This is a genomic window from Novosphingobium aquiterrae, assembly GCF_042434435.1.
GTDB classification, from domain to species: Bacteria; Pseudomonadota; Alphaproteobacteria; order Sphingomonadales; family Sphingomonadaceae; genus Novosphingobium; species Novosphingobium aquiterrae.
Map to the genome: position 1 here is coordinate 499,174 of NZ_JBHLTL010000006.1, position 55,996 is coordinate 555,169.

General features: G+C 66.1%; 50 protein-coding genes and 2 tRNA genes (2 of these 52 running past the window's edge). 26 read left to right on the forward strand and 26 right to left on the reverse strand.

Going from position 1 to position 55,996, the window contains the following annotated elements:
• The 4 genes from ACFFF7_RS12225 to ACFFF7_RS12240 all read left to right on the forward strand — a co-directional run.
• Window positions 1–538, forward strand: the 3' portion of a protein-coding gene (locus ACFFF7_RS12225; protein WP_379481630.1) for a winged helix-turn-helix domain-containing protein. The gene continues 77 nt to the left of window position 1, outside the view; the window shows 538 of its 615 coding nt (coding positions 78–615); its start codon lies beyond the left edge, outside the window; its stop codon occupies window positions 536–538.
• A 20-nt stretch (window positions 539–558) separates the two neighbouring features.
• Window positions 559–1,371, forward strand: coding sequence for a crotonase/enoyl-CoA hydratase family protein (locus tag ACFFF7_RS12230; protein ID WP_379481631.1), 813 nt, complete (start codon window positions 559–561; stop codon window positions 1,369–1,371).
• A gap of 76 nt (window positions 1,372–1,447) precedes the next feature.
• Entirely contained in the window at window positions 1,448–2,284 is an 837-nt protein-coding gene (locus ACFFF7_RS12235) for a hypothetical protein (RefSeq protein ID WP_379481632.1), read from the forward strand.
• 297 nt (window positions 2,285–2,581) lie between these two features.
• Window positions 2,582–3,451: an OmpA family protein gene (locus ACFFF7_RS12240; RefSeq protein WP_379481633.1), complete on the forward strand. Its 870-nt coding sequence runs from the start codon at window positions 2,582–2,584 to the stop codon at window positions 3,449–3,451.
• A 30-nt stretch (window positions 3,452–3,481) separates the two neighbouring features.
• Here the strand turns inward: ACFFF7_RS12240 and mobA are convergent, their stop codons facing one another.
• Together mobA and ACFFF7_RS12250 are read right to left on the reverse strand one after the other, a co-directional pair.
• Window positions 3,482–4,015: a molybdenum cofactor guanylyltransferase gene (gene mobA, locus ACFFF7_RS12245; protein WP_379481634.1), complete on the reverse strand. Its 534-nt coding sequence runs from the start codon at window positions 4,013–4,015 to the stop codon at window positions 3,482–3,484.
• A complete protein-coding gene (locus ACFFF7_RS12250; protein ID WP_379481635.1) occupies window positions 4,015–4,398 on the reverse strand; it encodes a VOC family protein in 384 nt (127 codons plus the stop codon). The genes mobA and ACFFF7_RS12250 overlap by 1 nt, the downstream gene beginning before the upstream one ends.
• A gap of 90 nt (window positions 4,399–4,488) precedes the next feature.
• Here ACFFF7_RS12250 and ACFFF7_RS12255 point away from each other — a divergent pair, with 90 nt between their 5' ends.
• The 6 genes from ACFFF7_RS12255 to ACFFF7_RS12280 all read left to right on the forward strand — a co-directional run bounded on the left by ACFFF7_RS12255 (window position 4,489) and on the right by ACFFF7_RS12280 (window position 9,493).
• A complete protein-coding gene (locus ACFFF7_RS12255; protein ID WP_379481636.1) occupies window positions 4,489–5,874 on the forward strand; it encodes an RNB domain-containing ribonuclease in 1,386 nt (461 codons plus the stop codon).
• 86 nt (window positions 5,875–5,960) lie between these two features.
• Window positions 5,961–6,034: transfer RNA gene (locus tag ACFFF7_RS12260), tRNA-Cys, on the forward strand.
• Between the two features lie 12 nt (window positions 6,035–6,046).
• Window positions 6,047–6,122 (forward strand) — tRNA-Thr (locus tag ACFFF7_RS12265).
• On the forward strand, window positions 6,097–8,124 hold the full coding sequence (locus ACFFF7_RS12270) for a TonB-dependent receptor (protein WP_379481637.1): 2,028 nt from the start codon (window positions 6,097–6,099) through the stop codon (window positions 8,122–8,124). The genes ACFFF7_RS12265 and ACFFF7_RS12270 overlap by 26 nt, the downstream gene beginning before the upstream one ends.
• Before the next feature lie 39 nt (window positions 8,125–8,163).
• Window positions 8,164–8,937 carry a class II aldolase/adducin family protein gene (locus ACFFF7_RS12275; RefSeq protein ID WP_379481638.1) on the forward strand — a complete coding sequence of 258 codons (774 nt, stop codon included), beginning with the start codon at window positions 8,164–8,166 and terminating at the stop codon, window positions 8,935–8,937.
• 13 nt (window positions 8,938–8,950) lie between these two features.
• A complete protein-coding gene (locus tag ACFFF7_RS12280; RefSeq protein ID WP_379481639.1) occupies window positions 8,951–9,493 on the forward strand; it encodes a (2Fe-2S)-binding protein in 543 nt (180 codons plus the stop codon).
• On the opposite strand, the gene ACFFF7_RS12285 is transcribed toward ACFFF7_RS12280, so the two are convergent.
• Window positions 9,490–11,625 carry a TonB-dependent receptor gene (locus ACFFF7_RS12285; RefSeq protein WP_379481640.1) on the reverse strand — a complete coding sequence of 712 codons (2,136 nt, stop codon included), beginning with the start codon at window positions 11,623–11,625 and terminating at the stop codon, window positions 9,490–9,492. The two genes, ACFFF7_RS12280 and ACFFF7_RS12285, sit on opposite strands and share 4 nt — an antisense overlap.
• Window positions 11,626–11,731: 106 nt before the next feature.
• On the opposite strand from ACFFF7_RS12285, the gene ACFFF7_RS12290 reads away from it, so the two are divergent.
• Window positions 11,732–12,076: an arsenate reductase family protein gene (locus ACFFF7_RS12290; protein WP_379481641.1), complete on the forward strand. Its 345-nt coding sequence runs from the start codon at window positions 11,732–11,734 to the stop codon at window positions 12,074–12,076.
• Here ACFFF7_RS12290 and ACFFF7_RS12295 read toward each other — a convergent pair.
• The gene (locus ACFFF7_RS12295) at window positions 12,073–13,434 is read right to left on the reverse strand and encodes an MFS transporter (RefSeq protein WP_379481642.1); all 1,362 of its coding nucleotides are present in this window, start codon (window positions 13,432–13,434) and stop codon (window positions 12,073–12,075) included. The two genes, ACFFF7_RS12290 and ACFFF7_RS12295, sit on opposite strands and share 4 nt — an antisense overlap.
• A gap of 99 nt (window positions 13,435–13,533) precedes the next feature.
• On the opposite strand from ACFFF7_RS12295, the gene ACFFF7_RS12300 reads away from it, so the two are divergent.
• Window positions 13,534–14,160, forward strand: a complete 627-nt coding sequence (locus ACFFF7_RS12300) for a class I SAM-dependent methyltransferase (RefSeq protein ID WP_379481643.1) — start codon at window positions 13,534–13,536, stop codon at window positions 14,158–14,160.
• 3 nt (window positions 14,161–14,163) lie between these two features.
• On the opposite strand, the gene ACFFF7_RS12305 is transcribed toward ACFFF7_RS12300, so the two are convergent.
• On the reverse strand, window positions 14,164–14,979 hold the full coding sequence (locus ACFFF7_RS12305; protein ID WP_379481644.1) for a hypothetical protein: 816 nt from the start codon (window positions 14,977–14,979) through the stop codon (window positions 14,164–14,166).
• A gap of 63 nt (window positions 14,980–15,042) precedes the next feature.
• Between ACFFF7_RS12305 and lipB the strand changes: the two genes are divergently transcribed.
• On the forward strand, window positions 15,043–15,711 hold the full coding sequence (gene lipB, locus ACFFF7_RS12310) for a lipoyl(octanoyl) transferase LipB (RefSeq protein WP_379481645.1): 669 nt from the start codon (window positions 15,043–15,045) through the stop codon (window positions 15,709–15,711).
• Window positions 15,712–15,717: 6 nt separating this feature from the next.
• Window positions 15,718–16,017, forward strand: coding sequence for a hypothetical protein (locus ACFFF7_RS12315; RefSeq protein WP_379481646.1), 300 nt, complete (start codon window positions 15,718–15,720; stop codon window positions 16,015–16,017).
• A 56-nt stretch (window positions 16,018–16,073) separates the two neighbouring features.
• Here the strand turns inward: ACFFF7_RS12315 and ACFFF7_RS12320 are convergent, their stop codons facing one another.
• The 3 genes from ACFFF7_RS12320 to ACFFF7_RS12330 form a co-directional block, all read right to left on the reverse strand.
• Window positions 16,074–19,181 (reverse strand): autotransporter outer membrane beta-barrel domain-containing protein, encoded by a 3,108-nt coding sequence (locus ACFFF7_RS12320; protein WP_379481647.1) that lies wholly within the window; start codon window positions 19,179–19,181, stop codon window positions 16,074–16,076.
• Between the two features lie 137 nt (window positions 19,182–19,318).
• Window positions 19,319–20,203 carry an HpcH/HpaI aldolase/citrate lyase family protein gene (locus ACFFF7_RS12325; protein WP_379481648.1) on the reverse strand — a complete coding sequence of 295 codons (885 nt, stop codon included), beginning with the start codon at window positions 20,201–20,203 and terminating at the stop codon, window positions 19,319–19,321.
• A gap of 14 nt (window positions 20,204–20,217) precedes the next feature.
• Window positions 20,218–21,312 carry an alkene reductase gene (locus tag ACFFF7_RS12330; protein WP_379481649.1) on the reverse strand — a complete coding sequence of 365 codons (1,095 nt, stop codon included), beginning with the start codon at window positions 21,310–21,312 and terminating at the stop codon, window positions 20,218–20,220.
• Window positions 21,313–21,371: 59 nt separating this feature from the next.
• Here ACFFF7_RS12330 and ACFFF7_RS12335 point away from each other — a divergent pair, with 59 nt between their 5' ends.
• Window positions 21,372–22,250 carry a DMT family transporter gene (locus ACFFF7_RS12335; RefSeq protein WP_379481650.1) on the forward strand — a complete coding sequence of 293 codons (879 nt, stop codon included), beginning with the start codon at window positions 21,372–21,374 and terminating at the stop codon, window positions 22,248–22,250.
• On the opposite strand, the gene nadA is transcribed toward ACFFF7_RS12335, so the two are convergent.
• The 4 genes from nadA to ACFFF7_RS12355 form a co-directional block, all read right to left on the reverse strand.
• Window positions 22,247–23,233 carry a quinolinate synthase NadA gene (gene nadA, locus ACFFF7_RS12340; RefSeq protein WP_379481651.1) on the reverse strand — a complete coding sequence of 329 codons (987 nt, stop codon included), beginning with the start codon at window positions 23,231–23,233 and terminating at the stop codon, window positions 22,247–22,249. The genes ACFFF7_RS12335 and nadA overlap by 4 nt on opposite strands.
• A gap of 17 nt (window positions 23,234–23,250) precedes the next feature.
• Window positions 23,251–24,057, reverse strand: a complete 807-nt coding sequence (locus ACFFF7_RS12345) for a hypothetical protein (RefSeq protein WP_379481652.1) — start codon at window positions 24,055–24,057, stop codon at window positions 23,251–23,253.
• A 92-nt stretch (window positions 24,058–24,149) separates the two neighbouring features.
• The gene (locus ACFFF7_RS12350; protein ID WP_379481653.1) at window positions 24,150–24,788 is read right to left on the reverse strand and encodes a DUF4230 domain-containing protein; all 639 of its coding nucleotides are present in this window, start codon (window positions 24,786–24,788) and stop codon (window positions 24,150–24,152) included.
• Window positions 24,770–25,675, reverse strand: coding sequence for an MBL fold metallo-hydrolase (locus ACFFF7_RS12355; protein WP_379481654.1), 906 nt, complete (start codon window positions 25,673–25,675; stop codon window positions 24,770–24,772). Before ACFFF7_RS12355 ends, ACFFF7_RS12350 begins: the two co-directional genes overlap by 19 nt.
• 66 nt (window positions 25,676–25,741) lie before the next feature.
• Here ACFFF7_RS12355 and ACFFF7_RS12360 point away from each other — a divergent pair, with 66 nt between their 5' ends.
• Window positions 25,742–27,208: a glycerol kinase gene (locus tag ACFFF7_RS12360; protein WP_379481655.1), complete on the forward strand. Its 1,467-nt coding sequence runs from the start codon at window positions 25,742–25,744 to the stop codon at window positions 27,206–27,208.
• A 2-nt stretch (window positions 27,209–27,210) separates the two neighbouring features.
• On the opposite strand, the gene ACFFF7_RS12365 is transcribed toward ACFFF7_RS12360, so the two are convergent.
• Window positions 27,211–27,672 carry a DUF1465 family protein gene (locus tag ACFFF7_RS12365; protein ID WP_379481656.1) on the reverse strand — a complete coding sequence of 154 codons (462 nt, stop codon included), beginning with the start codon at window positions 27,670–27,672 and terminating at the stop codon, window positions 27,211–27,213.
• Between the two features lie 246 nt (window positions 27,673–27,918).
• On the reverse strand, window positions 27,919–28,116 hold the full coding sequence (locus ACFFF7_RS12370; RefSeq protein WP_379481657.1) for a YdcH family protein: 198 nt from the start codon (window positions 28,114–28,116) through the stop codon (window positions 27,919–27,921).
• Window positions 28,117–28,326: 210 nt separating this feature from the next.
• Here ACFFF7_RS12370 and ACFFF7_RS12375 point away from each other — a divergent pair, with 210 nt between their 5' ends.
• The 5 genes from ACFFF7_RS12375 to tilS all read left to right on the forward strand — a co-directional run bounded on the left by ACFFF7_RS12375 (window position 28,327) and on the right by tilS (window position 34,092).
• Window positions 28,327–28,482 (forward strand): YdcH family protein, encoded by a 156-nt coding sequence (locus ACFFF7_RS12375; protein ID WP_379481658.1) that lies wholly within the window; start codon window positions 28,327–28,329, stop codon window positions 28,480–28,482.
• Between the two features lie 105 nt (window positions 28,483–28,587).
• Complete coding sequence (gene ptsP, locus ACFFF7_RS12380; RefSeq protein ID WP_379481659.1) at window positions 28,588–30,870, forward strand: phosphoenolpyruvate--protein phosphotransferase; 2,283 nt, start codon at window positions 28,588–28,590, stop codon at window positions 30,868–30,870.
• 145 nt (window positions 30,871–31,015) lie between these two features.
• On the forward strand, window positions 31,016–32,008 hold the full coding sequence (locus tag ACFFF7_RS12385) for a helix-turn-helix domain-containing protein (protein WP_379481660.1): 993 nt from the start codon (window positions 31,016–31,018) through the stop codon (window positions 32,006–32,008).
• Between the two features lie 145 nt (window positions 32,009–32,153).
• Window positions 32,154–33,143 (forward strand): tetratricopeptide repeat protein, encoded by a 990-nt coding sequence (locus ACFFF7_RS12390; protein WP_379481661.1) that lies wholly within the window; start codon window positions 32,154–32,156, stop codon window positions 33,141–33,143.
• 73 nt (window positions 33,144–33,216) lie between these two features.
• A complete protein-coding gene (gene tilS, locus ACFFF7_RS12395; protein WP_379481662.1) occupies window positions 33,217–34,092 on the forward strand; it encodes a tRNA lysidine(34) synthetase TilS in 876 nt (291 codons plus the stop codon).
• Here the strand turns inward: tilS and ACFFF7_RS12400 are convergent.
• Both ACFFF7_RS12400 and ACFFF7_RS12405 read right to left on the reverse strand, forming a co-directional pair.
• Window positions 34,089–34,742 carry a 2-hydroxychromene-2-carboxylate isomerase gene (locus tag ACFFF7_RS12400; RefSeq protein WP_379481663.1) on the reverse strand — a complete coding sequence of 218 codons (654 nt, stop codon included), beginning with the start codon at window positions 34,740–34,742 and terminating at the stop codon, window positions 34,089–34,091. The two genes, tilS and ACFFF7_RS12400, sit on opposite strands and share 4 nt — an antisense overlap.
• The gene (locus ACFFF7_RS12405; RefSeq protein WP_379481664.1) at window positions 34,739–35,782 is read right to left on the reverse strand and encodes an NAD(P)-dependent alcohol dehydrogenase; all 1,044 of its coding nucleotides are present in this window, start codon (window positions 35,780–35,782) and stop codon (window positions 34,739–34,741) included. Before ACFFF7_RS12405 ends, ACFFF7_RS12400 begins: the two co-directional genes overlap by 4 nt.
• 101 nt (window positions 35,783–35,883) lie before the next feature.
• Here ACFFF7_RS12405 and ACFFF7_RS12410 point away from each other — a divergent pair, with 101 nt between their 5' ends.
• On the forward strand, window positions 35,884–36,666 hold the full coding sequence (locus tag ACFFF7_RS12410; RefSeq protein ID WP_379481665.1) for an SDR family oxidoreductase: 783 nt from the start codon (window positions 35,884–35,886) through the stop codon (window positions 36,664–36,666).
• Between the two features lie 4 nt (window positions 36,667–36,670).
• On the opposite strand, the gene ACFFF7_RS12415 is transcribed toward ACFFF7_RS12410, so the two are convergent.
• Window positions 36,671–37,354: a L,D-transpeptidase family protein gene (locus ACFFF7_RS12415; protein ID WP_379481666.1), complete on the reverse strand. Its 684-nt coding sequence runs from the start codon at window positions 37,352–37,354 to the stop codon at window positions 36,671–36,673.
• Window positions 37,355–37,481: 127 nt separating this feature from the next.
• Between ACFFF7_RS12415 and ACFFF7_RS12420 the strand changes: the two genes are divergently transcribed.
• The gene (locus ACFFF7_RS12420) at window positions 37,482–38,603 is read left to right on the forward strand and encodes a phospholipase D-like domain-containing protein (RefSeq protein ID WP_379481667.1); all 1,122 of its coding nucleotides are present in this window, start codon (window positions 37,482–37,484) and stop codon (window positions 38,601–38,603) included.
• Between the two features lie 44 nt (window positions 38,604–38,647).
• Here the strand turns inward: ACFFF7_RS12420 and ACFFF7_RS12425 are convergent, their stop codons facing one another.
• The 7 genes from ACFFF7_RS12425 to ACFFF7_RS12455 all read right to left on the reverse strand — a co-directional run bounded on the left by ACFFF7_RS12425 (window position 38,648) and on the right by ACFFF7_RS12455 (window position 49,785).
• Window positions 38,648–38,974: a GIY-YIG nuclease family protein gene (locus tag ACFFF7_RS12425; RefSeq protein ID WP_379481668.1), complete on the reverse strand. Its 327-nt coding sequence runs from the start codon at window positions 38,972–38,974 to the stop codon at window positions 38,648–38,650.
• Window positions 38,975–39,703: 729 nt separating this feature from the next.
• Window positions 39,704–42,475: a phosphoenolpyruvate carboxylase gene (locus ACFFF7_RS12430; protein ID WP_379481669.1), complete on the reverse strand. Its 2,772-nt coding sequence runs from the start codon at window positions 42,473–42,475 to the stop codon at window positions 39,704–39,706.
• Complete coding sequence (gene eda, locus ACFFF7_RS12435; RefSeq protein WP_379481670.1) at window positions 42,472–43,086, reverse strand: bifunctional 4-hydroxy-2-oxoglutarate aldolase/2-dehydro-3-deoxy-phosphogluconate aldolase; 615 nt, start codon at window positions 43,084–43,086, stop codon at window positions 42,472–42,474. Before eda ends, ACFFF7_RS12430 begins: the two co-directional genes overlap by 4 nt.
• Window positions 43,083–44,060: a glucokinase gene (locus tag ACFFF7_RS12440; protein WP_379481671.1), complete on the reverse strand. Its 978-nt coding sequence runs from the start codon at window positions 44,058–44,060 to the stop codon at window positions 43,083–43,085. Before ACFFF7_RS12440 ends, eda begins: the two co-directional genes overlap by 4 nt.
• Window positions 44,057–45,871: a phosphogluconate dehydratase gene (gene edd / locus ACFFF7_RS12445; protein WP_379481672.1), complete on the reverse strand. Its 1,815-nt coding sequence runs from the start codon at window positions 45,869–45,871 to the stop codon at window positions 44,057–44,059. Before edd ends, ACFFF7_RS12440 begins: the two co-directional genes overlap by 4 nt.
• A complete protein-coding gene (zwf, locus tag ACFFF7_RS12450) occupies window positions 45,864–47,303 on the reverse strand; it encodes a glucose-6-phosphate dehydrogenase (protein WP_379481673.1) in 1,440 nt (479 codons plus the stop codon). The genes edd and zwf overlap by 8 nt, the downstream gene beginning before the upstream one ends.
• A 106-nt stretch (window positions 47,304–47,409) precedes the next feature.
• The gene (locus ACFFF7_RS12455; protein ID WP_379481674.1) at window positions 47,410–49,785 is read right to left on the reverse strand and encodes a putative bifunctional diguanylate cyclase/phosphodiesterase; all 2,376 of its coding nucleotides are present in this window, start codon (window positions 49,783–49,785) and stop codon (window positions 47,410–47,412) included.
• A gap of 121 nt (window positions 49,786–49,906) precedes the next feature.
• Here ACFFF7_RS12455 and ACFFF7_RS12460 point away from each other — a divergent pair, with 121 nt between their 5' ends.
• Window positions 49,907–51,313, forward strand: a complete 1,407-nt coding sequence (locus ACFFF7_RS12460) for a M20/M25/M40 family metallo-hydrolase (protein ID WP_379481675.1) — start codon at window positions 49,907–49,909, stop codon at window positions 51,311–51,313.
• Here the strand turns inward: ACFFF7_RS12460 and ACFFF7_RS12465 are convergent.
• Entirely contained in the window at window positions 51,302–51,898 is a 597-nt protein-coding gene (locus ACFFF7_RS12465; RefSeq protein WP_379481676.1) for a TetR family transcriptional regulator C-terminal domain-containing protein, read from the reverse strand. The two genes, ACFFF7_RS12460 and ACFFF7_RS12465, sit on opposite strands and share 12 nt — an antisense overlap.
• Window positions 51,899–51,960: 62 nt before the next feature.
• Between ACFFF7_RS12465 and ACFFF7_RS12470 the strand changes: the two genes are divergently transcribed.
• Window positions 51,961–53,142, forward strand: coding sequence for an aromatic ring-hydroxylating oxygenase subunit alpha (locus ACFFF7_RS12470; RefSeq protein WP_379481677.1), 1,182 nt, complete (start codon window positions 51,961–51,963; stop codon window positions 53,140–53,142).
• A 116-nt stretch (window positions 53,143–53,258) separates the two neighbouring features.
• Window positions 53,259–54,857, forward strand: a complete 1,599-nt coding sequence (locus ACFFF7_RS12475) for a phytoene desaturase family protein (protein WP_379481678.1) — start codon at window positions 53,259–53,261, stop codon at window positions 54,855–54,857.
• Here ACFFF7_RS12475 and ACFFF7_RS12480 read toward each other — a convergent pair.
• Window positions 54,811–55,996 carry the 3' portion of an amino acid permease gene (locus tag ACFFF7_RS12480; protein ID WP_379481679.1) on the reverse strand. Its footprint extends 122 nt past the window's final position, so only the last 1,186 of its 1,308 coding nucleotides appear in the window; its start codon lies beyond the right edge, outside the window; its stop codon occupies window positions 54,811–54,813. The two genes, ACFFF7_RS12475 and ACFFF7_RS12480, sit on opposite strands and share 47 nt — an antisense overlap.

Genomic DNA, 55,996 nt, shown 5'->3' on the forward strand with positions numbered 1-55,996 from the left:
GCTGGGGATCGACGACCCGATGCAGCGGGCCCGCCTGCTCAATATGGGTTTTGGCGAAGCCGCATCCTGGCAATTGTCGCTGGATGAACTTGAGGCACGCGTTCTGCGCATGGTAGAACGGGCGCAGATGGTCGGGCGGCGGCGCCAGGTTGGCGCCCTGCTGCTTGATCTGGTGCTGCGCGAAGGCTTTGTCGCAGGGCGTGCCCTGGGGCTTTATCCGCGCGAATTTGCCTTGTTGTGGCGGCTCGCCGACGATCCGGGCCGGGCTGTGCCAAGCGGCGCCTTGCTTGGCGATGTGTGGCGCCTCAGCTTCCGTCCCGAGACCAATAGCCTTGCCGTGCACGTCAGCCGGGTGCGGGCCAAGCTGCGCCTGGCCGGACTGGACGGACTGATCGAAACGACCGCGGATGGTGCCTATCGTCTCGCCATTGTTGCCGGGCCAGGCCCACTGGCAACGGTGCAAGCCGCGTCTGCCGACCAATTGCCGCTGGACGCCCACATCCGATTGCGCAAGGAACAGTTCTGCGAGCAAACGTAAGACAGAGGGCAGCCAAGGCGATGCAGCAGGAAATTACCCCCATCGGTCGCGTATCGATCGAACTGGATGACCAGGGCGTCGCCCAGGTCCGCCTGATCCGCGCCGACAAGATGAATGCGCTAGATCCCGACATGTTTGCGGCGCTGATCGCCGCGGGTCACGCGCTGCACGAGATGAAGGGCCTGCGTGCTGTGGTACTGTCGGGCGAAGGCCGCAGTTTCTGCGCCGGGCTGGACATGGCAAGCATGGCCCAGACCGGGCGGCATGATCGCACCCCGCTGACCGAGCGGACCCACGGCAATGCCAATCATGCCCAGCAGGTTGCGCTGCAGTGGCGCAAGCTGCCCGTGCCGGTCATTGCCGCGGTCCACGGCGTCTGTTTCGGTGGCGGCCTGCAAGTGGCCAGTGGTGCCGACATCCGCGTGATCGATCCGGCCGCGCGGCTGGCGGTAATGGAGATGAAGTGGGGCCTGGTGCCCGACATGGCCGGGTATGCACTGTGGAAGGGGCAAGTGCGCGACGATGTGCTGCGCGAGCTGACCTATACCAACCGCGAATTCACCGGTGAGCAGGCCGGCCAATATGGCTTTGCCACCATCGTCGATGCCAATCCGGTCGCGCGGGCGACCGCAATCGCTACCGAGATTGCCCAGCGCAATCCGCACGCCCAGCGCGCGGCCAAGCGCCTGTTCAACCGCTATCTCGAAGTCTCGAGCGACGAGATCCTGATGGCGGAAAGCGTCGAGCAGCAAGCCCTGATCGGATCGAAGAACCAGATCGAAGCGGTGATGAGCCAAATGGAAAAGCGCGCCGCCGTTTTCATCGATCCCTGATCCGGGGCAAGCATGGCCAAGCCGCGCACGAGGTGCTAGGTCAGGCAAGGGTCGCATCGGGAGGGGAGTTCGCTCGATGCCGTATCGCCACGCGCACTATTACGTTGGCCTCGTTCTGCTGGTCATACTGGCGGGCTTCTGGGCCAGCTACTGGTCGCCGATCGCCACCGTTCCGACGGCCTTTCACTTTCATGCGGTCAGCGCCGTCGCCTGGCTGACCTTGCTGATCGTGCAGAGCGTTTCGATCCACCGGCGCGCAAACGCGCTGCACAAGCAGCTGGGTCTGGCCAGCCTGGCGCTGTTTCCATTCCTGATCCTTGGCCTGGTCATGATCATGGACGTGGCGGCGCAGCGCTTTGCGGCGCGCGAGAGCCCGTTCGTCCTGCACAACTCGCCCTCGTTCGGCATCGGCACCGCGATTGCGATCGCCGCTTATCTGACCCTGTTCTACCAGGCGCTGAAAACGCGTCGAAATGTCCGGCTGCATGCGGGGTATATGCTGGCAACGCCGCTGATCCTCTTCGAATCGCCATTTTCGCGCGTGATCGGCGAGTTTCTGCCGTGGATGAACGTGATCGGCAGCCCCGACATCCACGCCGTGCAGGATACCATCGTCATCAGTGACGCGATGGCCTTTGCCTTTGCGGTCGCGCTCTATGCGATGAATCGCAGGCATGGCGCGCCGTGGCTTGTCGCTGCAGGCTTCATTGCGGTTCAGGCCTTGGTGATGTGGTTCGCGCCGTTTGTGCCGCAGCTTGGCGATGCGTTCGGCCTCTATGCCCGCCTTCCCTTGACGGTGACGGCACCGGCAGGAATGGCTGCAGGTATCCTGGCGGGGTGGCTTGGTTGGCGGGCGGGCGCTGTGGCGCCGCGGACCAGGGACGTGGCCGCGGCAGCAAGCGCACCGGGTTGACCGAACGGGCCTGCAAACAGACCATGATGTGACCGGCCAGAAGGAAAAGCACCGGGCCGTCTCTTCCGATCGTTGAGCATATCTGACTTCCAGGCGTTGCGTCTGGGCCGGAGAATCGTAAGTGTGGCGTCGCGACCCGGCGCAAATCTGCGCTTTTGCGTCGCGCTCGGGATCGGTTCACCGCACGGCGCGCTCGCGCCAGCGGGACAATAGGGGGGCAGCCGGACATTGTTCATCTGACAGCAAGGTTTGTATGAACAGGCAGCGCCGGCCGGTGAAATTTTTAGGAGTAACCAGATGCGTGTCATTTCCACGAAGCCAGGAATTCTTGTCCTGATGGCCATGCTGACAGTGCCCGCGACGGGCACTTTGGCGCAGCAGGAATCGCCCAACAACCCCAGCATCATCGTCAACGGCGAGATGGTCCCCGACATGTCTGCGATGACCCCCGGACCCGAAATCAAGGGCGTGATTACCGCCCGGACCCGCGACAAGATGAAGGTGACCACCGCCGACGGCACCAGCACGGTGGTGTTCATCAACGAAACCACCAAGATCAAGGCCGGCGGCGGCCTGTTCGGCGGCAAGGGCAACCAGACGGCGTCTGCCCTGCTGAACGGCCTGCCGGTGACGGTCAAGACGATGCAGGCCGGCCCGGTTCTGCTGGCCAGCCAGGTGGTCTACAAGAACAGCGATCAAAAGGTCGCCAACATGATCCGCAACGGCACTGCCCAGGGCTTTGCCGAGCAGACCGCGGCCACCAACGCGCTGCGCAGCCGCGTCGCCGATATCGACAACTACAACGTCAAGGGCACCACCAACGTCTATTTCGACACGGGCAAGTGGCAGCTCTCGGAAAAGGCCAAGGCTGATCTTTGCTCCGCCGCCAGCCAGGCCGACGGCATGAACAATTCGCTGCTGCTGGTGATCGGTTATACCGACTCGGTTGGTGACGAGGACTACAACCAGACGCTCAGCGAAAAGCGCGCCGGCAAGGTGATCAACTATCTGCAGCAGGCGTGCCACTGGAAGCCCTATCGGGTGATGACGCCGACCGGCATGGCCGAATCCGACCCTGCCGCGAGCAACGATACCGAGGAAGGCCGCGCACAGAACCGCCGCGTTGCGGTCAACATCCTCGTCAGCAAGAGCGTCGACGGGCTTTAGGACTATCGGGGGCGGGCTGGTCTCGCCCCCTCATTTCCTGCCGCGCACTGCGGCCAGATCCGCGGGCGTGTTGATATTGGCCGGGTCGCTGGCCAGGTCTATGCCGCGTGCACCGATCCGCTCAGCGAATGCCCGCAGCGAGTGGCGGCCGTCACTTTCCAGAATTTCCATTACGGCTTTGTCGGCATTGGCTGGCCATAATCCGATCACTGGCTGCGCCACGACATAGGCCGGGGCGGAGTGCAGCACCTTCGGCAAGTCTTCGGGTAGGCCGAGCGAATCCACTCCGATCGTCAGAACCGCAGTAAAACTGTCCTGCCGGGCCAACCGCAAGGCCGCCGCGATTCCGCCCAGCGGACCCATGCCGGGCCGCGGCCAGTCGGGCAGGGTCGGTGCCGGCGCTTCCTCTCGTCCGACCACCACAACCTTCTCGCACCATTCGGAAAGCCGATCGACGGCCAGGGTCAGCAGGCTGTGGCCGTCAAGCTCTGCCAGCGCCTTGTCGCTGCCAAAGCGGCTCGATTGGCCTCCCGCCAGCACTGCACCCAGAATGCGTTCAGCCATCAGGCAATCCGGTGAAATCCGCAGAGCTTGTTGCCCGACGGATCGCGCAGATAGGCAAGGTACAGCACGCGGCCATCGGGCGGGCGGCGCTCGCCCGGCGGGTCTTCGATCGCGGTCCCGCCATTGGCCAGGCCCGCTGCGTGCCAGGCATCGACTTCGGCAGGCGAGGCGGCAAGAAAACCCAGCGTGCCGCCGTTGGCACCGTGCGCCGGCGCGCCGTCCAGCGGCGTGCGGACCACGAAGCGCCCGCCATTGTGCATATACACAACGCGGCCCTGCACATCGATCTCGCCCGGCGGCACGCCCAGCGCGCCCAGCGCCGCATCGTAAAAGCGTTTGGCCGCGGCAACGTCATTGGTGCCAAGCATCATGTGGCTGAACATCGCTGTCTCCTTGGATTGGCTGTGCGGTGCCTGTGTCTGCGCGCGCGCCAGACGCTTGGCAAGACGCCAGCCGCAGGCTAGCCCGCCACAATGAAAGCCCTGCGCGATCCCGATCGCCTGCTCAGCGATGGACTGGCCGCGATCCGCGAACAGTTCAAGGTGCCGGCAGGTTTCCCCCCAGCAGTCGATGCCGCCGCCGCTGCCGCCGCGCAGCGCGTGCCGACCGAGCATGTCGATCGCACCGCCATGCCCTTCGTCACGCTGGATCCGGCGACGTCGACCGATCTCGATCAGGCTTTCACGATCGAGGCGGCGGGTTCCGATCTGTTGCTGCACTATGCGATTGCCGATGTCGCCTGGTTCGTCGCCGATGGCGATCCGATCGATGTCGAGGCGTGGAGCCGCGGCGAAACATTCTATCTGCCCGACGGCAAGGCCGGCCTCTATCCGCGCGTCCTCGCCGAAGGGGCTGCCAGCCTGCTGCCCGACGGCCCGCGACCGGCGGTGGTCTTCACCACCCGCGTCGCACCTGACGGGTCGGTAAGACTGGTTGGGGCCGAACGCGCGCTGATTCGCAGCCGTACCAAACTGGCTTACGACGCGGTGCGCGATGAAGACCTGCCCGCCGGATTTGCCGACCTGTCCCAGCGTATCGCCCAAGCCGAAGACCGACGCGGCGCGGCGCGGGTCGATCCGCCCGAGCAAGAGGTCGAGCATGACGGCAACGGCCATTTCACGCTGCGCTTGCGTCCGCTTGAACTGGCAGAGACGCGCAACGCCGCGCTGTCTCTGGCCACCAACATGGCTGTCGCCGATACGCTCTATGCTGCGAAGACTGGGCTGTTCCGCGTCATGGCAGAACCGGACGCCAGCGCGGTTCTGCGCCTACGCCACACCGCGCAGGCCTTTGGACTGGACTGGCCCCAGGGGCAAAGCCTCAAGGATTTTGAGGCCGCACTGAACCAGCGCGACCCGGCCCAGGCCGCGTTCATGCTGGCGATCCGCCGCGCCGGCAACGGGGCGTCCTATGTACCCTATCAGGACGGCGTAAAGCCGTGGCATTCGGCGATGGCGGCAACCTATTGCCATATGACGGCGCCGCTGCGCCGCCTGGCCGACCGCTATGTCGTGCGTGCCGCGCTGGCCGTGGCCAACGGGCAAGTCGTACCTGCCGACGTCGACGCAGCCTTCCAGAAGCTGGGCCCGGTCATGGCCAAGGCCGATGCCCGCGCCAACCAGATCGAGCGCGCGGTCGTCGATCTGGCCGAAGCGGCAATGCTCGCCGGACAGGAAGGCAAAAGCTTCAGCGCCATGGTCACCGACCTGGGCGAAACCGGGGCGCGCATCCAGCTGTGCGACCTGCCAGTGGTTGCGCGGACCACCGCCCACGCGGTCACCCCCGGCGAAAAGATCACCGTCCGGCTTGATCGCGCCGACCCCATCCGCCGCGAACTGGCCTTCAGCCGCATCGCATAGGCATCGCATAGGCAGGGCGCCGGAATGGCCTTGCGCCGCTTTGCACCCTCGGCTAGTGGCGCCTTTCCCGTTTCGGCGGGATGGATGGCCCGATGGCGGAGTGGTTACGCACCGGATTGCAAATCCGTTTACGCCGGTTCGATTCCGGCTCGGGCCTCCACAACTGTGAGTTGCCGCTTTAGCTCAGTCGGTAGAGCACATCATTCGTAATGATGGGGTCACGTGTTCGAGTCACGTAAGCGGCACCACCTTGCATCCCGGGCCGCGCTGGCCGGGATTGCGCTTGTTTCCTGTCCCGCTGCGGGCTTCGCGCAGGAGCAGACCACCCCGCAGATCGTCGTCACCGGGCAGCCGCTAGCCGCGCCGGAATCGGTCGCGGCCTATGACCAGCAGATCATCGCTGCCGATCGGCTCCGCGCATCGGCGTCGGGGCGGATCGAGGATGCCTTGTCTGCGGTGGCCGGTTTCCAGCAGTTTCGCCGCTCGGACAGCCGTTCCTCCAACCCCACGTCGCAAGGGGTGACGCTGCGGGCGCTGGGCGGCAATGCCTCGAGCCGCAGTCTGGTCCTGCTCGACGGGGTTCCGGTGGCCGATCCGTTCTTCGGCCATATTCCGCTGTCGGCGCTGGCGCCCGAACGGCTCGCGCTGGCCCGGGTAACACGTGGCGGCGGGGCCGGACCCTTCGGTGCGGGCGCAGTGGCTGGAACGATCGAACTGGAGAGCGCCGGCGCGGATGCGCTTGAGCTGTTCGAAGGCGAAGCCCTGAGCGATGACCGCGGCGAGAGCGCGCTGTCGGCCACGCTGGCACCGCGGCTGGGCAGCGGCTTTGCGGTGGCCTCGGCGCGGTGGGACCGGGGGCAGGGCTTCTGGACCACGCCGGAGAGCCAGCGTGTGCCGGCGTCTGCGCGGGCGCGGTATGACAGCTGGTCGGCCAGCCTGCGCGGGGTCGCGCCGCTGGCTCCGGATGTCGAATTGCAGGCGCGGGGGCTGATCTTCGACGATCACCGGACCTTGCGCTTCAAGGGCGCGGATTCGACCAGCAGCGGCCAGGACGCCAGCCTGCGCCTGGTCGGGCGCGGGGCCTGGGCCTTCGACGTGCTCGGCTATATCCAGGCGCGTGACTATTCCAACGTTGTGGTCAGCGCGACCAGTTTCAGAAAGACGCTGGACCAGCGCGCCACGCCGTCGACCGGATGGGGCGGCAAGGCCGAACTGCGACCGCCGGTGGGCGAAGCGCATGTGCTGCGGCTGGGGGCCGACTGGCGCGGGGCCGACGGCACGATGTTCGAGGATGCCTACAATGCGGCGGGCACTGTCACCGCACGGCGCAGTGCCGGAGGGCGCAACACCGACCTTGGCTTCTACATCGAGGATGAGTGGCAAATGGGCGCGCTGACCCTGACCGGCGGCGCACGGCTCGATCGCTGGACCATTGCGCAGGGCTTCTTCCGCGACGTCAGCGGCGTCGGCACCGTCACCACCGACAACCGCTTTGCCGATCGCAGCGGCTGGGCGGAAAGCTTGCGCGGCGGCGGCTTGCTGCGCCTGGGCGGCGGAGTGACGCTGCGCGGTTCGGCCTATTCGGGGCTGCGCCAGCCCACGCTCAACGAGCTCTACCGGCCCTTCACGGTATTCCCGGTGGTGACTCGCGCCAATGCCGCGCTGGGCAATGAGCGGCTGGTCGGGTTCGAAGGCGGCTTCGACCTGGTTCCGGCCAAGGACTTGCGCCTCAGCCTGACCGCCTTCGACAACCGCGTCCGCCATGCGATCGCCAATGTTACTGTGGCGACCAACTTGCGCGAGCGGCGCAATGTCGGCGCGGTCCATGCCCGCGGGATCGAACTAGGCGGATCGGCACGGATCGGTACGGTCAGTCTCGACGGCTCGCTCGCCTGGACCGAGGCCAAGGTCGAGGCGAGCGGCGCGCTGAACGGCAAGCGCCCGGCGCAGACGCCCGAACTGGCGGGCAGCGCCACGCTGGCCTGGCAGCCGCGCACCGGCTGGCGGATCGCCGCGACGGTCAAGCATGTCGGTGCGCAGTTCGAGGACGATCTGCAGACCGACGTGCTGCCCGCGGCGACCACGCTCGACGGCTTTGTCCAGGTGCCGCTGCGCGCCGGGATCAGCCTGGTGCTGCGCGGCGAGAACCTGACCGACACCCGGATCGTCACCCGCAACCAGGGCGGATCGCTCGATCTGGGCGTGCCGCGCACGCTATGGGCCGGATTGCGCGTTGCCCTGCCGCGCTGATTGGCTACATTGGTTGCAAACCCGAACCGGAGAGACTCGATGGCGACCAAACTCAGCGCACACAGCCGTAACCTCGATTGCAGCGAAGCCGAATGGCAGGCCCGGCTGGAACTGGCCGCCTGCTACCGCGTGTTCGACCACCTTGGCTGGTCGGAATCGATCTACAACCACATCTCGGTCAAGGTGCCGGATGAGGAAGGCGCCTTCCTGATCAACCCCTTCGGGCTGCTCTATTCCGAAGTCTGCGCATCGAACCTGGTCAAGATCGACCTTGATGGCAACACGCTGGATGGCAGCCCCTATCCGGTCAACAAGGCCGGGTTCGTCCAGCACAGCTATTTCCATCGCCATGTCCCCTGGGCCCATGCGATCTGCCACACCCACACCACCGCAACGATGGCGGTGGCGAGCCTTGAAGGCGGGCTGCAACCCGTCAATTTCTATGCCTGCAATTTTGCCGGACGGATCGGCTATCACGATTTCGAAGGCGTGACGGTCCGCGCCGAAGAGGGTGAGCGCTTGCTGAAGAACCTGGGCGACCAGCGCGTGCTGATGCTCAAGAACCACGGACCGGTCATCCTGGGCCGCTCGATCCCGGAAATCTTCATTACCCACTGGTCGTTCCAGCGGGCCTGCGAAATCCAGCTGGCGACCATGGCCGCGGGCAAGCCAATCGTCGTTCCCGACGAAGTGATCGCGGTGCACCAGCGTGACCTGCACGAGGCGCAGGTTCCGGGGACCATGCCGGGCGGAGCCGATTTTGCCGCCTGGACCCGCCGGATCGACACCATCGACCGTTCGTGGCGCGACTGAGGCTGCCGACCACTTGACCGGCCTGACCGTCAACGACCGCGCGGTCGATTTCCAGCTCGATCCGCAGACCCCTTTGCTGTGGGCGCTGCGCGATGCCGCCAACCTGACCGGCACCAAATACGGCTGCGGGGTGGGGGATTGCGGCGCCTGCATGGTGCTGATCGACGGGCAGGCGCTGCGCAGCTGCCTGATCACCCTGGCCGAGGCCGAGGGGCGCAATGTCATCACGATCGAAGGGCTGTCGGCCGATCGCTCGCATCCGGTGCAGCAGGCGCTGGTCGCCGAACAGGCGATCCAGTGCGGGTTCTGCACCCCGGGGATCGTCATGTCCACGGCGGCGCTGCTCGCCCGCAATGCCGATCCCAGCGACGACGATATAAAGGCTGCGGTGCCCAACCTGTGCCGCTGCGGCGTCTATCCCCGGCTGGTCCGCGCGATCCAGCGCGCCGGGCGGGTGGCGCGGCGGGTCGAAACGATCAGCGCCGCGCCCGCGCCGGGGATTGCGCCAGAGGATGCAGCGCGGGCCGTTCCGGCGATGAAGCCGGCTGTGCCCTAAAACTTCACCCGCGCTGTCAGCCGGGCGTTGATCGGTTCGCCGGTGGCGATGTTGTTGTCGGTGTGGGCGCTGGGGTAATAGCGGGTGTCGGCCAGGTTCTCGACATTGAGTTGGAGCGAGAAGCGCTCGCTGACGTCGTAATAGGCCGCCGCGTCGATCCGGGTGAAGCCGGGCAGGCGCACCGCATTGCTGATCGTGGCGAACTGGCTCGACTGGTGAACCACGCCGAGGCCCAGCCCCAGCTTGTCGGTCAGGTCATAACGGGTCCAGGCGCTGAACTGGTGGTGCGGTAGCTTGTCGAGCTGCCGGCCGGCCGGGGCGGCGCTGGTCGCGGCGCGGATCTCGCCTTCCTGGTAGGTATAGCCCAGCGTGCCGTGCCAGCGCGGCGCGAAAGTCCCCGCCAGCGACGCTTCCAGCCCCTTGACCCGGCTGGCCCCGGTCAGGACGAAGAAACCCGGATTGGCCGGATCGGCGACGCGGGTGTTGGTCCGGTCGACTTGAAATGCCGCGGCGGTGAAGGCCAGCGCCGGGGTGACGTCCCACTTCACCCCCAGTTCGAGATTGCGGAAGGCTTCGGGATCGAGCGTCTGGAACGCCGGATCCAGCGCCGAGAACTGGTCGCCCGACTGCGGCAGGAAGCTTTTGGCATAGCTGGCATAAAGCGACACGTTCTCGCGCGGTTTCAGCACCAGGCCCAGGCGCGGCGACCACTTGCTGTCCTGCCGCGTCGAGGCGGCGGCATTCAGGCGGTTGAGCGCGTCGATCTCGAAGCGGTCATAACGCACCCCGGCAATCACCTGGAGGAACGGCGCCAGCTCGATCTGATCCTGTACGTAAGCCGACAGGCTGGTGACGTTTGTATGGCCATTGGTGACCAGACCGGTCCAACTGAGCGCGGGAAGTATCAGGCTGCGCGCGAGCGGCACGGTTGTGCTCGCCGAAGCACCGCCGCCACTGGTCGCGAACAGCACGTTGCGACGGGTGGCATCGCTGATCTGGCTGCCGCCTTCGATCCCGGCGAGCAGGGTGTGCTTGATCGGCCCGGTCTCGCCCTTCCACACCAGGTTGGCCTGGCCGATCCAGTTTGTCCGGCCATTGCCGCTCTCATAGCCGCTGAGCGTGACTGTGCTGGCCGTGGCGCTGGCCGGCAGGACGTTGGCATAGAACTTGTCGTATGTGGCGAACTGGCCCGACACCGACAGGGTCAGGGTGTCCGACAGTTCGTGGTCGATCCGGGCGCGGGCGATATGGGCATCGACCGTGCCATGGTTCAGCGCCGGACTGCCGAAGAAGGTCTTGTCGTAACTGGAAATCGGCACGCCGCCGAGCGAGGGCACGCCGCGGTCGATCACGCGGTCGTCGCGGGCATATTCGTAGGCGAGGGTCAGCGTGGTCGCTTCGTCCAGCTTGACCCCCAGGGTTGGCGCAATGCCGATGAAGTGGCCGTCATAGACGTCGCGGTGGTTGGCGAAGGCTTCGTAGGTGCCGTTGAGCCGCAGCGCGACCGCATCGCCCAGCGGCAGGTTGACGTCGCCCGACAGCGACCACGCGCCGAAGGTGTCGACACCGCCAGCGACACTTCCGGCGTTGCGGTCGAAGATCGCGCTTTTCGACACGCGGTTGATGATCCCGCCGCCGCCGCCACGGCCGAACAGCAGGGCATTGGCGCCCTTCAGCACTTCGACCCGTTCGGTGTTGTAAAGCGGGCGGTAATACTGAGCATCGTCGCGCAGCCCGTCGAGGAAGAAGTCGGCGGTGCTGCTCTGCCCGCGCAGGACCACCTGGTCGCGGTGGCCTTCGCCCTGGCCCAGGGTAACGCCGGGGACATAGCGCAGCGCATCGTTGAGCTGCTCGACCGCCTGGTCGTCGAGCTGTTCGCGGCCCAGCACGGTCACACTTTGCGGGGTGTCGAGCAGCGGGGTGCCGGTCTTGGTCGCATCGGCGCTGTCGGGGCCATAGGTGCTGCGCTGGCCATTGACGACGATCGAGGCCTGGTCCGCCTCTGCAGCCGCATCGGTTTCCGCAGATGCCGCAAAGGGGGCGGCGCAGCTGAGGACGAGCGAGGCAGTGGTAAGCAGCAGGCGGTACGAAAGCGTCACGTTGATCCCGATCTTGTTGCGATTAATTCTCAATAACGAGAATGGCCGCTAATGCGAATCGTTCGCATTGACAAGGATCAAATTGCGCCGGGCAGCAAAACTTTTTACCGGGCTGGCACCTAATCGGCAGGAGGCGGCAATGAAAGCGACGATCTGGCACAACCCGGCGTGCGGCACCTCGCGCAAGACCCTGGCGATTCTGCAGGAAGTGCCGGGAATCGATCTGACGGTGACCGAGTACCTCAAGACCCCGCCGAGCGCGGCCAAGCTGGCCCAGCTGTACCGCGATGCCCGCCTGACCCCGCAACAAGGGCTGCGACTGCGCGGCACCGATGCGGAAGAGCGCGGCCTGCCTGCTGCAAGCGATGCTGAAGTGCTGGCGGCAATGGCGGCCCAGCCCAGCCTGATCGAACGCCCGCTGGTTGAAACGGACAAGGGCGTGCGGCTGTGCCGGCCACAAGACGTGGTGCGCGAAATTCTTTAGCGCGGGCGGGTCAGCACCTCGTCGCGGGCCATACCCCGGACGCCGAAGACCAGTACCGACAGGCACAACAATTCAATCACCGTGAAGCCGATCGCCGGCGAATGGCCATAGAGCCACACCCCGATCGCCGGGGCGACGATATAGGCCGCGCCATTGACCGAGGCGACGATACCCGCAGATTGGCCCTGCTCGGCCCGGCTTACTGCCAGCGATGCGCCCGACGTAAAGCCCGGGCGGAACAGCCCGAAACCCAGCGAGATGATGGCAACGCTGACGGTGATTGCATGGAGATCGTGGGCGACGGACAGGACGGCTGTCCCCGCCGCTCCGATCACGATGCCCCACAGGCACGAGGCACGCGGACCTAGCTGCAGGAACGGGATCGCGCCCCACTGCGCGAACAAGGTTGCCGCTGCGCCCGAAATCATCACCAGCGAGATCGGCTGCGCCCCCGCGGCCGGATCGCTGCGCAGACCCAGGCGGTCGAGCACCAGGAACCCGACAAAGCCCATCACCGCAGCCTGGGCATGGCCCCCCAGCAGACCCGCGATCATCCATGGGCGCAGGCGCCGGTCGAACCAGCTGACCTTGGGCACGTTGCCCGGCAGGGAATGATCGTCGTCGCTGCTGTCGGCCACCAGCGGGCGCGAATCGGAATTGGTGCTGAACGGGGCCGCAATCACGTCGCCACGCGCGGCATAGGCCGGCGCATCGTCGGGCAGGCGCAAGCGCAGCGCAATCAGCACGACCACGGCGATGACCGTAAAGCCCAGGAACGGACCGACCAGTCCGACCCCCGGCAGGATGAAAAAGGGTGCCAGGGTCGGCCCGATAACCGTGCCAAGACCAAAGCTGGACGAGATCAGCGAGAGCGCCTTGGTCCGCTCTGCCCGGCCGGTGCGGCTGGCGACATAGGCCTGGACCGCAGGCGGCGCGGCTGACCCGAAGCCGCCGTACAGCGAGCGGAACAGCGCGAACAGCAACAGCGTGCCCACACCGGACAGCACACCGTTGAGCCCCAGCCACAAGGCTAGTCCGCACAGGCTGAAGCTGAAGACGAAGCCCGTCAGGCCAATCGCCATCATCGCCTTGCGCCCGCGTTTGTCGGACCTGCGCGCCCACAGCGGGGCGCAGATCATCCACAGCAGCGCCGACCAGGTATAGGCCAGGCTGATCCAGAAATCCTGGACGTGCAGCGCCGTGCCGATCGACGGCATGACCGATTGCATCGCGGTGTTGCCCGCCGCCGTGACCAGACTGACCGTGAACAGCAGCACCAGGCGCGGAACCGGCAGGCTGGCCGTACCGCTTTGCGCCGTGATCGCCGGATCCGCGTGTGGTTGGTCGTCGCGCGACATGCTTTCGTCGCTAGTCCTGTCGCTCTTGCCTTGCAATGGGCAGGCAAATTTGTGAAACGCGCGGCTCCCCCTTGCGGCATACAGGATCGATATTTCAGCATGACCAGCACCGAGCTCGCCCACGAGGCGTTGCCGCAGAAGCTGAAGCGCCGGATCAAGCGAATGCTTGGGCCGTGGGGTGTGTTTTTGCAGGGCTTCATCGAACATCCGGTGATGGTCGGTTCGATCATTCCGTCGTCGCGCTATACCATTGCCAAGATGCTTGGTCCGGTGAAGTGGAACGAATGCAGGCTGTTCGTCGAGTATGGGCCGGGTGTGGGCACGTTCTGCCGCCCGGTGCTGGAACGGCTGCCGCGTGACGGCAACCTGATCGTGATCGACACCAACCCGCTCTACATCGACTATCTCAAGGCAACGATCGCTGACAGCCGCTTTACCGCGGTGCTGGGATCGGCTGCCGATGTCGAAACGATCGTCCGCGCCCACGGCCATGCCCATGCCGACTATGTCCTGTCGGGCCTGCCGTTCTCGACCTTGCCCGACGGCGTCGGGGCAGAGATCGCTGCGGCCACCCACCGCGTCCTGCGCCCGGGCGGTGCCTTCCTGGTCTATCAGTTTACCGCCGCCGCGCGCGATTTCATGGCCAAGCATTTCGGCCACATCGATGCAGGCTTCGAACTGCTCAACGTCCTGCCCTGCAAGCTGTTCTGGGGCTGGAAGGAATAGAGGTTATTCGAAAGGTCGGGCTGCGGCTTCGGCGCTTGGCCCGGCCAGCTGGCGATGCACGGCGGCTGCCACGGCGACGGAATAGACGCTGAGCACCGACTGGAGGAATGCAGCGATCAGGTTGTTGATGCCGGCGGCAACCTCGCCCGATGAGACCAGAGCGACCAGCAGACCGAGACCGCTGCCGATCAGGATGTAGATCACCAGGAAGGCGATCAGCAGCAGGGCATAGAACAGGAAGATTCGCAGCACGTTGGCACTGGTCAGCATCCACGAACGCCGCAGCGCCGCCACGGGATTGCGCAGGCCTTCGACCACCACAACCGGGCTGACCAGCGACACCCGGACAGCGGCGTAGGCAATCCCCAGAAGAAGTCCGGCACCGACCAGAAGCTTGAGCGCTGTCGAACCGCTGGCTATCGCCGCACCCAGCAAGACCGAACCGGCAATGCCGATCGCCAGCCCGAATAGCAGCTGCGCCGCGATCACCGGCAACACGGCGCGGGCACCCTGCTTGATCGCTTCACCCACGGTCGGGCGGCTGCGATCGGTGAACAGGGTCAGCATAGTCAGCGTGCCCAGCAGAGAGAGCAGGGCGAGGCCGATCAGCATCGGCCAGGCATGGCTGTAGTATTCGCCCATAAGTGCCAAGGAGGCTTCCGCCTTGGCACCTTCTGCCGGGACCGGCGGCGGGACGAAGATCGCCATGGCGAACGTCGGCAAGGCAATGAAGACCCCGGCCAGCGCGAGTAGCACGTCGCGGTTGGCCGAAACCGATGACGCGGCATCCTTCCACGCCAGATTGCTGTCGAATTTCATTGCGCGCGCCCCTTGGAAGTGTTGGCTCTTGATAACCACAGCAATTGCCGCCACGCAACCGTGATGCCCGACAGTGCCCGCGACCAGATCGAGATCCGTGTTGCCCAGGACCAGGTGCCCTATCGCGCCGCGCTCGACGCGATGACGCTGCGCAATGCGCAAATCGCCGAGGGTACGGGGCAAGAGTTGATCTGGCTGCTGGAACATCCGCCGGTTTACACCGCGGGAACCAGTGCAGCGGCGGACGAACTGCTCGATCCGCGTTTCGAAGTGGTCGAGGCCGGGCGCGGCGGGCGCTATACCTATCACGGCCCGGGCCAGCGGATCGGCTATGTCCTGCTCGACCTCAAACGGCGGGCACGCGACGTGCGCGGCTTTGTCCACGCGCTGGAAGGCTGGGTGATTGCCACCCTCGCTGATTTCGGCGTCGACAGCTGGCGGGCCGAAGGGCGGATCGGCATCTGGACCCGCGACATCGACGGGCGCGAGGCGAAGATCGGCGCGATCGGCGTGCGCATCCGCCGATGGGTGACGATGCACGGCTTTTCGGTCAACCTGGCCCCGGACCTGTCCCACTTCGGCGGGATCGTTCCTTGCGGGATCGAGGAATTTGGCGTGACCAGCCTGGCAAGGCTGGGGGTTGCGCTTGATTCGGCGACCTGGGATCGGGCAATGCTGGCGCGGCTCGACGAATTTCTCGCTCAACTGGAGCGTCCCTGTCCGAAGGACTGATAGCCTATGACCCGTGCCCCGATCGTGCTTGCCCTGGCCCTCAGCCTGGCCGCTTGCGGCGGCGACAAGAAGCAGCAAGGCGCCGGGACGGCAGAGGGCGAAGTGCTGCCCGGATCGGCCAGCGATGCCATGCTCCCGCTCGATACGGTAACCTCGCAGCCGCCGCTGGCTCCCAAGGCGCAGAGCGAGGGCAAGGACGCCGCGCCAAAGGCCGCGCCAAAGGATGCCCCGGCAGCGCCGGACGCGCCGACTGCGGCTCCAGCTACAACTCCGGCTGCGGCTGAAGCGTTGCCCGCATCGCAATAAGAAAAAGGGGCGTACCGAAGTACGCCCCTTTCCCGGTGGTTCGTCTGAACCGGCGTTTAGAAGCGGAAGCCCGCCCGCACGCCCAGACCCTTTGAGTCGCCGAAGTCACCCCACACGGTGAGCAGCGGGCCACCCTTGGCATCGCCGCCAAGGCCGCCTTCGACGCGGATGGTCGTGCCGCGCGGATCCGGCAGCAGCGCGCCGGTGGTGGTGCCGCTGGTGATGAACAGCGCTTCGTTGTCCTTCTTGAATTCGTGGAACGCCTTCACGCCCACGAATGCACCCAGCGTCTGCGGCAGGATGATCCGCGCGCCAAGGCGGCCGCGCATCGATTCCGCATCGTCGTAGCTGAAGGTCGAACCGTACAGGGTAACCGGATCGATCTTGGTCTTGACCCACGACAGGCCGGCGTTGAGGTCGAACTTGACCGTTTCGCCGCCAGTGCGGAAGCCCAGTTCACCGTCCCAACCGTCCGAGTGGGCATTGTTGAACTCCTGCTGGAAGCCACGGACGTTGTCGCTGTAGCGGACGTCGTAGTTATCGCGCTTGTACATCACGCCGCCATAGATGCCTGCTTCGCTGCCGAAGAGGGCATAGGCGCCGTAGTTGTAGCCTTCGACGTCATAGTCGGCGAAGGTGCCGTTGTTGGCCTTGTTGTGCTCGTAGCCGCCGGTGATGCCGACCGTGAAGCCGCCAAACCCGATATCGACACCGCCCTGCGCACCGCGACGGTGGTTTTCGACCTCGCTCGAGTAGCTCAGGTTCTGGCCGAACAGCGTGCTGGTGGCGGCGACATCGCCCCACTTGTCACGGCTCCAGTACATGTTGCCCCACACACCGAACGGCGTGTTGTTGTTCTGGCGAACGCCATGACGACCGGCAATCCCGTCATGATAGGCGTCGAACGACTGGTACCACATGTCCGAACCCATGCGGGCCAGCGGGGCAAGCCCGGTAACGCCGGCATTGAAGTTGCTGGACAGGTAGTAGTCCGAACCGCGCTGATCGAGCGCGTAGGTCAGCAGGCCATTGTTGACCGATGCCGGATCGAGCACGAACGAACCCGCAGCAGTCGTGCCGGCGCCATCAACCACCAGCGCGCCGGTCGGGTTGAAGGTGGCCGCAGTACCCAGATAGGCGACGGCCAGGGTGCTGGTGCCGCTGATATTGCCCGTAACGACCAGGCGATCGGATGCGGTCAGATCGGCATTGGCGTCGATCACGACGCGGCTGCCGGCAGTGCCGACATAGTTGCCGGTGATCGTCGTCACGTCGCCATTGGCGCCGTCCTGCATGTCGATGATGCCGGTGGCGGCATTGGTGAAGGTCGGCGTGACGATGTTCACTGGACCGGCTTCGGCGTTGAACCGTCCGGAATTGGTGAAGGTCGTCGCAGCACCCGCTGTCAGGCTGGAGCCCGATGCGAAGTTGACCACGCCAGCAGCGGAATTGCTGAACGTTTCGAGATTGGCGAGGTTGCCGGTGCCGGTCACGTTGAACGTTCCGGTGTTGTTGACGGCGTCGGTACCGATCCCGAAGTCCTGGGTACCCGAGATCGAATAGGTCCCCGAATTGTTGAGCGTATCGTTGCCGTCACCGGTGTTGAGCGTACCGGTGACGTTGAAGGTTCCGGCATTGGTGATCGTGTCGTTGCCCAGGCCCAGATTGGCGGTGCCGGCAATCGTCGTGGTCGCGCCGGTTGCATTGATCAGCGTGTCGTTGCCGTCGCCGCCCAGCAGGGTGCCGGTGACCGTCAGCGTGCCGGTGTTGTTCAGCGTGTCGTCGCCCAGGCCCAGATCGACCGTGGCGCCGCTGGCTACCGTCATCGTGCCTTGATTGACCACGCTGTCGGCGTTGTCGCCGGCAAGCAGCGATCCGGTGACATTGAGGGTGCCGGCGTTGGTTACCGTGTCCAAACCGGCGCCGAGGTCGGTCGTCCCGGAAATGGTGAGGGTGTGCCCGGCGGTGTTGACCAGGGTGTCATCGCCCCCGCCAAAGCCGACGGTGCCGGCCAGGGTCGCCGTGCCGTTGTTGGTCAGCCGATCGGCACCCAGGCCGAAATCGCTGGTCCCGCTGAGGCTCAGCGTCCCGTTGTTGGTCACGATGTCGTTGAAGGCCGAAAGGATCAACCCGCCATTGATGACGCCGGTGGTGCTGTTGGTCAGGTTGGTCACCGCAGCCGAATTCACGGCGGCTGTGGTTCCGGTCAGCGTGCCGTTGTTGACAACGGTCAGCGAGCCGGCGGCGTTGGGCGCGGCAATTGCGGTGGCACCCGAAACAGTACGGCCCGCGGCCACGTTCACGGTTGCAAGAGCGGCGGTATCGGCGCTGATCGCCGTCGACGTCGCGTTGGTGACGTTGCCGCCGGTGACGTTGACGTTGATCGGGCCGCTGGTCGAAGTCAGCAGCAGTGCCGCGGCAGGAGCCCCGGTCGAAGTGACGTTGCCGGTGACATTGGTCGTGATCGTGCCGGTCGTGCTGTTGGCAGTGACGCCCGCGCCTGCAGCCTGGATCGCACCGGTATTGAGCGTGAGTGCGCCGTTGGTGGTCTGGGCTGCAATCCCCACCGAACCGGCATTGATCCCGTTGAAGGTCGCGTTGATGGTGCTGCCCGTCGAAGCGGCGTTCAGCGTCGCGCCGTTGCCGTTGGCCGACGTGATCAATCCGCCCGCGTTGACGGTGATCGGCACGGCAACAGCCGAACCGCTCGCGTTGATCTGCAGCGCATCGCCGATACCCAGGTTGGAAATCGTACCTGCACCCGAATAGGAAACCGGCGTACCGTTGCTGACGATCGCAAGTGCGCCATTGTTGCCACCGGCGGTGGCGGTGTTGCCGGCATTGACCGCGATCGAACCGCTGTTGGTTACGACGATGCCGTTCGTGGCGGTGTCACCCTGGGTAAAGGCCAGGCCGTAGCCATCGACCGCACCGTTGATGACCACCTGAACCGGCGTGGTCACCGCGCCAACCGTGAGAACCGCATGGCGATCGACGCTCGGCGTCACCGCCAAGGTGGTGTCCGTGGTTGTGGTCGCCACGCAGGTATAGGTATCCGGCGTGGTCAGATCGCAATTGGCGAAAGCGGGGGATGCAAAGGCGAGGGCGGAAACGCTCCCCGTCAAAGCTACGCCAAGGCGCAACGTGGTCTTTTTCATGGTCATGACTTCCTCATTCTCCCGGAGTGTGGGCGAAGAGGAAAGTGACCAAGCGGCCCATTGTTCCGCTGTCTGAAAAAAATTGTCTTGTATTCTATGTATTTATGAGAATACTAGTACACACTTCAAACCGCAGAGGCGCTCTATTGCGTCATTCCCAAGATGCGCTGGGCCAGCATCAGATGCGGGCGATCGATCATTTTTCCGGCGATCTGCAGCGCGCCGGCCGATGGATCTGCGGCGAAAGCATCGACAATAGCCTGCGCCTCGTCCAGCTCGGCCTGGCTGGGCGAAAAGGCCTTGTTGATCACTTCGACCTGGGCCGGATGGATCGCCAGCATTCCGGTAAAGCCGTCGGCCCTTGCCGTCTCGGCCGCCAGCTTGAGACCCTTTGCATCGGCGAAATCGGCGTGCAGCGTATCGATTGCGACAACCCCGCGGGCGTGCGCGGTCAGCAGCGTCTGGCTGCGGACGAAACGGAAGGTATCGGTCCACTGGCCGGCCGCGTCGCGCTTGCGCGACGCGCCGAGCGCCGCGGAAAGGTCTTCGGCCCCCCAGGTCAGCCCACCCAGGCGTGGCAGCGACGCCGTCGCATAGGCCGGTATCGTCAGGGCCGCCGCAGCGGTTTCGCTGACCAGCGGCAGGATCTTGGTCGAACCCGTCGGCACGCCGTTGCGGCCCTCAAGCTCGTAGAGTTCGGCGGCGACCTGCTGCACAGATTCGGGCCCGGCCGCCTTGGGCAACATGATCCCGTCAGGCGCACCGGGCATCACCGCGATCAGGTCGTCGCGCCAGTACGGTGTGTCCAGCGCGTTGATCCGCACCCAGCGGCCGGTCCGCTTGCCCCCGGTCACCTGCTGGCGGTGGTTCTGCAACCAGCCCCGCGCCATGTCGCGGGCGCGGGGCTTGTTGTCCGGGACGACCGAATCTTCCAGATCGATGATCAGCACGTCGGCACCCGCGCCGGGCGCCTTGTCCAGCTTCTTTTCGCTGTCGCCCGGAACGAACAGCCAGGACCGCAGTGCCATCGTCGCGCCTTCCTTCAGCTTACCGGCTCGAGCGCCGGATAGTCGATATAACCGGCTGAACCTGGCAGATACCAGCTTTGCGGAACGTTAACGTTGGGGGCCCATTCGGCGCCGGTGCGGATGCGCTGCGGCAGGTCCGGATTGGAAATGAACGGACGGCCAAAGCTGATCGCATCGCACCGGCCGGATGCGACGTCGGCTTCGGCCTGCGCGGCGGTGTAGTCCGAATTGAGCACCAGCGGCCCGGTATAGATCGAGCGGATCAGCGCGTCCTGCATCGGCACGTCGGTGCGCCCGAAAGTCCCTTCCGGACCGGGCTGGCGCAGCTCGACAAAGCCAAGGCCGGCATCCTGACAGACCCTGGCCGCCGCGCCGAAAATGCTGGCCGGATCGGGATCGTCGCAGCCCTGCGAATCCCCGTTGGGCGAAAGCCGCACCGAAACGCGGTCCTTGCCCCACACCGCCACCAGCCGTTCCAGCACTTCGCGCAGGAACCGGGTGCGGTTTTCCGGCGAGCCGCCGTAATCGTCATCGCGCAGGTTGGTCCCGGCGCGCAGGAACTGGTCGACCAGATAGCCGTTGGCGCCGTGCAGTTGGACCCCGTCGAACCCGGCGGCCTTGGCGTTCTCAGCGGCGCGGCCATAATCGTCGATGATCCGGGCAATGTCCGCAAGCGTCGCGGCGCGCGACTGTTCATAGGGTTTGCGCCCGGTCGGGGTGTGGGCATGATCGGGCGCAGTGGTGGCGCTGGCCGAAACCGGCGCTGCGCCGCCTAGGAAATCGGGATGGACGATCCGCCCCATGTGCCACAGCTGCAGCACGATCTTGCCACCTTCCTGGTGCACCGCTTCGGTTACCGGCTTCCAGGCTTCGGTCTGGGCTTCGTTCCAGATCCCCGGGGCAGCGGGCCAGCCCAACCCTTCGACGCTGATCCCGGTCGCTTCGCTGATGATCAGTCCGGCGCTGGCGCGCTGGCGATAGTATTCGATCATCATCGCACTGGCGACCGAGCCCGCTTCAGACCGGCCGCGCGTCAATGGGGCCATCAGGATCCGGTTCGCGGCTTCGATAGCGCCAAGGCGCAGTGGCTGGAACAAAGCTTCGTGCATGGATCGGGGTGCCCTTCAATTTCGTTTTGCAATCGACCGGGTGGAGCTAAGGCGAGTCCATGGGGAATGCAACGGGGGCCGCCAGAAACTGGAACGCGTGGCACTTTGCTGCGCTGATGGGCGGCAATGCCGCACTGGCGGTGGGGCCGTGGTTCGTCCGCTTGACCGATGCCGGGCCGGTGTCGGCGGCTTTCTGGCGGTTGCTGCTGGCAGTGCCGCTACTTGCGGGAATCGCGCTGGCTACCAGGCAGACCCTGACCGGCTATCGCCCGGCGGTATGGTGGGCGATCCTGGGGGCCGGAGTGTTCTTCGCAGTAGACCTCGGCGCCTGGCACGTGGGCATCCACTACACCCGCATGGGCAACGCGACGCTGTTTGGCAATGCCGGAAGCCTGGTCGTGATGGCCTGGGGGATGTTTGCGCTGCGGCGCTGGCCGCGGGGCGTGGAATGGCTGGCATTTGGCCTGGCCCTGATGGGGGCGGCGATCCTGCTGGGCCGGTCGCTGGAAATCGATCGGACCACCCTGATCGGCGATCTGTTCTGCGTACTCGCCGGCCTGCTCTACGCCGGCTATATCATCCTGCTGCAAGGCCCGCGGGCCTGCCTGGGCAATTGGGCACTGCTGACCTGGTCCAGCCTGGTCGGCGCGCCGGTGCTGCTGGCGATCGCGCTGGCGCTGGGTGAACCGTTCTGGCCAAGCCAGTGGTGGCCGCTGATCACCCTGGCACTGGCCAGCCAGGTCATCGGGCAGGGCTTGCTGATCTTCGCCTTGCGCCACTTCAGTTCTATGGTCTTTGGTCTGGCCCTGCTCAGCCAACCGGCGATTGCCGTGACGGTCGGCTGGCTGGCCTTTGGCGAAGTGCTGGGCTGGCCCGACCTGCTGGGCATGGCGCTGGTTGCGGGGGCTTTGGCACTGGCGCGGTCAAGCCAGGATTAGCGCGCCCCCAAATCCCCCTTGCCGACGCTGCCGCTCGCCATGTCCAGCATCCGGTCGAGGCTTTTCTTGGCCTGCAGGCGCAGCCCCTCCTCGATCTCGATCCGGGGCTGCAGGTCGCGCAAGGTCACATAGAGCTTTTCCAGCGTGTTGAGCGCCATGTAGGGGCAGATGTTGCAGGCACATTGCCCGTCGGCACCCGGCGCACCAATGAAGGTCTTTTCGGGCAGGGCCTTTTCCATCTGATGGATGATGTGCGGCTCGGTCGCGACGATCAGCGTGTCGCCCGGGAAGGTCTTGGCGAAGGTCAGGATCCCGCTGGTCGAACCGACATAGTCGGCGTGATCGATGATCGAGGGCGGGCACTCGGGATGGGCCGCAACCGGCGCGCCGGGGTGCTGGGCCTTGAGCTTGAGCAGCTCGGTCTCGCTAAAGGCCTCGTGGACGATGCACACGCCAGGCCACAGCAGCATCTCGCGATCGAACTTGCGCGACAGGTAGCCGCCCAGGTGCCGGTCGGGGCCGAAGATGATCTTCTGTTCGGGCGGGATCTGGGCCAGGATCGTCTCTGCGCTGGAGCTGGTGACGATGATGTCGGACAGCGCCTTCACCTCGGTCGAGCAGTTGATGTATGTCAGCGCGATGTGATCGGGGTGGGCGGCACGGAACGCGGCGAATTTTTCCGGCGGGCACGAATCTTCCAGACTGCATCCGGCATTGAGATCGGGCAGCACGACGATCTTGTCGGGAGCCAGGATCTTGGCCGTCTCGGCCATGAACTTGACCCCGCAGAAGGCGATAACCTCGGCGTCGGAACTCGCCGCCTTGCGGCTCAGCTCCAGCGAATCGCCGACAAAGTCGGCAAGGTCCTGGATTTCCGGGCGCTGGTAATAGTGCGCCAGGATGATCGCGTTGCGCTCCTTGCGCAGGCGATCGATCTCGGCGCGCAGGTCAAGGCCGGTGAGGCTCTGGGGCTGGTCGGTCATGCCCCTTCAATGGGCGCTTAGCGTCCGGTGATCAAGGGTGCGGTTGGCGGCGCGGCATAGGCCAGGCCCGGCACGGCCTCACCAGGATAGCCCGCAACGGTTGCCTGATAGATCGCCTCGCCCACCGGCGTGACCGACAGCACCCGTGCCAGTACCAGCATCCCGATCAGCGTCGCCAGCCCTATCCACCATGCCGGGTGGACCGCGCCGCTGCGCCGCTTGTCGCGGATCATTCCCGCGAACACGAACAGCGATGCGCCAACGCCGGCAGCCTCGAAAGCCCACGGCACCAGCAACGGCATCGGCAGCAGCCGGCCAAAGGCTGGTCCGGTGAGCATTGCCATGCCGCAGACGTGCAGCCGGGCGTGCCAATCGGTCCGCTTGCGCATCGCGATGGCGCTGCCGGTCAGGCCCATGAAACCCACCAGAGTCAATGGATCGGCCAGCAGGAAATGCTGCGGGGTGAAGAAGAACGGCACCGTACCATTGCGCGCCATGGCAACGATTACCGTCATCGCCGCGGCCAGCATCAACACCATCCAGCCCGCCGCAATCCAGCCCAGCTTGCGGTGCAGCGCCAGCGGCCCGCGGGTGGCAAGCTGCGACTGCGTCACGAAGATCGCGACCCAGCCCATGAACAGCACGGCATGGACGTGGACCCGCAGCGGCGAGCCGAAGCTCGACCGGCCCATGGCCAGCTGAAACGAGAAGCCCGCAACAACGACCACGGCCATGGCAATCGCCATCTTGGCAAAGAACGTCTCTGCGCGCGCGGGAACCTGAAAGTCTGGGTCCTGCACTGCAGGACCGGCAAGCGTCGCCATCGTGAATCTCCCCACAAGTTGTGCGACCCTGCATTATTCGAACAGGTGTTATAGGCGTATACTACACGCAGTCCAGACGCTTTGCAAGCGGCCTAGTTGGCGGCGGGCTCCCCCTCGATCCGCACCGTCACCGTGACATCGCCATAGCCCGCAACCTGCAGCGGAATCGCCAGGTTGCGGCGCACGGCGTCCTTGGCGGCGCTGCGGGCCAGATCGACCAGCACGGGATTGGCGGCCTGGGCACCGGCCTGCTTTTCAGCCAGCAGGGTGTTGTCACGGGTCAGCTTGGCCTGGGCATCGGGGGTGATCCAGACGCCTTCGCGCAAGTACTGCGCGCGGCCTTCGTCGAGGTTGGGGCGGCCGATCTGCAACGGGGGCAGGATCACGTCGAGCCGCTTGGCCGCCGCGTCCCATTTCATGCGGTTGCGGTCCATCGCGTCCATGTCGATGGTATAGTCGACCCGCGCCGGGATTACCGCGACCTGGCGGCTTTTGAGGATGCCGAACAGGCGTTCGTCGTCGGCGGCGACCACCGGGGAAAGCTGCGCAGAAAACACCGTCAGCTTGTCCTGCTTTTCCAGCGCGACCAGGCTGTTGGCAATCGGATCGCCCAGGTCGCGGGGACCATAGGCCTTCCAGCCGAACCAGGCGGCCAGCACCAGTGCGCTGGCCAGGCCCAGCCACGGCGCGGCGAAACGCTGCGGAGCGGGGGTCAGGCGGGTATCGACCATAGCTCGCCCTCGCTCGCTACCCGGCCCTGGTGCCTCAGGTCGATCAGGTGCGCCAGAACGGATCGGCCCGCTGCGCCGGTCAACCGCGGATCGAGCCCCTTGTACATCACCGGGACCATGTCGGTTATGGCTTGCGGCCGATCGCCGAGCAGGCGCAGGATCTGCGCTTCGCGCTGGCGGCGGTGGCCCAGCATGCCGCGGACCAGCTGGCGCGGCTTGTCGATTGCCGGACCGTGCGCGGGATAAAGGACCCGGTCCTCGCGGTCATAGAGCTTCTGCAGGCTGGCCATATAGGCGCTCATGTCGCCGTCGGGGGGCGATACGACGCTGGTCGACCAGGCCATCACGTGATCGCCGGTAAACAGCGCGCCGCTTTCGACCAAGCCATAGCAAAGGTGGTTGCTGGTGTGGCCGGGAGTGGCGACGGCTTCGATCGTCCAGTCGCTGCCACCGAGCCGCTCACCATCTTCCAGCACGCGGTCGGGCGAGTAGTCTGGATCGAAGGCGGCATCGGCGCGGGGGCCGTCATCATCCATGGACAGCGGCGCGCAGCCGATGATCGGCGCGCCGGTCCGCGCCTTGAGCACGGCCGCAGCGGGGGAGTGATCGCGGTGGGTATGGGTGCACAGTATCGCGGCGATACGCGCTTCGCCGACTGCCGCCAGGATCGCCTCGACATGGCCGGACCCGTTGGTATCGGCGTGGCCGGCAACGCCGCCGCCCGCCGGACCCGGATCGATTACCGCAACGTCCTGTCCCGCGCCGACCAGATAGGTCTGGGTGCCGGTATAGGTATAGGGCGAGGCATTGGGTGCCAGCACGCGCCGCACCAAGGGTTCGCATTGCTCGGCCAGGCCGGTCGGCCAGGGTTTTGGGGGCGCATCCATAGGCAGTGATATGGCGTCTTGTTTCGCGCAATCCAAGCGTTACGGAACAAGGCGGGAGATTTGATGATGTCCGATCCGCTGATCCTTGTCCTTGATGCCGGCACCACGTCGACCAGGGCCATGCTGCTGGGCGCCGATGGCGTGCTGCGCGCGCTTGCCCAGCGTGAGCTGACCCAGTTCTATCCCCAGCCTGGCTGGGTGGAACATGACGCCGCGGAAATCTGGGACAAGACGCTGGCCTGTGCGCAGGACGTGATCGCCAAGGGCGGCGGGGTGGCGGGCGTTGCGGCGATCGGCATCACCAACCAGCGCGAGACCGTGGTCGCCTGGGACAAGGCAAGTGGCAAGCCGCTGCATCACGCGCTGGTCTGGCAGGACCGGCGGACCGCCGATTTCTGCGCCGGGCTGAAAGATGCCGGTCACGAGGCCGGGGTCCAGGCGGCCACCGGCCTGCTGCTCGATCCCTATTTCTCGGCCACCAAGATGCGCTGGCTGATCGACAATGCCGCACCGGTAAGCGAAGCGGCAAAGGCTGGACGGCTGGCACTGGGCACGGTCGAGGACTGGCTGGTGTTCAAGCTGACCGGCGGCGCCCACCTGACCGACGCCAGCAATGCCAGCCGCACCCTGCTGCTGCCGCTGAGCGGGGCCAGCTGGGATGCCGGTTTGTGCGATCTGTTCGGCGTGCCGCAGGTCGTGCTGGGCGAAGTCGTCGATAATGCCGGTCACTTCGGCACGACATTGCCCGACCTGCTTGGCCGGGCAGTCCCGATCACCGGTCTGGCCGGGGATCAGCAGTCCGCGACGATCGGGCAGGGCTGTCTCGAACCCGGACAGACCAAGGCGACCTATGGCACCGGGGCATTTGTCCTTGCCAACATGGGCCAGACCGTTCCGCAGTCCGCCAACCGCCTGCTCGGCACCGTGCTGTGCCAGCTTGACGGAAAACGCAGCTATGCCTTGGAGGGGTCAGTCTTCGTCGCCGGCAGCCTGATCAAGTGGCTGCGCGACAACCTGGGGCTGATCGCCAGCGCGGCGCAGACCGCGGACCTGGCGCGTTCGGTCCCGGACAATGGCGGGGTGACGATCGTGCCCGCGCTGGCCGGGCTGGGCGCGCCGCACTGGCGGCCCGAAGCGCGCGCGGTGGTCACCGGCATGACCTTTTCGACCACGCGGGCCCATCTGGCGCGCGCCGCACTGGAAGCCATGGCGATGCAGACGCTCGAGCTGGCCGAGGCCTTTGCGGCGGATGGTGCCGCCTGGACCGCGCTGCGCATTGATGGCGGGATGAGCGCCAACGACTGGATGGCACAGGATCTGGCCAACGTCTTGCAGGTGCCTGTCGAACGGCCGGTGTTCGTCGAAACGACCGCACTGGGGGCGGCAATGCTTGCGGCAGTCGGGGCGGGTATTCATGCCGATCTCGACAGCGCGTCAGCCGCGATGCGCGGCGCGGTCGAGCATTTCGAGCCGGGTGAAACCGAAATGACGATCCGCCGTGCGGCATGGAACCGCGCGCTGGCGGCGACCTGACCCTAGTTGCTGCGCACGGCCTGCTGGGCGAGTCGTTCGCGCAGGCGGGTAATCGCGCTGGGCATGCCGGCCTCACGCTCACGCCAGCCGTTGTCGAGCCGCTTGAGCCGCGCGTGAAACAGTTCGGTTGCCCGGATCAGCTCGCGCATTTCCGGCTTGAGCTGGACCAGATGGATCGGATCGCCTTCGGGAAAATCGACCAGCTTGCCATAACGGCGCAGCTGAAATTCCGACAGATCACCAACGAAATAGGCCCGGTGATTGAGCAGCCAGGCCACCGCGTGCATCATCCGTGTGGTGGTGCGCAGGGCCTCGCACGACAGGGCCACGGCAGCCAGGTCGGCATCTTCGCCTTCGATCCGGCCATGGCTGGCAAAGGCGGCGCGGACATCGTCCGACAGGGCCAGAGCCTCGGCATAGAGTCCTTCCACGATGCGCGGGTTGATGCTTGCCGGGCTTGCCATGGATGACGCGATAGGCCCGGCGATTCGCCTCTGCCAACAGGGGATTGCCAAGTTACGCACACCAATTTGGGACTGTCCCGCCGGGGGACGTTTGGCTTGCACGGACAGGCCATCCGGCCTGCCCTTTGCAACACCGGCCCGCTCCCCCGGCCCGACCACCCGCTTAAGGTACCCTATGGGTGGTCGGGCCGGGGGAGCGGGCCGGTTTTGAAGCCAATCGCGGAGGCGATTGGCGCATTCGGCCAACTAAGCAATGATATCGGGAATCAGATAGTCCTCGATCATTGCGATCTGGTCCTTGAGCTTGAGCTTGCGCTTCTTCAGCCGGGCGATCTGCAACTGGTCGCTGCTGCCCCCGCCGGTCAGGGCATCGATCGCCGCGTCGAGGTCGCGATGTTCGATCCGCAGCACTTCCAGGCGCTTGCGCATTTCCTCTTCATTCACGCGCAGGTTCCCCTTGCCTGTTTCGTCGACGGGCCCGTTCGTCGCAGCCCCGATTGTGCTGACCGCACCACCTCACGGATGGCCTTCGCAAGATAGGCTTAATGTGCTTACCTGACAATCGCAGTCCCCGCCGGTTACCGAGTCGGGCAACCACTCGATGACATGCGGGATCCCTGCGCCCCTGGGGGCTTGGCAAAAGGAGATTCCAGTATGGAACAGTCGCATGTCAGCGCTTTGCAATCGAAGCACGCCGGTATCGAACGGCAGCTTCAGGACGAAATGAACCGACCCCTGCCTGACCTGTCGATTGTCCAGACCCTGAAAAAGCGCAAGCTGCGCATCAAGGAAGAACTCGCGCACTTCTGATCCCGGTTTCGCGCCCGCCCTGCTGGCCTGTGCCGGCAGGGCAGGCCACGGGAATATTTCGGACGCCGCGTTTTCTTGCGACCCGCTTTCGGTTAGGCTGGGCTCATGACCGTTCCCAGCGCCGTATCCGCCGCACGCACGATCCTGACCCGCCTGCACGATGTCATGGCCTCGCGCAGCCATGCCCAGGCCAAGCTCAACACCGTGGTCGAAGTGATCGGCGCGGGGCTGGATAGCGAGGTCTGCTCGATCTACCTCCTGCGCGAAGGCATGCTGGAACTGTTCGCAACCCGCGGGCTGGCGCAGGAAGCGGTCCACGTCACGCGCATGGCGATCGGCGAAGGCCTGGTCGGGACGATCGCCGACAATATCGAGATGCTCAATCTGGCCGAGGCGACGGCCCATCCGGACTTTTCGTACCGGCCGGAAACCGGGGAAGACAAGTATCACTCCTTCGCCGGCGTCCCGATCGTCCGTCGCGAACGGGCAGTGGGCGTGCTGTGCGTCCAGCATGCCGATCCGCGCCGCTATGAAGAGGTCGAGATCGAGGCACTGCAGACCGTCGCCATGGTCCTGTCCGAGCTTATCGCCAATGCCGATCTGGTCGATGAAGAGGATGTTGCCGGGCTGTCTCCGCAGCTGTCGGGGCCGCAGCGGCTGCCCGGGCTGACCCTGGTCAAGGGGCTGGCGGCGGGGGTCGCGGTCTATCACCAGCCTCGCATCACGATCGAACACGTGATGGCCGAAGACCGCGATGCTGAACTGCAGCGGGTCTATCTGGCCTTCGACAAGATGCGCGAACAGATCGACCGGATGCAGGCCCAGGCCGAATTCGGCGTGGGGGGCGAGCACGAGGAGGTGCTCGAGACCTACAAGATGTTCGCTTACGACGAAGGCTGGAGCCGCCGGATCATCGAGGCGATCGACAGCGGACTGACTGCCGAAGCCGCGATCGAGCGGGTCCAGCAGCGCACCCGGATGCGCATGCGCCAGATCGACGATCCCTTGCTGGCCGACCGGATGCACGATCTGGAAGACCTGTCGAACCGCCTGCTGCGGATCGTCTCGGGCCAGATGGGCACCGCCGCCAGTATGGGGCTGCGCCAGGATTCGATCCTGATCGCGCGCAATCTCGGGCCGGCCGAATTGCTTGAATACGACAAGCGTCGGCTCAAGGGCGTGGTGCTCGAGGAGGGTTCCTTGACTGCGCACGTGGTCATCGTGGCGCGGGCGATGGGCATTCCGGTTCTGGGCCGGGTGCGGGGCCTGCGCGGGGTGATCCGGGACGGCGATGCGCTGCTGCTCGATGCCGAACAGGGCCACGTCGTCGCCCGGCCGCTGGACGCCGTGGCCGAAGCTTTCGAAGCGCGCTTCGCCAAGAGCAAGGAGCGCGCCGCCGCCTATGCCGCGCTGCGCGATGTCGAGCCCTTCACTCGCGACGGCACCCGCATCACCGTGATGATGAACGCCGGGCTGCGCGACGACATGCCCAACCTGTCGCTGACCGGGGCCGACGGGGTCGGGCTGTTCCGCACCGAGTTCCAGTTTCTGGTCAGTGCCACCTTGCCCCAACGTGAGCGTCAGACCCGCCTGTACCGCGACGTACTCGACGCTGCTGGCGACAAGCCGGTGGTGTTCCGCACTGTCGACATCGGCGGCGACAAGGTGCTGCCCTATCTGCGCCACAACAACGGTGAGCACGAAGAGAACCCGGCGATGGGCTGGCGCGCGCTGCGCGTGGCGCTGGAGCGTGAAGGCCTGCTCAAGGTCCAGGCGCGCTCGCTGCTCGAAGCCGCGGCAGGCCGCACGCTCAACGTGATGTTTCCGATGGTCTCCGAACCGTGGGAGTTCGACGCTGCCAAGGCGGTGTTCGAAAGCCAGCGGTTGTACCTCAAGGGACAGAAGAAAAAGCTTCCCGAAGCGGTCCGTTATGGTGCGATGCTGGAAGTGCCGGCGCTGGCCGAACAGCTCGACGTACTCGCACCGCAGCTGTCGTTCCTGTCGATCGGGACCAACGACCTGACCCAGTTCCTGTTCGCCGCCGATCGCTCAAACCCCAAACTGGCCGAGCGGTACGACTGGCTCAGCCCGTCGATCATGCGCTTCTTGCGCCGCGTGCTGGCCGGCGTGGCCGGACACAGCGTCGACGTCACGGTCTGCGGCGAAATGGGCGGCCGCCGGCTCGAAGCGCTGGCGCTGCTTGGCATCGGAATCCGCCGCCTGTCGATTACCCCGGCCAGCGTCGGGCCGATCAAGGAGCTGGTCCGCAAGGTCGACCTTGACCAAATCGGCGCGGCAATGAGCGGCTGGCTGCTGGCACCACCCCCCCCCAGCCTACGCGACGCGCTTGGCCAATGGGCGCACGAGCGCGGGATCGAAGTGGATTAAGTCGGTTCCTCAACCATCCTGTCACAATTCCTGCCCATTCTGGCGATGGGGCCCGGATGTGTGCGCGAAATCGCGTTGACTTGCGCGGTGAAGCGGCGATTGTCCCGGCCTGAAACAGAATAATGTCGCGAACATCGGGGTCGAAATGTCGGAGAATGCTGTGCTTGAGGCCGAATTGCCTCTCGAAACCGTTGGCGCGCGCCTGTTGCGTGCGCGCGAATCCGCGGGGCTCAGCCGCGCGCACATGGCCAATGTCACCAAGATCCCGGAACGCCATCTTGCCGCGATCGAAGCAAGCAATTTCTCGGCCCTGCCAGCGCGGACTTATGCCGTCGGTTTCTCGCGCAGCTATGCCAAGGCGCTGGGCCTCGATGAACGCGAAGTGGTCGATGCCGTGCGCGCCGAACTGGCGCAGCATCACCCTGCTCCAGTGCGTGCCGCCCCCGCTTTCGAACCCGGAGATCCGGCCCGCGTTCCCGCCGCCCGCTTCGCCTGGCTGGCCGCGCTGGCGGCGCTGGTGGTGATCGTTGCCGGGATCGCCTTTGCCTGGCGGAGCTACTATGCGCCCGCGGGAACCCTGCCGTCGATCTTGCCAGAAGAAACCGCCGCTCCGCCCGCTTCCGCCAGCGCTGCTCCAGTGGCGCCAACGGCAAACGGCCCGGTGGTGTTCACCGCGCTGGCGCCGGCCGTCTGGGTCAAGTTCACCGATGGCAGCGGCAAGCAGATCATGCAGAAGGAAATGGCCCAGGGCGAAACGTTTACCGTTCCGCAGGATCTCGCTGAAGTGAAGATCTGGACCGCCCACCCCGAAGCCCTGGCGATCACCGTGGGGGGGCAGCCGGTCGCCAAGCTGGCCGAGACCCAGCAGACGGTTAAGGACGTTCCGGTTACCGCAGCGGCGCTGCTGGCGCGCACAGCCGCCAGTGCCAGCCAATCGCCCGGCCCATCGTCCACCACGGTACCGCCGGTTGCAACCAATGCAGAGGCGCGCAACCGCGCTTCGCCGAGCCAGCCGCGCCGCATAACCCAGCGCGTGGCCGAACGGACCACGGTGCCGGCCGGCGTGACGCCCAGTTCTGCTCCGGCCGCCGCCGCGGCCCCTGCGCCCGCGGTGACGCCATCGCCCGCCGCGACCTGAAGCGGACTTTAGCTGCGCAAAACCGCCATGCAGCGCTCGACACCGCGGCTAACCCTTGGCTAACACGATCCGCGGTTCATCGCGGGTTTGGCTTCGCCGTCCTAGGGGGCGGGCGCAGTTCGATTTGAGGGACGGAAAACACAGCATGACACTTAAGCTCCGCGCCGCGCGCCCGGTTCTGCTCACTCTGGTTCTGGCGCTTGCCGCACCGGCCTTTGCCCAGAGCACCCCTGCCAATGTCGACACCCGGCTTCGCGCGGTCGAGGCAGAGGTAAAGGCGCTGCAGCGCACCGTTTTTCCGGGTGGCGACGGCAAGTACTTCCCGCCGCAGGTCCAGCCCGGGCAGACGGCAGCCCCGGCGGCCGGCACCCCGGCATCGACGCCGGTCAGCGATCTGCTCGCCCGGATGGATGCGGTCGAAGCGCAGATGGCGCGCCTGACCGCGCAGGGGGAGGAAAATGCCAACCGGCTGGCCAAGCTTGAGGCGAAGCTGGCCGCCGGGGGTACGGAAACTGCGGTCACTGCAGCGCCCGCTGCGACCGGGACCGAAAACGGTGCGACCACCAACACCAACCTGGCGGCGATGACCGGCGGCGCGGCTGCCGCGCCCAAGCCCGCGGCGACGACAGCCTCGGCCCTGGCGACGGCGACGACGACCAAAACCGCCACTACGCCGGCCAAACCTGCCGCAGCGCCCAGTTCGCGCGTGGCCGCGGTCAAGGCGATCCAGAAGCCGGCGACCAGCGATGCCGGCGATGACGAATACAGCTATGGTTACCGCCTGTTCGACGCCAAGTTCTATCCCGAGGCGCAACAGCAGCTGAAGATGTTCCTGCAGAAGTATCCGAAGCACGCGCGGGTCAGCTATGCCCGTAACCTGCTTGGCCGCGCCTACCTTGACGACAACAACCCGCGTGAGGCGGCGAGCTGGTTCCTGCAGAATTACCAGGCCGGTCGCAAGGGCGACCGCGCGCCTGACAGCCTGCTGTACCTGGCCGAGGCGATGCGCCAGTTGAAGGACAGCACGCGCGCCTGCGTCGCCCTGACCCAATTCGGTGAGGACTATGCCGCCGAAGCGGCGGGCCGGCTCAAGGGCCAGTACGACGCGATCCGCGCCACGGTGAAGTGCAATTGATAGGGCGCCCGCTCCCGAACTGACCGCGCGCTTCGCCGCCGACCTGGCCGCGCTGTGGCCGGGCGGGGGGCGATTGGCGCTGGCGGTGTCGGGCGGGCCGGACAGTCTGGCGCTGCTGCTGCTGGCCCATGCGGCCTTTCCCGGACAGGTTGCTGCGGCAACGGTGGATCACGGCCTGCGCCGCGAAAGCGCCGCTGAAGCCGCGATGGTCGCCGCGCTCTGTGCCGATCTTGCGGTTCCGCACGCGACGCTCAAGGTCTTGCTCGAACCCGGCAACCTGCAAGCCGAGGCGCGCGTGGCACGCTATGCCGCGCTGGCCGACTGGATGGCGTGCGAAAGTCTGGCCGCGCTGCTGACCGCGCACCATGCCGACGATCAGGCCGAGACGTTGTTGCTGCGGCTGAACCGAGGCAGCGGCGTTGCCGGACTGGCCGGCGTGCGTGCCAAAGGTACTGTGCCTGACACGGGACTGCTGCTGCTTCGGCCCTTGCTTGGTTGGCGGCGCGCCGAATTGGCCAGCGTTGTTGCCGCTGCGGGGATCGACCCGGTTCAGGACCCTTCCAACAGCGACGACCGGTTTGATCGCGCCCGGCTGCGCAAGGCGCTGGCAGAGGCGGACTGGCTCGACATGCCAGCTCTTGCTGCCAGCGCGGCGCATCTCGCAGACGCCGACGCCGCGCTCGACTGGGCGGCGCAGCGTGAGTGGCGCGAATGCGTGGTCAAGGCGCCGATGGGGCTGACCTATCGCCCGCAGGCTCCCAAGGCTGTCGCGCTCAGGGTGCTGGCCCGGATTGTTACCGAACTCGACGGAACGCCCCCGCGCGGCAGCGCCGTCGCCCGCCTGTTTGGCAGCCTGGTGGCGCGTCAACCGGCTTCGATCGGCGGACTGGTGGCGCGCGCCTTGCCCGAGGGGTGGAGCTTCACCAAGGCACCGGCGCGGCGCGGTTAAGCGCGCTGAGCCATCCCATTTTGCTGCATCCGCCAGACGAGCTGGTCATAGCGGTCCTGCCCGAAGAACGGTTCTCCCGCATAGACCATCAGCGGCACGCCGTAGTGCCCGCCAAGGCGCTGGTCGGCCTCGTTGGCCTTGATCGCCGCGTCGAGCCGCTCGGCCTCGGCCGCCTGCACCGCGTCCATCTCGGCCAGGTCGCCGCCGGCGCGGGCGACCGCGCGGGCCAGGTGATCGCCCTGGTCCCAGCCGTCGACCGCGCCCGACCAGATCAGCTGGCTGACTTCGCGCAGCAGCGCCAGCCCGAAACCCCGCTCGCTGGCCAGCACGCCCAGCCGGGTCAGGCGATGGATGTGCGGCTGCTCCCTGGGATAGGTCCGCGTGGGGAAGTCCATCACCACCGGATCGGGCCGCGGCCAGCGCAGGGTCATGCCGGCAAATTCGGCGCTGCGCACGCAGTCGCGCATCAGGTAGCTGGTCCACAGCGGGTCGGCGTGGGCGAAGAATTCGGGCTGGCGCACCGCGATCGGCAGCACCGGGCGGACCCTGACCTCCGCATCCCAGTCGCGTTCCAGGTCGATCAGGCGCGGTACGATAAGGTACGAATAGGGGCTGCGAAAGCTCCAGAACAGATCGACCGTGTGCGTCACAGCGAGGCCATGTCGATCACGAAGCGGTACTTCACATCGGCCTTTTCCATGCGCTCCCAGGCATGGTTGATCTCGTCCATGCGGATCATCTCGATCTCCGAGACGATGCCCTTGTCGGCGCAGAAATCGAGCATTTCCTGGGTCTGGGCGATCCCGCCGACGCCCGATCCAGCCACCGCCTTCTGCCCGCCGAGCAGCAGGCCGGAATGAAAGCTTTCCATCATGTCGATCATCCCGACCAGGCACAGCACACCCTTGCGGTCGAGCAGCATCAGGTATGGCGTCACGTCGTGCTTGACCGGCACGGTATCGAGCAGGAAGTCGAAACTGCGCCCCGCCGCCTTCATCGCCGCCCGGTCGGTTGAAAGCAGAACGTGGTCCGCGCCCAGTTTCATCGCATCGTCGCCCTTGTGGGCCGAGGTGGTGATCATCGTTACTTCGGCGCCCAGCGCCTTGGCAAACTTGGCCCCCATGTGGCCCAGCCCGCCCAGGCCGATCACCCCGACCTTGCTGCCCGGGCCAACCTTCCAGTTCTTGAGCGGGCTATAGGTGGTGATCCCGGCGCAGAGCAGCGGTGCGGCGGCGGCCATGTCGAGGCTGTCGGGCAGGCGCAGCACGTAAGGCTCGGCCACAACGATCCCGGCGGAGTAGCCGCCATAGGTCGGGGTGCCGTCGATCCGGTCCTTGGCGTTGTAGGTGCCGGTCACCCCTTCGCGGCAATAGTTTTCCTCGCCGTCCTCGCAGGCATCGCAGTGCCGGCAGCTATCGACCACGGTGCCGATCGCGACCCGATCGCCCGCCTTGAACCTTGTCACGCCTGCGCCCACCGCGCGGACCGTGCCGACGATTTCGTGCCCGGGGACGAAGGGATAGCTGCTGCGGCCCCAGTCGTTGCGGGCGACGTGCAGGTCCGAATGGCACACTCCGCAATAGGCGATGTCGATCGCCACGTCCTCGTCGCGCAAGTCGCGGCGGTCGATGGTCAAGGGGTTCAAGCCCGAATCCGGGGCAGTCGCGCCCCATGCAGCCGTTGCAGTCATGACCATCTCCTGTGTCCGTTGGGGCCATGCTGGAATTGTGCTTGCCCAAGGTCAATGCCCGCGCCATTAATCGAACGATTAAATTTGCGGGAGAGCAAGCCATGCGGATCGATTCCACCACCGCCGCGGTCGTCACCGGCGGCGCATCGGGTCTGGGCCAAGCGACGGCGGAGGCCTTTGCCGCGGCCGGGATCAAGGTCGCGATCTTCGACGTCAACGAAGACAAGGGCGTGGCGGTAGCGAAGGCGATCGGGGGGCTATTCTGCAAGGTCGACATCACCGACGAACAATCGGTGATCGATGGCTTTGCCAAGGCGCGCGCCGCCCATGGCCAGGAACGCATCACCGTGCACTGCGCGATGACCAGCCGCCGCGGCAAGACGCTGGCCTGGGACAAGGAGGCGGGCAAGCTGAAGCGCCTGTCGACCGAGGATTACATCTACGGCGTTCAGGGCATCCTGGTCGCCTCCTACCGCATCGCCTCGCTCTCGGCCGAAGGGATGGCCAGCCTTAAGCCGCTTGAGGACGGCGAGCGCGGCTGCATCACGCTGACCGCCTCGGTCGCGGCGCAGGACGGGCAGATCGGCCAGATCATATATGGCTCGGCCAAGGCCGGGGTCAACGGCCTGGTCCTGCCGATGGCGCGCGACCTGTCGGACGTCGGTATCCGGGTCAATTCGATCATGCCGGGGATCTTCGCCACCCCGCTGATGCTGGGTGCCAAGCCGCAGGTATTGGAAAGCCTGGCCGCTTCAGTTCCGTTCCCCAAGCGGCTGGGCAAGCCCGAGGAATTCGGCTCCCTCGCGCTAGAACTGGCGCGCAACAGCTATTTCAACGGGCAGTGCATCCGGCTCGACGGCGCGATCCGCATGGCGCCGCGGTAGGCATTCAAATCAAGCTGTCACCCTTGCCCACCATCTTGCCCTTGGTGATGTAGACCTTGGTTCCCACCGGGGCGAGGGCGAACAGTTTGGCGCCGAAGCTGTTGGGCACGCCGATGCAGCCGTGGCTGGCATAGCCCTTTTCGACCTTGGTGCCGTGGATCGAAACCCCGTCGGCGGTAAGGTTCATGGTGTATGGCATCGGCGCGTTGTCATAGGTCGAGGAGTAGTGATCCTTGTCCTTCCACTTGACCGGGAACACGCCGAGCGGCGTCGGCTTTTCGCTGGTGCCGAGCAGCACTGCGGTCGCGCCGATCTCATAGCCGCCGCGGAATACCGAGAGCACCCGTGCGTCGAGGTCGACCGTCACCACCAGCGGCCCTTCCGGCACGCCCTTGTCGTCCCAGTGCCATTCGCCGTACTTGATCGGCCCGCTGATCGGCAGGATGCGCTTGATCACGAAGGCCTCGTCGCGCGGCGCGGCGGGTTTGCCGGAGGCGGACGGACCTGCAACGGCGAAGGCGCCCTTGCCCGAAGGCGGCACTGCAGCCGCCTTGGTCCGGGTCAGCGGCTCGATCGCCAGATAGCCGAGCAGCACTGCCGCCAGCGCGATTGCGCCAATCAGGAATGCAGTTGATGTCCTTCGCAGCGCCATGGTGTCCTTGCCCGGGTCGTCGTTCCAGCCTGCCATAGGGCCAAGGTGCGGGCCAAGGCCAGCGCGGCGTCAGCGCCGTTCCGGGCCGGGACTGCCTGGCCGGTAAAGGTTAACGCTGCCCGCCGCCTTGCCTTTCCGCGGACTGCCTGCCACGGACCGCGCGATGACGACACCGCGTTTCGAACTGCTGGTCGGGGCCGACCGTTTCTGGGACCGGGCCAGGGTCGACATGGCCGCCGCCCAGCGCCGCGTGCTGGTCCAGGCGATGACCTTCGAGGCCGACGCGGCAGGGCGCTCGGTCGCCGATGCCGTGCTCGCCGCGACCGCAATCGACCGCCGCGTGCTGGTTGACGATTACACCCGCAACGTCATCAACGACACAATGCTGCCGCTGCCCTTCCGTCCTGCGGCGGTGAAGCAGGAAGCGGCAGATACGCTGGCGATGTTCGGCGATATGGCGCGGCGCGGGGTGGGCGTGCGGATCACCAACCCGGTGCTCGGCCAGCCGCTGCGCTACCCCTTGCGCAACCACAAGAAGCTGCTGGTGCTCGATGACGTCGCCTATATCGGCGGGATCAACTTTTCCGACCACAACTTCGCCTGGCACGATCTGATGCTGCGGATCGAAGGCGCGGACAGCGCCGACTGGCTCGTCGCCGATTTCGATGCCGACTGGGCCGGGCAGCCCCTGGCGGCGCGGCAGAATTTCGGCGACTTCGACCTGATCTCGCTCGACGGCGACCGCACACGCAATGCCGACCACTTTGCCCCGCTGCTGGCCGCGGTGGAGGGAGCAAAGCATACGGTCGAGATGATCAGCGCCTATCCGACCATGCCCTTCGTCGGCGCCTTCGCGGCCGCGGCGAGGGCCGGGGCGCGGGCGACGATCTACACCTCGGCGGCGAGCAACAAGCCGGTGGTGCGCGATTACCTGATCGGCGTGGCCGAACCCGCCGGGGTCGCGCTGCGCCTGCTCCCCGACATGACCCACGCCAAGGCGCTGCTAATCGACGGCGAGGTGCTGCTGCTGGGATCGAGCAACTTCAACTTCGCCAGCTACCGCACCAGCAGCGACTATGTGGCGGTGATCCGCGACCCGGCGCTGATCGCGAGCTTCGACCGCGAGATTTTGGCCCCGGCGCGCGCGCAGGCCGTGCCTGCGGCCGACCTGCGGATCCCGGCCTGGCGCAAACTGCGCGGGAGACTGGCACTGGAGTTCGCTGATGCGGCATTGGCAAGGCTGCGTCACGGGCCGGTGCGGGCGATCGATTGGCCCACGACCTAGCCATCACACCAACATCGTCGCCCCGTGCTTGACACGGGGCTTGGCTACCCTTCGTCGCCCGCTGGCAATACCCCATCCGCCGGAAACCACGCCTCCCACAGATCGTTCCAGCCCGGATTATCCGCCTCGATCAGCGCAAACTTCCACTCCCGCCGCCACTTCTTAACCAGCTTTTCGCGCGCGATCGCCGGTTCGATCTCCTCGTGCCGCTCGGCATAGACCAGCCGCCGCTTGCCAAAGTCCGCGACATGGATCGAGCCTTCACCTTCGCGATGCTGGTAAACTCGCCGGACCAGATCGGAAGTGACCCCGACATACATCCCGCCGCGATAGCGGTTCGCCATGATGTAGACCCAGCCAACCTTTTCCATGCGTGCGTTATGGCAAGCGCCGGGCGACAAGAAAAGCGAAGCCCCGTGTCAAGCACGGGGCGACGGGAAGGACTTTGGATAGGAGCTCAGAGCACAACCACTTCCCACCGGGGAGGGTGAGCAGATTCAGCGGGGGCGTGTTGTAATCGCAAATTTAGTGAGACATGGCTCCGCTTCAATCTCGCTGAATGCTGAATAACTCATTCTAGTTCTACTGGGGACAAAACGGTCATTGTAGAATGACCATACTGCCCGTCTGTTGCCATCAAAAGTCTGTTTGCTTCGCGGATTGTCCCTTGCCACCTCCAAGGCGAAGTTTGCAGTTCGGCCTTGGCAGACACTCTTGAACTTCCGATCCCATACAATTTTCTTGGTTCTCTCGAAGTCCCACTCATCCATAGACTTGATGAGCCTCAGCGAAGCGCGACCATGGTGGCATTCGACAGCGAAGATACAGGCGTCGTTGCCAAGTGCGCGATTCGCCATGTACGAGTTGGCAGATTTGACGAGCTTCTCCTTCGTAAGCTGCGACCAGCTCCGATAGCGCATTCCCCACTCGATTGGTCCGATTATCATCAGGAATACTGCGACAAGAAGCGCAAGAAATAAAACACATCCATGTCGATGGGTCGTCGATTTCATGCGTATCAAGAAACACGCCAGTTGTTATGACGCAAGTTGAAATCTCGACTGTCATTAGCAACTTCTAGCAACGAAACGGCTAGACCCTCACCCATGCGCCCCGAACACATTCGCGATCGCCGTCGTTATCCGCAATGACAGCGCCTGCGCGCGTTCGATCGGTTCGATGAAGTCGGTGTGGATCGCGCCATAGCCGACTGCGGCTTCGTCGGGGTAGTCGCTCGGTTCGTGGACGGTGAAGTCGGCGATGCCGGGGAAGTGAACCGGGAAGGCGCGGCGCAGCTGGGCGAGGGCTTCGTCGATGCGCAGGGTGAAGACCATTTCCAGCACGTCGTCGCGGCTGATGTCGTTGGCGCGGCTGAAGGCGGGGACCGACACGGCTTTGATGAACATGTGCTGGAACAGCGCGAGACGCAGCGCCTGGAGCACGCCGAGCATGCGGCGGGTGTGCTCGCGCTCGACCAAGGGCGCCTCGTCGGGGATCAGGTCGAGCAGGCGGTGGAGTTTGAGCGCGTCCACCCTGAGCCGGCTGGCCATCCGGCGGAACACGCCCGTGCGGTCATCGGTGGTGAGGTATTCGGCCAGCGCGAGGCAGGCGTCGGCGATCCCGTCCTCGTCGCCGCGGTAGGGCCGGCTTGACCAGTAGGCCGAGTTGAACAGCTCGCCGAAAGCGGCGACGGTCTTGATGGAGGCAAGTGCATTGGCGGCACGGACCAGGCGGACCAGCTGGCGTCCGCGCGCGGATTCGCGCAGCAGCGCGGCCAGCGCCTCGTAATTGCCGTCGGCTGCGGTGCCGAACCCGCCGATCACGTTGACCGGGTAGCCGAGCTGCTGGAGCACCGCGTTGTGCGGGATCGCGCGGATCTGGCGCAGGCTCATCTCGCGGTCGGCGGCAAGGTCGCTCTGGCGGCGGCTCTTGCGGCTGCCGGTGTCGTTGAGCAGGCCCAGGCCAAAGGCGGTAACCGCGCGGGGATAGGTCCGGCTGGTCAGCTGCGCGGCCTGGAAACGGCGGATTGCGCGGTAGAAATCGAGGGAGAGGTCGGTGCGGCGATAGAACGGATCGGTCGGCGCTTCGGGATCGGTCTGGGCCGGGGCGGCCTCGGCGAAGCGGGTCAAGGTGGCCAGCGCCAGTTCGGGGGTGCCGAAGAACAGGTAGCCGTCGCCGCCCTGGAAGCTGACTTCGGGCTCCAGCCGGATTCCGGCGCGGGCGAACCGCCGCCGCGCCCAGGGGGAAAGCGGCCATTCGACCCGGTCGGCGAACGAGGAGGGATGCGCGCCGCGGCCCATCGATTCGCCGTGGGTGTTGAACACCAGCGCGGCGACGTCGCTCAGGCCGTTGGCGGCCATGGCTTCGGACAGCCGGCCCTGCAGGCGTTCGATGGCGAGCGCGGCGGGGATCTGCCCGACGAAGCGCCCGGCATCGGAAAACCCGGTCTGCACCGCGACCCGGCCGCGGGTGCGGGCATAGTCGCGGTAGGCCTCCTCGGCGAGCAGCGCGTCGAGGAAGCGGCCGCCGTGTTCGAGCGCGGTCTCGGTTTCGAACAGCGGCGAGACGTCGACCTTGTCGGCGATCCCGAACAGCCGCGCGAAGTACAGCGCGGCGAGCACCGTGGTCGGCTGCTCGCACTCGGCCACCAGCATCCGGATCGGGGCGTCGCTGTCCACATGGTGGAGGATCTGCGCCATCGCCAGGAACTGGCGCACAGCAGTGCTGTTCTCGATCGCCAGCGCGGCGAAATTGGTCCGCAGCGCCGTGGCCTCGGCCAGCAGCTCGCGCATCCGTACCAGCGCGGCCTGGCTGGCCAGATCGAGCTTGCCTTCGGGATCGATGCGGCGGCGGATCGCGTTCTGCAGCTGGCTGGCGTTCACCCGGAAATGGATCCAGCCCATCCCCAGCCCGTCGGCGCGCATTGCCGCGGCGACCACCAGCAACACTTGCGCGGTGGCGTCGTCGGCATGGGCCGCTTCGGCATCGAGTTCGCTGATCACCGCGGACAGGCTGGTCAGCTTGTCGGGATGTTCGGCGGTCAGGGTATCGGCGGCGGCGGACAGTGTGGCGGGATCGGACAGGTCCTGCGCGAACAGCGCGGCCATTTCCGCGGCGCGGGCGGCGGCGCGGGCCAGCGCGGCGGACTGTTCGGGGGCGAAACCGCGCAGCTGGGCGGCATAGCTTTCGAGCCGCTCGGCCTTCTCCGACAGGCGGTAGCGCAGCGAGGTTGCCCACGAAATGTCGGTGCGCCCGTCCATGTCATAGCCGACCCAGCTGGCGAAGCGCACCGGCATCGGGGCGAGGGCGCGCCAGTCGTCCGGCCATTGCTGCCGCGCCTGGGCCAGCAGCAGCGCGTTGATCCGGTCGCGCGCCGCCTGGGCGCGGGCAATCGCCGCCATCGCCGCGGCGTGTTCGCTATCCAGCGTGATTGCATCGCGTGCATGCGGGGCAACGCAGGCGGTCTGCGCGCCGATCTCACCCGAGGAGGCGGCCGCCGCAACCGCTTCGGACTGGCGCTGGGTCAACAGGAAGGTCGGGTGCGCGGTGAAGACCACATGGACCAGGGGGCGCTGCCAGCGCGCGGCGAAGGCGGCAAAGCTCTCGGCCTGGGTCAGCGCGGCCAGGCGCGCCTCGTTTTCGGCAATCGGTAGCGGTTCGACCAGCCGGTGCAGCCGCGCGGCGCGGGCGACCAGGCCTTCGCACTCCAGCTCGGCCAGCAGGCCCTCGACGGCGGCCAGGTCGAGCTTGCCGCTTTCCAGCTCGCGCGACAGTTCCAGTCCGAGCTGGAACACCGGGTTGAACAGCGGGGTTTCCGCCGTCTGGACGTGCAGCGCCTGCAGCCGCGCGTCGAGCCGGGCGTGGAAGCTCATCGCGCCAGCGCCGCCGCGGCGCGCGCTGCCGCCTCGATCGCGGCGACGTCAGGCGGTCCCTTTGGTACAAGCCACGACCCGCCGCAGCACAGCACCGCGTCGAGCGCCAACCAGTCGGGCGCGGTGGCGGCGGTGATCCCGCCGGTCGGGCAGAACCGCACCGAGCCGAACGGCGCGGCGATGGCCTTCAGCGCCGGGATCCCGCCATTTGCCTCGGCCGGAAAGAACTTGAAGCGGTCGAGCCCGAGGTCGAGCCCGCGCATGATGTCCGACGAGGTCGCCGTTCCGGGCAGGAACGGCACCCCGGCGGCGATCGCCGCCTTGGCCAGGGGATCTGTCAGCCCGGGCGAGACGATGAACTCGCTCCCTGCTTCCAACGCGTCTTCCAGCGCATGGGGGTTGAGCACAGTCCCGGCGCCGACCACCGCGCCTTCGACCTGCTTCATCTCGCGGATCACCTCGAGCGCGCCGGCGGTGCGCAGGGTGACTTCGAGAACCGGCAGCCCGCCCTTGACCAGGGCCTCGGCGATCGGGCGGGCATGGGCGACGTCCTCGATCACCAGCACCGGAATGACCGGGGCCATGCGCATGATCGTTTCGATGGGGCTCACGCGGCGTGCTCCTTGGCAAAGGCGGCCGCGGCGCCAAACAGGCCCGGCTGCGGATGGGTAATCAGGCGGACCGGCAATTCGGCCATCAGCCCTTCGAAGCGGCCCTTGGCCTTGAACCGGCTGGCGAAGCCGGACTTGAGCAGGGTATCCTTGATCCGCAGCCCCAGCCCCCCGGCAATGACCACCCCGGCCGCGCCCTGGGCCAGCGCAATGTCGCCAGCAAAGCTGCCAAGCGAGAGGCAGAAGCGGTCGACCGCGGCGGCGGCCAGGCTGTCTTCCCCGCTGGTCCCCAGCGTCCACAGGGTCTTGTCGTCGACCTGCTGGATCGCGCGGCCTTCCATTGCCGCCAGCGCCTCGTAAATGTCGATCAGCCCGGGGCCGGAGACCACCCGCTCGGCCGAAACGCGGATGTGGCGCTGGCGCAGCCGGGCAAGGATGGCGTCCTCGATCGAATCGAGCGCGGCGAATTCGATGTGCCCGCCCTCGGTCGCCTGGACGCGGTAGCCGCCCACGCCGTCGCGCCAGATATGCGCCACGCCCAGCCCGGTGCCGGGGCCGACGATGCTGATCGTGCCCTCGCCGGGCAGCGGCACGTCCGGTCCGGCCAGGTGGATGAAATGGTCCGCCCCGGCGCGCGCCACGGCATGACCGACCGCGCCGAAATCGTTGACCAGGGTAAAGCGGTCGACCCCCAGCTTCTCGCCGATCAGCGCCGGGCGGATGATCCACGGGTTGTTGGTGAAGCGGATCACTTCGCCGCCGACCGGCCCGGCCACGGCGATGGCGGTGGCGCGGGGCAGATCGCGTCCGAGCTGGCGGGCGAAATCCTCCCACGCGGTCTGGAAGCTGGCGTGGTCCTTGGTGTGCTGGGTCGACGGCTCGCCCAGGGTGATGCTGCCGTCATCGCCGATCGTGGCAAGGGCAAAGCGGGCGTGGGTTCCGCCGATGTCGACGGCGACGAGTTCGGTGCTCATAGTCCGGCCTCCGCCAGCATGGCCGATCCGCCCTCTTCGGCGCCGTCGGCGTGGTTGCGCAGCATTGCGAACAGTTCGCGTCCCATGCCCATCTCGGCGCGGGGGGCGGGGGCGGGCTGGCGATCCGAGAGGTCGGCTTTGACCTGCAGCACCCCGTCATGGCCGCACAGGCGGATCACATCGCCGTCGCGCAGCAGCGCCAGCGCGCCGCCGTTGAGCGCTTCGGGGGTGACGTGGATCGCCGCGGGAACCTTGCCCGAGGCGCCGCTCATCCGCCCGTCGGTAACCAGCGCAACCTTGAAGCCCTTGTCCTGGAGCACGCCCAGCGGCGGGGTCAGTTTGTGCAGTTCGGGCATGCCGTTGGCGCGCGGGCCCTGGAAGCGGACCACGACGATCACATCGCGATTGAGCTCGCCCGCCTTGAACGCGGCCTGGACGTCTTCCTGGGTTTGGAACACCCGGCACGGTGCCTCGATCGTCCAGCGACTGGCATCGACCGCGCTGGTCTTGAAGGTGGCGCGGCCCAGATTGCCCTTGACCAGCCGCATCCCGCCGTCGGGCAGGAAAGCGCTGGCAACCGGGCGCAACATCGCATCGTCGCCGCTTTGCGCCGGGGCTGGGTGCCAGGCGAGCGTATCGCCGTCGAGGTGCGGCTCCTGCGCATAGGCGGCCATGCCGCCCTGGGCCACGGTCAGGACGTCGCCGTGGGCCAGCCCGGCACCCAGCAGTTCGCGCACGACGAAGCCCATACCGCCGGCAGCATGGAAGTGATTCACGTCGCCCGCGCCGTTGGGATAGACCCGGGCGACCAGCGGCACGACGGCGCTCAGTTCGTCGATGTCCTGCCAGTCGATGCGGATCCCGGCGGCCCGCGCCATGGCCGGAATGTGGATCGCATGGTTGGTCGATCCCCCGGTGGCGAGCAGCCCGACCACCGCGTTGACGATCGCTTTCTCATCGACCACCCGGCCCATCGGACGATAGTCCGCGCTTTCGCGGCCGATCTGTGTCAGGCGGTGCACCGCGGACCGCGTCAGTGCCGAACGCAGCGGGGTATTCGGCGGAATGAAGCTGGCCCCCGGCACGTGCAGCCCCATCATTTCCATCATCATCTGATTGGAATTGGCGGTGCCATAGAAGGTGCAGGTGCCGGGCGAATGATAGCTGGCGCTTTCGCTGGCGAGGAGGTCGTCGCGGGTCGCCTTGCCCTCGGCATAGAGCTGGCGGACCTTCTGCTTTTCGCGGTTGGCCAGGCCAGAGGGCATCGGCCCGGAAGGCACGAAGATCGCCGGCAGATGGCCGAAACGCAGCGCGCCGATCACCAGACCGGGGACGATCTTGTCGCAGATGCCGAGCAGGGCCATGCCGTCGAACATCGCATGGCTCATTGCAATCGTGGTCGAAAGCGCAATGGCATCGCGGCTGAACAGCGACAGCTCCATGCCGTCCTGGCCCTGGGTGACCCCGTCGCACATCGCCGGAACCCCGCCCGCGACCTGCGCCGTCGCGCCGACCTCACGGGCATAGAGCTTCATCGCCTCGGGATAGCGGGCATAGGGCTGATGCGCCGACAGCATGTCGTTATAGGCGGTAACGATCGCCAGGTTGGGGGCGTGGCCCTTGGCAAGCGCCGGCTTGTCGCCTTCGGCCGCGGCAAAACCGTGGGCCAGGTTGGAGCACGATAGCGCCCCGCGCCCGGGAAATCGCTGGGCCTCGCGGTCGATCAGGTCGAGATAGCGGCGGCGGCTGTCCTGCGACTTGTCGATGATCCGCTGGGTGACGCGTTCGACAACGGGATGAAGCTTAGTCATGCCAGGTCACCCCGTCGCGCTCGGCCAGGGCAATCGCCGCGGATGGGCCCCAATTGCCGGCCGAATAGGTCTTGGGCTTGTGGTTGTGCTCGGCCCAGTTGGCGCGGATCCCGTCGATCCAGGTCCACTGCGCCTCAACCTCGTCGCGGCGGACGAACAGGGTCTGGTCGCCCTCGATCAGGTCGAGCAGCAGCCGTTCATAAGCAATGCGCTTTTTCGGTCCGGCAAAGGCATCGAGCATGGCGATGTCGAGCGGCACCTGGCGCAGGCGGATCCCGTCGCGGTCCAGCCCCGGCACCTTGGCCATCAATTGCAACTGGATGTTCTCTTCGGGCTGGATGCCGATGACCAGCGCATTAGGCTGGGTCTTGGCCCCGCGCGCGGCAAAGATCGAATGCGGGATGCAGCGGAAGTTGATGACGATCTCGGTCTTGCGTTCGGGCAGCCGCTTGCCGGTGCGCAGGTAGAACGGCACGCCCTTCCAGCGCCAGTTGTCGACATGGGCCTTGATCGCGACGAAGGTTTCGGTGTCCGAATCCTTGCCCAGTTCATCGTCATAACCCGGCACCGGCTGGCCATCGATTGCGCCCTTGCGGTACTGCCCCGTGACCGTTTCCGACGGGTGGATCGCCCGCAGCGCGCGCAGCACCTTGACCTTTTCGTCGCGGATCGCGGTGGCGTCATAACTTGACGGCGGCTCCATTGCGACCAGCGCGAGGAGCTGGAGCATGTGGTTCTGGACCATGTCGCGCAGCGCCCCGGCGCCGTCGTAATAACCGACCCGGCTTTCCAGCCCGACGGTTTCGGCGATGGTGATCTGAACGTGATCGATATGCGCCGCGTTCCACAGCGGTTCGAACAGGATGTTGGCAAAGCGCAATGCCAGCAGGTTCTGGACGGTTTCCTTGCCGAGGTAGTGATCGATGCGGAAAATCCGGTCCTCGCTGAAGGCGCTGGACACGGCATCGTTGATCTCGCGGCTCGACTGCAAGTCGGTGCCCAGCGGCTTTTCGAGGCCGATGCGGACCTTGTCGCCGGTGAGGCCGGCCTGGGTCAGCCCGGCAATGGTCGGCTCGAACAGACTGGGCGCGGTCGACAGGAAGATCGCCATGCCCTTGTCGATCGTGCCGATCTCATCCGACAGGTCGGTGAAGTGGCTCGCATCGGTGGCGTCGAGCGCCTGGTACGACAGCCGCGGCAGGAAGCTGTCGATTGCGCCCTTGCGAAAGTCGGGCAGGTACTTGTCCAGCGCCTCGCGCGCGAAATTGCGATAGCTGTCATCGTCGTAGTCCGACCGCGCGGTGCCGATAATGCGCAGTTCGGGAGCGATCAGCTTGTCATCGTGCAGCGCGCACAGCGAGGGCAGCAGCATCCGCTGGGCAAGGTCGCCGGTGGCGCCGAACAGCAACAGCCGGTCCGCGGTAAAGCTCATCGTCAATACTCCCGAAATCCGGGAGATCGCACGCAATCCCGGATGGGTCCGGGTTAGCAGCAGGGGCGGGGGTGCGCCAGTCCGGCGCAAAGCAATTCAGGCTCTTTCAGGCGCGTGCCCGGCGTGAATACGTCTGTGACTGGAGTCGTTTGCGCGCCGGCGGCAGCCGCAAGGGCGGATCGACCGGCGCGGCCGCGATGCGCCGGGGGTGATAGTCCTCGAACGGCAGCGCCTTGCCGAACAGCCAGCCCTGGACCATGCGGCAGCCGTGCTGTCGCAGGGTCGCAAGCTGTTCGGGCTCTTCCACCCCTTCGGCCAGGGTGCACATGCCCAGCTGGTTGGCCAAGGCAATGACCGCGCCAACGATCGCCCGCGATTCCTCGCGCGTGGCGAGCTCGGAGACGAAGCGGCGGTCGATCTTGATCTTGTCGAACGGGAAGGTCAGCAGATAGGTCAGCGAGGCATAGCCCGTGCCGAAATCGTCGAGCGCGATCTTCACGCCCAGTTTGTGCAGGTTGTTGAGCACTTCGATATTGGCCGCCGAATTGTGCAGCAGCACGCTCTCGGTGATCTCGAATTCCACCCGTGCCGGTTCCAGCCCGGTTTCGGCCAGCGCATTGACGATCACCGGCAGCAGGCCGGGACTGCCGATCTGCACCGCCGAGAGGTTGATCGCGATCGTTTCGCCGTTCTGCCAGGTCGCCGCTTCGGCCAGGGCCTGGCGGATCACCCATTCGCCGATCGGCACGATCAGGCCGGTCTCTTCGGCCAGCGGGATGAACTGGTCGGGCGCGACCAGCCCGCGGGTGGGGTGCTGCCAGCGCAGCAGCGCCTCATAGCCTGTTTTGGCTTCGCTGGTGATGTCGACCAGCGGCTGGATGAACAGCCGCAGTTCACCGCGGGTCACCGCATGACGCAGATCGCGCGACAGGGCGTGGCGTTCGTGCAGCACCGTATCCATGCCCGGCTCGAACATTTCCCACATCGCCCTGCCTCCCTGCTTGGCGGCGTGGAGGGCAATGCCCGCATAGGACAGCAGCTGCGCCTTCTGGTCGGTGTGGAACGGTGCCAGCGCGATGCCGATCGACAGGGAAGTGGCGATTTCGTGGCCGTCGACAGGCAGGGGCGCGAACAGCTGTTCGCCCAGCAGATCGGCCAAGCGCACCGCGTGATCGCAGGCATCGTGCCCGGCCACCACGATCGCGAATTCGTCGCCGCCCAGCCGCGCCAGCAAGGGCGAGTTGCCGCCCAGGCCGCTTTCGCCGATCCAGGCCGCCATCGCATCGGCCAGGGTGCGCAGCAATGCATCGCCGATCGGGTGGCCATGGACGTCGTTGACTTCCTTGAAGTGATCGACGTCGACCATTACGACGGCAATCTGCTCACCTGCGCTGCGTCCATCCAGGATGTCCGCCAGCGCCGCATCGAAGCGGGCGCGATTGGGCAGGCCGGTCAACGTATCGAAATTGGCCATGCGCTGGGCGCGGCTTTCGGCAAGGCGCTGGGTTGTGACGTCGGTAATGACGCCGCGGAACGCAGCCCGATCACCTTCGACCTGGAAGCACGGGCGGCCGGTGACCGACCACCAGCGGGCCTCCTCACCAGAGGTTGAGCAGGCGAGCACCAGATCGCTGATCCGGGCGCGGCGGTCCAGCAGATCGGCCAGGGCCGCTTGCTGCTCGCTGGCGGCGAAGAGGGTCTGGAACGCAGTCCCTTCCAGCGCATCGGCCGGTTGGCCCAAGGCCGCGGCAAAGCGCTGCGACACGCCGACCAGGTTGCCCTGCCGGTCCAGCTCGAACAGCAGGTCGGACCCGCTTTCCTCATACTCGCTCAGCAGCAGCTTCACGGTACGGGCGCTGGCGGCAAGATCGCGGTCGGACAGGATCCGCGTGACGAACAGGTCGCGGGCGGTCCGGGCCATGCGGATCAGCAGAGCGCTGGACAGCATCAGGATGGCCAGCCCGGCCAGCGCAGTCGGGGTGGCGATTCGCGCCAGAGCGATGACCAGACCCAGCGCCTGAGCGGCAACATAGACCGTTGCCGAAGCGGGCAGGGTGCGCACGGTGTAGGCGGCGGAGGCGATCTGCGTGGTGGCGGCAATCGTCAGCAGGATCTGGGCATCGGGCGATACGACCGGAAACCACAAGGCCAGCAAGATGCCCAGCGTCAGCCCGAGCCACAGGCTGTTGAGAAAGAACGCGTGCATGATCTTCTGCGGGCGCTTCTGGCGCCGACCGCGGGCGATGCCGGCGGCCAGCCAGACCCGGTGCAGTGCGGCACCAAGCGAGGAGAACGCATAGAGGCACAGGTGCGGCCAGCCGACCTGGCCGACCAGCGCGGCAATGACCACCACGGCATTGAGCACGGTGGCGGCAACCATCGGCTTGACGATGCGGATATGGGCGCTGATCAGGCGGTTATCGACCCAATCGCGCAATTCTGGGGCCACGGCACTGCGCAGCATTGCCTGCTTGCTGACCATTGCTTGTAGTGCGCCCCTGCCTCGTTATGAGAACGAACTAATGGCGACAGGTAAATGCTTCGCTAAGGTAGCTTTGGCCTGGTCTGCGCCCCTGCGCCCAGGCCCCATAGGAGTACGATTGATGCGCCCCGCGATTTCCCTGATTTGCGCCGTTGCTGCCGTGTCTGGCGTGCCTGCGGCAGCCAAGACGCCAGCCATCGATCTATCCCGCGCCGAAGCGCAGGTGCTCGATCTATCCAAACAGCTGATCGCGATTCGCTCGGTCAGGGGGCCGGACAATCGCACCCCGGACGCGCTGAGGGCCGTCGCCACCGCACTGACGGCGGCGGGCTGGCAGGGCAGCGAAATCGAAATCGTCCCGGTCGATGATACCGCCTACCTGATCTCGACCTGGGCGGGCAGCGATCTCAGGCTGAAACCGCTGGTCATTTCAGGCCACCTCGACGTTGTCGAGGCCGATCCCAAGGACTGGACCCGCAATCCCTTCACTCCGATAGTTGAGAATGGCTATCTGTTTGGCCGCGGGGCGAGCGACATGAAATATGACGCCGCGCTGGCCACGTCGACGCTGATTGCGCTGCGCCAGGCCGGCTACAAGCCGCGCCGGACGATCGTGCTGCAGTTCTCGGGCGACGAGGAAACCACGATGAAGACCAGCCGGCTGATCGCCGAGCGGCTGAAGGGCGCCGAAATGGTCATCAACATCGATGGTGGCGGCGGCACCTTCGACGAAGCCAGCGGCAAGCCGGTGTACTGGACCTGGCAGGGCGCCGAGAAGACCTATGACGACTATCAGCTGGAAATGACCAATCCCGGCGGGCACAGTTCCGCCCCGCGCCCGGACAATGCCATCGTCCAGCTGGCCCAGGCGCTTGAGCGGATCGGCAACTACCGCTTTCCTGCCGAACAAAGCCCGCTGACCAAGGCCTATTTCGAAAAGGCCGCACAGTTCGAAAGCAACCCGGCGCTGGCCGCGGCGATGCGCGCCTTCGCCACCAATCCGGGCGACGCTGCGGCGCTGGAAACGCTGCGTGCCAACCCTGCCTATGTCGGCAAGGTCGGCACCACCTGCGTGCCGACGATGATCACCGGCGGCCATGCCCAGAACGCGCTGCCCCAGCGCGCCACCGCCAATATCAACTGCCGCGTCTTCCCCGGCCATAGCCGCGAGGAAATCCGCGCCCAGCTGGAAAAGATCGCCGCCGTGCCGGGTCTGAAGGTCACCGCCATTTCGGGCGAGGATTCGATTTCGTCCCCCGCATCGCCGCTGCGGCCCGACTTCATCGCGGCGGTGAACAAGGCGCTGGGCAAGGCCTGGCCGAACACGCCGATCTTCCCGTCGCAGGCCTCGGGCGCATCGGATTCGATGTGGTACCGCGCGCTGGGTGTCCCCAGCTATGGCGCCAGTCCGGTGTTCAGCAAGGATTCGGACGATTTCGCCCACGGGCTGAACGAGCGGATCGCGCTGCGCAACACCCGCCCGGCGCTGACCTATTATGCCAGCCTGTTCACCGACCTAGCGCAATAAGGCGTCGAGCGCGGCGCGGGCGATCGCGCCCGCTTCGGCGGCGCTGAAGGCCTGGGGCGAAAGGCACAGCTCCAGCCACAGCCCGTCGATCAGCGCGGTGATGGCGATCGCGGCGTGGCGGCGGCGGGCCGGGGCCAGGCCGCATTCGCCGAGCAGGCTTTCCAGCCGCGCGCGGAAGGCGGCATATTGCTCGTCGTGCTGGCGGGCGATCTCCGGGCGCGAGCGGACCAGGCTCCAGAAAGCGATCCACGTGGCGAGCAGTTCGCCGCTGGCCACCGGCGCGGCAAAGCTGGCGGTGACGAACGCATCGAGCCTGACCCGCGGATCGCGCCCGGCCTGTTCCAGCGCCTGATCGATCGCTTCCGCCACCTGGGCTTCGACGTGGGCATAGGTTTCCGCGACCAGCGCATCGATCCCGGCAAAGTAGTGGCCGACCAGCCCCGGCGAGACGCCTGCCTCAAGCGCAATCGCGCGCACGCTGGTTCCCGCGACTCCCTCGCGCGCCAGCACTCTGGCTGCGGCCGCGATCAGGCTGAGCCGGCGGGTATCCGGTTCGGCGCGGCTAAAGGCGGGTCTGGCGCTCACTTGCGCAGGCCTAGCACTTGTTGTACGAATGTCCAACAAGCTTGGAGAGTCGGACCGCAGCAATGGGTAAGGTCGAAAACGTCATGGCGCAGATCGCCGGCAGTGTGGCCGATCCCGATGCCGATTTCAGCCTGCCGGGCTGGATCTATTCCGATCCCGAATTCCACGCGCTGGAACTGGAGCGGATTTTCCGCCCAAGCTGGCAGATAGTCTGCCATGTCAGCGAAGTGGCCGCGCCCGGCGATTACCGCACGATCGATTATTGCGGCGAAAGCGTGGTGGTGATCCGCGGCGACGACGGCGCGGTCCGCGCTTTCACCAACGTCTGCCGCCACCGCGCGATGCGGCTAGTCGAAGGGCCGTCGGGCTGCACGAAAAAGCTGGTCTGCCCCTATCACGCCTGGGTCTATGAAACCGACGGGCGGCTGACCGGGGTGCCCAACCGCCGCGAGTATCCGGCGCTGAAGCTGGAAGAAAACGGCCTGGTCGCGGTCGCGGTCGAGGTCTGGCACGGCTTTGTCTTTGTCCGGCTGGAAGACGGCGGTTTTCCGTCAGTCGGCGAAATGATGGCCCCGTTCGAGGACGAGATTGCCCCCTATCGCCTGGCTGAAATGCAGCCGATGGGCGATGTCCGGCTGCGCCCGCGCGACGTCAACTGGAAGAACGTCGGCGACAATTATTCGGACAACCTGCACATCCCGGTGGCGCACGACGGGCTGACGCGCCTTGTCGGCAAGAGTTACCGGATCGAGGCGCACGGCTGGGCCGACCGGCTCTATGGCGATGTCGAAAAGAGCGGGCGGCAGAATTTCTGGGAACGGTTCTATTCGGCGCATATGCCGAGGGTCGAACACCTGTCCGACGAGGTCCACGGGCGCTGGCTGTATTACAAACTGTGGCCCAACATGGCCTTCGACATCTACGCCGACCAGATCGATTTCATGCAGTGGCTGCCGGTCAGCGCCACCGAGTGCCTGCTGCGCGAAGTGGCCTATTGCCTGCCGGATTCGCGCCGCGAGATGAAGCTGGTGCGCTATGCCAACTGGCGGATCAACCGCGTGGTCAATGCCGAGGATACCTGGCTGATCAGCCGGGTCCAGCAGGGCATGGCCAGCAAGAGCTATGGCGTCGGCCCGCTGGCGGAAAGCGAGGTTTGCTTGCGCAGCTTTGCCAAGAAGATCCGCACGCTGATCCCCGAAGCGCGCCTGCCATTTGCCCCGCCGCCGGGATGGTCGGCGCGGTAATTGATTTTCCTACTTGTCCAGCCGCTGTCATCTTTCGCGATCCGGCGGGAATCGGCCACTTTTTAATTTCCGCCACCCTGTCAATATTGTGAACTTCCAAGCGAGACGAACCGCCCATGACCAAGACCTATGACGCGCTGATCATCGGCGGGGGCCACAACGGCCTGACCTGTGCCTTCTACCTTGCCAAGGCGGGAATGCGGGTGCGGGTATTGGAGCGCCGCCACATTGTCGGCGGGGCGGCGGTGACCGAGGAGTTCCATCCCGGTTTCCGCAATTCGACCGCCAGCTATACCGTCAGTCTGCTGCGCCCCAAGGTCATCGCCGACATGCGGCTGCACGATTACGGTTACCGTGTGATCGAACGGACGATCAGCAACTTCTTCCCGTTCGAGAACGACTACCTCAAGCTGGGCGGCGCGCCGGGCCGGACCGAGGCGGAGTTCGCGCGCTTTTCGCAGAAGGACGCGGCGGCCTATCCCGCCTATGACGCGGCGCTGGAAAAGGTCGCCAACGTGCTGCGCGACCTGTCCCTGCAGATCCCGCCCAATGTCGGCGGCGGCATTTCGTCGCTGATCGCGGCGGCCAAGCAGGGTTGGCCGATGGCCAAGATGGACATTGCGGTCCAGCGCGACCTGCTCGACATCTTCACCAAGTCGGCGCGCCAATTCCTTGACGGCTGGTTCGAGAACGACTGCGTCCAGTCGGCCTTCGCCTTCGATGCGGTGGTCGGCAACTATGCCGGGGTTTCCACGCCGGGCAGCGCCTATGTCCTGCTCCATCACGTCTTCGGCGAAGTGAACGGTAAGCTGGGCGCCTGGGGTCACTCGGTCGGCGGGATGGGCGCGATCACCCAGGCCATGGCCCGGGCCTGCGAGGACGCCGGGGTTGAGATCAGCCTGGAAGCTCCGGTGGCGCAGGTGCTGGTCGACGGCAAGAAGGTGACCGGCGTGAAGCTGGAAAGCGGCGAGGAAATCGCTGCATCGATCGTTGCGTCCAACGCCGGCCCGGCGCTGCTTTATCGCCAGCTCGTCGACCAGAGCGACCTCGATGACGATTTCAAGCGCCGGATCAAGGGCTTCAAGACCTGTTCGGGCACCTTCCGGATGAACGTTGCGCTGTCCGAGCTGCCCTCGTTCACCGTGCTGCCCGGCAAGCAGCAGGCCGAGCATCACACCGCCGGGATCATCATCGCTCCAGGTATGGATTACATGGACCAGGCCTTCATCGATGCCCAGCAGCACGGCTGGTCGAAGAAGCCGATCGTCGAGATCAAGATCCCCTCGACCGTGGACGACAGTCTTGCCCCCCCGGGACAGCACGTCGCCAGCCTGTTCTGCCAGCAGTTCGATCCCAAGGTCGATTGGGACACCCACCGCGAGGCTGTGGCGGACATGATCATCGACACGGTCAACGACCATGCGCCGAACTTCAAGAAGAGCGTGATCGCGACGCAAATCCACTCGCCGCTCGATCTGGAACGCAAGTTCGGGCTGATCGGCGGCGACATCATGCACGGTTCGATGGGGATCGACCAGCTGTGGGCGGCGCGCCCGGTGCTGGGCCACGGCGACTATCGCGGGCCGATCAAGGGGCTCTACATGTGCGGCGCGGGAACCCATCCCGGCGGCGGGGTGACCGGCGCGCCGGGGCACAACGCGGCGGCGGCTATCCTGGCTGACCGGCCGGTGCTGCGGAAGATCCTGCGCTCCTGACAAAGGGGTAGAGCGCCAGTCCGGCAAGGATCAGCAGCGCACCATAAAGGTTGGCTTCCAGTCCCAGACCCCATTCGGCCCACAGGGTGAAGGCAGCAGCGATTACAGCATAGACGGTAATCGTCGGACTGCCCTTTACCAGCCGAAGCGCAGCCAGTGCGCTGAGCAGGTAGGCGACCAGGCCGGCGGATATGCTGACCGAGCCGACGAATTCGAACAGCTTGCCCATGCCCTTCTGCGAATTGACCAGGACGATGACGGTCAGCAGACCGCTGGATACCAGGTGACCGCGGACCGGGGTGCCGCTGGCGTTTTCACGGGCGAACCAGGCCGGAAAGACCCCGCCCTTGGCCATTGCCCAGGGCATTTCACCCTGGACCAGGATCCAGCCGTTGAGTGCCCCGAAGGCGCTGATCGCGGCGAACAGGGCCACGACCACGGCGATCCCCAGGCCGAAGGTCTTGCCCAGGAAGTCCGCCACCGGGGCCGGCGATGCCGCAGCCTCGGCCGCCGGCATGTAGAGCGCGAAGGCCATCGAGATGCCGAGGTAGATGACCCCGGTCAGCGCCACCCCGATCATGGTCGCGCGGGGCACGTTGCGTTCGGCGTTCTCGACCTTGTCGGCCGGCACAGTCGCCGATTCGAGACCAAGGAAGCCCCAGAACGTCAGCCCCGCCGCGGTGGCGATGGTGCCGGATGTCAGCGCAATGCCGGGATCGGGGGCGCGGGGCGCGCCGCTGAGGAAGAACCATGCGGCGAGAGCGACCAGCGCGAGCAGCGGCAGGACCTTGAGCACGGTGGTCACTTCCTGGACCCGGCCCGCGGCGCGCACGCCGCGCAGGTTAACCAGGGTCAGCAGCCACACACAGGCGACCGCGATGGCCGCGGGAAGGAACGGGGTCGTGCCGATGGCCGGGAAGATCAGGCTGAGGTTGCTGACCACGGCGATGGCGATGGCGCCGTTGCCGACCCAGGTCATCACCCAGTACGACCACGCAGCGGTATAGCCCGCCACCGGCCCGAAGGCGGCATCGGCGTAGGCATAGGGACCACCGGCGCGAGGGATACGGGCGGACAGACCGGCGAAGACCGCGGCCAGGCACAGCGCGCCGCCCAGCGTCACGATCCAGCCGATCGCC

Excerpts from the sequence above, each read along its gene's own strand:
- ACFFF7_RS12345 (WP_379481652.1), bottom strand. The coding sequence starts at position 24,057 with ATGGCGACGCTTGCCGGTCCTGCAGTGCAGGACCCAGACTTTCAGGTT.
- ACFFF7_RS12315 (WP_379481646.1), top strand. The coding sequence starts at position 15,718 with ATGACCCGTGCCCCGATCGTGCTTGCCCTGGCCCTCAGCCTGGCCGCT.
- ACFFF7_RS12455 (WP_379481674.1), bottom strand. The coding sequence starts at position 49,785 with ATGGTCAGCAAGCAGGCAATGCTGCGCAGTGCCGTGGCCCCAGAATTG.
- ACFFF7_RS12350 (WP_379481653.1), bottom strand. The coding sequence starts at position 24,788 with ATGGTCGATACCCGCCTGACCCCCGCTCCGCAGCGTTTCGCCGCGCCG.
- ACFFF7_RS12355 (WP_379481654.1), bottom strand. The coding sequence starts at position 25,675 with ATGGATGCGCCCCCAAAACCCTGGCCGACCGGCCTGGCCGAGCAATGC.
- ACFFF7_RS12440 (WP_379481671.1), bottom strand. The coding sequence starts at position 44,060 with ATGAGCACCGAACTCGTCGCCGTCGACATCGGCGGAACCCACGCCCGC.
- ACFFF7_RS12415 (WP_379481666.1), bottom strand. The coding sequence starts at position 37,354 with ATGGCAGGCTGGAACGACGACCCGGGCAAGGACACCATGGCGCTGCGA.
- ACFFF7_RS12470 (WP_379481677.1), top strand. The coding sequence starts at position 51,961 with ATGGGTAAGGTCGAAAACGTCATGGCGCAGATCGCCGGCAGTGTGGCC.
- ACFFF7_RS12375 (WP_379481658.1), top strand. The coding sequence starts at position 28,327 with ATGGAACAGTCGCATGTCAGCGCTTTGCAATCGAAGCACGCCGGTATC.
- ptsP (WP_379481659.1), top strand. The coding sequence starts at position 28,588 with ATGACCGTTCCCAGCGCCGTATCCGCCGCACGCACGATCCTGACCCGC.
- ACFFF7_RS12410 (WP_379481665.1), top strand. The coding sequence starts at position 35,884 with ATGCGGATCGATTCCACCACCGCCGCGGTCGTCACCGGCGGCGCATCG.
- ACFFF7_RS12430 (WP_379481669.1), bottom strand. The coding sequence starts at position 42,475 with ATGAGCTTCCACGCCCGGCTCGACGCGCGGCTGCAGGCGCTGCACGTC.
- ACFFF7_RS12255 (WP_379481636.1), top strand. The coding sequence starts at position 4,489 with ATGAAAGCCCTGCGCGATCCCGATCGCCTGCTCAGCGATGGACTGGCC.
- ACFFF7_RS12460 (WP_379481675.1), top strand. The coding sequence starts at position 49,907 with ATGCGCCCCGCGATTTCCCTGATTTGCGCCGTTGCTGCCGTGTCTGGC.
- ACFFF7_RS12305 (WP_379481644.1), bottom strand. The coding sequence starts at position 14,979 with ATGAAATTCGACAGCAATCTGGCGTGGAAGGATGCCGCGTCATCGGTT.
- nadA (WP_379481651.1), bottom strand. The coding sequence starts at position 23,233 with ATGACCGACCAGCCCCAGAGCCTCACCGGCCTTGACCTGCGCGCCGAG.
- ACFFF7_RS12240 (WP_379481633.1), top strand. The coding sequence starts at position 2,582 with ATGCGTGTCATTTCCACGAAGCCAGGAATTCTTGTCCTGATGGCCATG.
- zwf (WP_379481673.1), bottom strand. The coding sequence starts at position 47,303 with ATGAGCTTTACCGCGGACCGGCTGTTGCTGTTCGGCGCCACCGGCGAC.
- ACFFF7_RS12235 (WP_379481632.1), top strand. The coding sequence starts at position 1,448 with ATGCCGTATCGCCACGCGCACTATTACGTTGGCCTCGTTCTGCTGGTC.
- ACFFF7_RS12275 (WP_379481638.1), top strand. The coding sequence starts at position 8,164 with ATGGCGACCAAACTCAGCGCACACAGCCGTAACCTCGATTGCAGCGAA.
- ACFFF7_RS12325 (WP_379481648.1), bottom strand. The coding sequence starts at position 20,203 with ATGGCACTGCGGTCCTGGCTGTTCGTTCCGGGCGACAGCGAAAAGAAG.
- ACFFF7_RS12385 (WP_379481660.1), top strand. The coding sequence starts at position 31,016 with ATGTCGGAGAATGCTGTGCTTGAGGCCGAATTGCCTCTCGAAACCGTT.
- lipB (WP_379481645.1), top strand. The coding sequence starts at position 15,043 with ATGCCCGACAGTGCCCGCGACCAGATCGAGATCCGTGTTGCCCAGGAC.
- ACFFF7_RS12475 (WP_379481678.1), top strand. The coding sequence starts at position 53,259 with ATGACCAAGACCTATGACGCGCTGATCATCGGCGGGGGCCACAACGGC.
- ACFFF7_RS12330 (WP_379481649.1), bottom strand. The coding sequence starts at position 21,312 with ATGCACGAAGCTTTGTTCCAGCCACTGCGCCTTGGCGCTATCGAAGCC.
- mobA (WP_379481634.1), bottom strand. The coding sequence starts at position 4,015 with ATGGCTGAACGCATTCTGGGTGCAGTGCTGGCGGGAGGCCAATCGAGC.
- ACFFF7_RS12405 (WP_379481664.1), bottom strand. The coding sequence starts at position 35,782 with ATGACTGCAACGGCTGCATGGGGCGCGACTGCCCCGGATTCGGGCTTG.
- ACFFF7_RS12365 (WP_379481656.1), bottom strand. The coding sequence starts at position 27,672 with ATGGCAAGCCCGGCAAGCATCAACCCGCGCATCGTGGAAGGACTCTAT.
- ACFFF7_RS12420 (WP_379481667.1), top strand. The coding sequence starts at position 37,482 with ATGACGACACCGCGTTTCGAACTGCTGGTCGGGGCCGACCGTTTCTGG.
- edd (WP_379481672.1), bottom strand. The coding sequence starts at position 45,871 with ATGACTAAGCTTCATCCCGTTGTCGAACGCGTCACCCAGCGGATCATC.
- ACFFF7_RS12230 (WP_379481631.1), top strand. The coding sequence starts at position 559 with ATGCAGCAGGAAATTACCCCCATCGGTCGCGTATCGATCGAACTGGAT.
- ACFFF7_RS12425 (WP_379481668.1), bottom strand. The coding sequence starts at position 38,974 with ATGGAAAAGGTTGGCTGGGTCTACATCATGGCGAACCGCTATCGCGGC.
- ACFFF7_RS12335 (WP_379481650.1), top strand. The coding sequence starts at position 21,372 with ATGGGGAATGCAACGGGGGCCGCCAGAAACTGGAACGCGTGGCACTTT.
- ACFFF7_RS12295 (WP_379481642.1), bottom strand. The coding sequence starts at position 13,434 with ATGTCGCGCGACGACCAACCACACGCGGATCCGGCGATCACGGCGCAA.
- ACFFF7_RS12360 (WP_379481655.1), top strand. The coding sequence starts at position 25,742 with ATGTCCGATCCGCTGATCCTTGTCCTTGATGCCGGCACCACGTCGACC.
- ACFFF7_RS12300 (WP_379481643.1), top strand. The coding sequence starts at position 13,534 with ATGACCAGCACCGAGCTCGCCCACGAGGCGTTGCCGCAGAAGCTGAAG.
- ACFFF7_RS12290 (WP_379481641.1), top strand. The coding sequence starts at position 11,732 with ATGAAAGCGACGATCTGGCACAACCCGGCGTGCGGCACCTCGCGCAAG.
- ACFFF7_RS12320 (WP_379481647.1), bottom strand. The coding sequence starts at position 19,181 with ATGACCATGAAAAAGACCACGTTGCGCCTTGGCGTAGCTTTGACGGGG.
- ACFFF7_RS12250 (WP_379481635.1), bottom strand. The coding sequence starts at position 4,398 with ATGTTCAGCCACATGATGCTTGGCACCAATGACGTTGCCGCGGCCAAA.
- ACFFF7_RS12390 (WP_379481661.1), top strand. The coding sequence starts at position 32,154 with ATGACACTTAAGCTCCGCGCCGCGCGCCCGGTTCTGCTCACTCTGGTT.